The organism is Marinobacter sp. ST-43, assembly GCF_030541085.1.
GTDB classification, from domain to species: domain Bacteria; phylum Pseudomonadota; class Gammaproteobacteria; order Pseudomonadales; family Oleiphilaceae; genus Marinobacter; species Marinobacter nauticus.
Window position 1 is genome coordinate 1 of record NZ_JASSVO010000016.1, and the last position, 57,391, is coordinate 57,391.

The following is a 57,391-nucleotide window of genomic DNA, read 5'->3' on the forward strand; positions in this document are numbered from 1 at the left end:
GTTCCTCGTGAACCGGCGTTGTCTGCCGTGTCCCTCAGAAGTGGTGCGCATTCTACAGCCCTCAGGAAAACTGTCAACGCCCATTTTCAATTTATTTTACCGGGCTTCGGTTTCCACCTATGCGAGTGATCAAATACCCGCCAAAACGTTCAGCCCTTGACCAAAATCACGTTCTTTTAAGAGGAATGAGGGTGGAAAAACCAGACCAGTACACCCTGGCGCCCAGCAAAACAGCCAGCAACAGGCCGTAGATCATCATTTCGGTCACATCGCTGCGTGCCTGCCACAGGAAATGAACCCAGGCCAGAACCGCCGAACTGTAGATAAGACGATGTAATGGTTTCCAGCCGCGCCCCATCCTTTTCATCATTCCCCTGGTCGAGGTCGCCGCCAGCGGCGCCATTAACAGCAACGCCAAGCCACCCGCGATGATATAGGGACGCTTGGTAAAGGTTGCCCATAGATCAAACCATCCAAGGATGAACTGGAGGAAGGCGAGCACATGCAAAGCCGCGTAGAAAAAAGCATATAACCCCAGCATCCTGCGAAAGCGGAGCCAACCGGCCCAACCTGTGATTTTTCGCAATGGTGAGATCAACAGGGTTATCAGCAGAAACTGGAACGCCGCGATACCCAGTGCTTCCGTAATGGTCTGGCCTGGATCAGGCCCCAGATTACCACTCTGGATGTCCCACCCGATCAACGCGAGCGGAATCAGGCAGGACAGAAAAACCAGGACTTTAACCGGAGCATAGGGAAATTGACGAGAAGCCTTGGATGCCATCAATAATACCTGGAAAGATCCATATCCTTGTATAGATGAGCGACCTGTTCACCATAGCCGTTAAACTTCACTGTCTCGATCCAGTTCGGACTCAACAAACCAGAGGGCAGGCGACGCTCACGTTTCTGACTCCAGCGCGGATGATCCACTTCCGGATTCACGTTGGCATAGAAGCCATACTCTTCAGGCGCAATCATCTCCCAGCTGGTCTTGGGTCGCTCCTCCATGAAGCGGATACGGACGATCGACTTGATGCTCTTGAAGCCATACTTCCACGGCACAACCAGGCGGATCGGCGCACCATTCTGGTTTGGCAGGGTCTTGCCGTACAAACCAATGGCCAGAAACGACAACTCGTTCATGGCCTCGTCCATCCGGAGCCCCTCCCGGTAGGGCCAGTCAATCACGCTGAACATGGAGCGCTGCCCACGCATCTGGTCCGGATCATGAAGCGTTTCGAAGTAGACGTATTTAGCTTTTGATGTCGGCTGCAGACTGGCGAGCACTTCGGCCAACGGCACACCGACCCACGGAATCACCATCGACCAGGCTTCCACGCAACGCAACCGGTAAATACGCTCCTGGTACTGGTGAGGCTTCAGCAGATCTTCCAGCGCATAGGCGCCTGTCTTTGCACATTCACCTTCGACAGATACAGACCAGGGGTCGACCGACATGGCGCCTGCATATCGCGCAGGGTCGCCTTTGTCCGTACCAAACTCATAAAAGTTGTTGTAGGAAGTAATCGCGGGGTAAGGCGCTTTCTTTTCGTCGGTAGAAAACGCCGGCATGGCCTTATACTGCAGGGCGTCGCCAGGAATTCCGCCCTCCTCCGCCTTGAGAAGGGCCGGCATGATCAGCGCCGCAGCGGATGCCATCGTCCCGGCCATGAATTTCCGCCGGTTCAGGTAGACGGATTCAGGCGTCACTTCAGATTCTGACAGAGCCCACGATGGGCGGCGCTTGATAAGCATCGGGAATCTCCAATTCATTACTTGAGGTAACTGACCGGAGGTTCCCGAGAAAATTCCCGGCCGAATCACTCGGCCGAGGGGCAAGCCCTACCGGGCGCGGGCCGGCTTGCGACGGAACAGAGCTCGAACCGGGCCGGAAAGCGCGTAAATCAGGAACCCGGTGAACAGTACGGTGGCGGGATCAAGGGCGATCACCACAAACACCAGCACCACCAGAAGTATTGCCGCGAAAGGCACCCGACCTCGAAGATCGAGATCCTTGAAGCTGCGGTAGAGAATATTGCTGACCATCAGCACACCGGTTCCGGCCACAACGATAATTGTCAGCAACGTCAGCCAGGACGATGGCTCGAAACTGTGGAAACACCACACCAGCCCCGCAACGCATGCGGCGGCCGATGGACTGGGCAGGCCCACAAAGTATTTTTTGTCCACGGAGCCGATCTGGGTATTGAACCGGGCCAACCGCAATGCTGCGCCGGCCACGTAGATGAACGTAACCACCCAGCCCACCTTGTCCAACCCGTTGAGGGACCAGAAAAACGCCACCAGGCCGGGCGCAACACCGAAGGCCACCATGTCGGCAAGGCTGTCGTATTCCTCACCGAATTTGCTCTGAGTATTCGTCATCCGGGCAACACGGCCATCCAGTCCATCCAGAATCATGGACACGAAAATGGCAATGGCCGCATTGTCGAACACACCATTGGCGGCAGAAACAATCGCATAGAATCCAGAGAACAGAGAGGCTGTCGTCAGCGCGTTGGGAAGCAGGTAAATGCCTTTGCGACGAACCTTTGCCCCCTCAACAAGCTCCTCTTCAACCACTTCACCGGGCTCAATTTCCGGATCTGCGGCTTTCCTGGTTTCTGATTTTTCCACGGTATTCTTTTCTTCAGTCATTCCATAAACTCCGGAAAGCATTTGGGCGGAGTATAAACGAAAAACGCGGCCACAAGGGGCCGCGTTTCCAAACCTTACCGAAAATCCGGATCAGTTCTTGTCTTTGTCCACGATCTTGTTCGCGGAAATCCACGGCATCATGGAACGCAACTTCTCGCCCACGGTTTCGATCTCGTGAGCCGCATTCTGGCGACGGCGGGCGGTCATGGACGGGTAGTTCAATGCGCCTTCAGAGATGAACATCTTGGCGTATTCACCACTCTGGATGCGCTTCAGTGCGTTACGCATGGCTTCGCGGGACTGCTCGTTGATCACCTCCGGGCCGGTTACGTATTCACCGTACTCGGCGTTGTTGGAGATGGAGTAGTTCATGTTGGCGATACCGCCTTCGTACATCAGGTCAACAATCAGCTTAAGCTCATGCAGACACTCGAAGTACGCCATTTCCGGAGCGTAGCCTGCTTCGGTCAGGGTTTCGAAGCCGGCTTTAACCAGCTCAACCGCACCACCACACAGAACCGCCTGCTCACCGAACAGATCGGTTTCGGTTTCGTCCTTGAAGGTGGTTTCGATGATGCCCGTACGGCCGCCGCCGATGCCGCTGGCGTAGGACAGAGCTACATTCTTGGCGTTGCCGGACGCGTCCTGGAAGATCGCAATCAGGTCAGGGATACCACCGCCCTTGGTGAACTCGGTGCGCACAGTGTGGCCCGGAGCTTTCGGAGCAACCATGATCACATCCAGATCTTTGCGCGGAACGATCTGGTTGTAGTGAATCGCAAAGCCGTGAGCGAAGGCCAGAGTAGCACCCTGCTTCAGGTTCGGCTCGATTTCCTCACGGTACAGCTGGGCCTGGAACTCGTCCGGCGTCAGAACCATGACCACGTCTGCAGATGCAACGGCAGAAGCCACATCGCTGGTCTTCAGTCCATAGGCTTCAGCCTTGGCGATGGAGGATGAACCGGTACGCAGACCAACAACCACGTCTACACCGGAGTCCTTCAGGTTACACGCATGAGCGTGACCCTGGGAGCCGAAGCCGAGAATGGCAACTTTCTTGCCCTGGATGATGGAAAGATCGCAATCCTTATCGTAATAAACCTGCATGAGAAACCTCTATTGTATGTACTGGCCCCTCGGGGCCATGATTTTCGATTTGTTTCGGCAGCCCTTACAGGCTGAGCACCTTTTCGCCCCGGGCAATGCCAGATACACCAGTGCGAACAACTTCCAGAACACCCGAAGTGCCCACCGCCTGAATGAAGCCGTCCAGCTTTTCACTGTCGCCGGCAAGCTGCACGGTGTAGACAGAACTGGTGACATCCACAATCTGGCCACGGAAGATATCCACCGTGCGCTTGATCTCGGCACGCTGGGATCCGGTTGCCTTGAGCTTGACCAGCATCAGCTCCCGCTCGATGTGAGCGCCCTCGGTCAGATCCACCAGCTTGACCACTTCGATCAGCTTGTTCAGCTGCTTGGTGATCTGCTCGATAACCTTGTCGGAACCTGTCGTGGTGACAGTCAGGCGAGACAGGGTTTCGTCTTCCGTGGGCGCTACGGTCAGGGTTTCGATGTTGTAGTTGCGCTGCGAAAACAGGCCAACCACACGAGACAGTGCGCCGGGTTCGTTTTCCAGCAAAACAGAAATGATTCGACGCATGATCACACCCTCTCCGTTTTGCTGAGCCACATGTCTTTCATGGATCCTCGAGCGACCTGCATGGGATAGACATGCTCAAAGCGGTCCACATAGATATCGACAAACACCAGTTTGTCTTTCATGGCCAGGACTTCCTTGAGCTTGGGCTCCAGGTCTTCCTTGCGATCAATGCGCACCCCCACATGACCATATGCTTCCGCCAGTTTGATGAAGTCCGGCAAAGACTCCATGTAAGACTGGGAATGGCGGGACTCGTAATTCATGTCCTGCCACTGCTTGACCATGCCCAGAGCCTGGTTATTCAGGTTGATGATCTTCACCGGCAGATCGTACTGCTTGCAGGTGGACAGCTCCTGGATGTTCATCTGGATACTGCCTTCACCAGTGAAGCACAGCACTTCATCTTCCGGATGGGTCAGTTTGATACCCATAGCGGCCGGCAGACCGAAGCCCATGGTGCCGAGGCCACCGGAGTTGATCCAGCGGTTGGGCTTATCGAACTTGTAGTACTGGGCAGCAAACATCTGGTGCTGACCTACATCGGTGGTTACGAAGGCATCACCATTTGTGAGCTTCCAGAGCATCTCGACCACTTCCTGGGGCTTGATTACATCCGGACTGGTCTCGTAACGCATACCGTGGAACGCGCGCCACTCTTCAATCTGCTTCCACCACGACGCCAGCGCCTCGGCATCCGGCTTGTCCCCGGATTCTTTTACCAGCGACAGCATTTCTTTCAGTACCGCATCCACCGGGCCGACAATGGGCACGTCGGCATCTATGGTCTTGGAGATAGATGCCGGGTCGATATCGATATGAATAATGCGCGCGCCCGGGCAGAACTTCTCGGTGGCGTTGGTTACACGATCATCGAAGCGCGCGCCCACACAGAGAATCAGATCTGAATGGTGCATCGCCATGTTGGCTTCATAGGTACCGTGCATACCCAGCCAGCCCAGGTGCTGTTTGTCGGTCGCTGGATAGCAGCCGATGCCCATCAGGGTGTTGGTGATGGGGAAGCCCAGGGTCTGGGTCAGCTCGGTCAACTGGCTGGAAGCCTTGCCCAGGATCACACCGCCGCCGGCATAGATGATCGGGCGCTTGGCCGCCATCAGCATGTCGACGGCTTTCTTGATCTGGCCGGCATGGCCACGAACCGCCGGGTTGTAGGAGCGCAGCTTGACCTTCTTCGGATAGGCATACTCATAGCGCTCGTTCGGGGTGGTCATATCCTTGGGGATGTCCACCACAACCGGGCCGGGGCGGCCAGTAGAGGCAATATAGTAAGCCTTGCGGATCACTTCAGGAATTTCTTCCGGATGGCGCACACTGAGGTTGTGCTTAACTACCGGGCGGGAAACACCAATCATGTCGGTTTCCTGGAAGGCATCCTCACCAATCAGCGTGGATGCAACCTGGCCGCACAGAACCACCATGGGGATGGAATCCATGAATGCGGTGGCAATGCCGGTAATAGTGTTGGTGGCTCCAGGACCCGAGGTCACCAGTACGGTACCTGGTTTTCCGGTTGCACGAGCATAGCCGTCGGCCATGTGGACCGCCGCCTGTTCGTGCCGAACCAGAATATGCTTGACTTTGTCCTGCCTGAACAGCGCATCATAAATATGAAGGGCTGCACCACCCGGATAGCCGTATATGTATTCGATCCCTTCATCCTGCAGGGAGCGGATCAGCATATCGGCGCCAGACAATAACTCCACGATTTTCTACCCTCTTCTACGAGTGAATGAGCCGGGTTACGCCCCGGTTGCCTGGATTCTCGGTTTCCCTGCTTCTTGTGAAAGCGGAACCGGCGTACTCCTCCACACTAAAACTAAAGAGGTTGTCTCCTGGCCAGCCGCCCTCCTGAGGGTTGCGGAGAACGGCCAATCAACGGGTTGCACGTAAGCAACAACCAAGGCCCGCCAGACGCTGGCGAACGCAGTGTGGTGATTAACGGGGGATACTCGCTCGGGATTGCCTGCCGTATTGACCCCAGTCTTCAGGCAATCGGTAATTCTGACAGCGGGAAACTCGCTGTCAATAGGCGCTGTGGCTTAATTACCGCCGAATTCGCCTCTCTCTGCCATACTGTGCAAAACTGCGTGCAAGATTTTGAACCAGAGACAGGAAAATCCGGCCATCCGATGGCATGATAGCCACAGGCAGTAACCAAGTGACGAGCAGAGACATGAACCGAAAAATATTATTGCTGACGGTATTGATGGCGGCCGCACCCGGCCTTGCGACCAGCGCTTCGGTCTATAAGTGGACAGACGAGAACGGTGTAACGCACTTTGGCGACCGGCAGCCAACCGGCCAGAACGCAGAGCAGGTAAACGTTCGTTCCGGCACCAGTCAGGGTGCTGGTGTTCAGCGCCGAAGCGCCCAGGAACAGCTGGGCGAACTGCAGGAGCAACAGGCGGCAGAGCAACAGAAACGAGAAGAATCTGCGGTTGAGGAAGCTCGCCGGAAACAGCGCGAAGCCAATTGCGCCACGGCACGCTCCAATCTTGAGGTGATCAACAGCAACGCTCGTATCCGGGTGGAGGAAAACGGTGAAACCCGGTACCTGAGCCCTGAGGAAATCGAGCAGCAGCGCCAGAAATTCCAGGAACTTGCAGACGAAAACTGCGGCCCAGAACAAGAAGGCAGTAGCGAGCGTTAAACCCGAAGGTTCGGAGAACAGAAAAGGGCGGAGACTCGTGCCTTCCGCCCTTTTCTTTTTCAGCAGCTGAGGTCCCGCCCTCAGCCGTTCTTACTGAACACCAGACGGTCTTCCTGAACCGTTGCGCGAATGGTATCGCCGGGCACAAAGTCACCCTGTAGCAGCTTCTGCGCCAGCGGATTTTCGATCATGCGCTGAATCGCCCGCTTCAGCGGCCGAGCGCCATAAACCGGGTCGTACCCCACTTCCGCCAGCAACTGCATCACGTCGTCTCCGAGCTCCAGCTTCATATCCTGATCCTTCAGGCGACGAGCCAAATTCTCAATCTGGATACGGGCGATGCCCTGAATCTGGGACTCCGCCAGCGGATGGAACACCACTACTTCATCCACACGGTTAATGAACTCCGGCCGGAAATGGGTGCCAACCACTTCCATCACCGCCGACTTCATGTCTTCGTAGTTCTCTTCTCCGGCCTTCTCCTGGATTATGTGGGAACCCAGATTCGAGGTCATCACCACCACCGTGTTGCGGAAGTCGACCGTGCGGCCCTGACCATCGGTCAGACGCCCATCATCCAGCACCTGAAGCAGGATGTTGAAGACATCCGGGTGCGCCTTTTCAACCTCATCCAGAAGCAGAACCGAGTAGGGCCGGCGACGCACGGCCTCGGTCAGGTAGCCACCCTCTTCATACCCCACATATCCGGGAGGCGCACCAATCAAACGGGCGACCGAGTGCTTCTCCATGAATTCTGACATATCAATGCGAACCATGGCCTCTTCGGTATCGAACAGGAAGTTTGCCAGCGCCTTGCACAACTCGGTCTTCCCCACCCCCGTCGGCCCGAGGAACAGGAAAGAACCGTTGGGACGATTCGGATCCGACAGGCCAGCCCGTGACCGGCGCACCGCATTGGATACCGCTTCCACCGCCTCATCCTGGCCAATGACCCGATCGTGGAGGGCTTCCTCCATGCGCATCAGCTTGTCGCGCTCACCCTCCAGCATCTTGGATACCGGAATCCCCGTCCACTTGGAGACGATTTCAGCAATTTCCTCATCCGTCACCCGGTTGCGCAGCAGCTTCATTTCCATCATTTCCGCCTGGCTGGCCATATCCAGCTGGCGCTCCAACTCCGGAATCCGGCCGTACTGCAGCTCGGACATCTTGCCGAGATCCCCTGCACGGCGGGCATTCTCCAGGTCAATCCTGGCCTGCTCCAGTTGGCTCTTGATCTTCTGGGAGCCATGCAGAGCCGCCTTTTCAGTGTTCCAGACTTCCTCAAGGTCGGCGTATTCGCGCTCAACGTTGCCGATAACGGCAGACAACTCTTCCAGCCGCTTCTTAGAGGCGGCGTCGGTTTCCTTTTTCAGGGCTTCCCGCTCAATCTTGAGCTGAATCAGCCGGCGCTCCAGGCGATCCAGAGCCTCAGGCTTGGAGTCCATTTCCATACGTATCTGGCTGGCCGCTTCATCCACCAGGTCAATGGCCTTATCCGGCAACTGACGATCGGTAATATATCGATGAGACAGCTTGGCGGCCGCGATGATGGCGCCATCCGTTACCTCAACCCCATGGTGAACCTCATAGCGCTCTTTCAGCCCACGCAGGATGGCGATGGTATCTTCCTCACTGGGCTCGCTGACCAGCACTTTCTGGAAACGGCGTTCCAGTGCTGCATCTTTTTCAATATTCTCCCGGTACTCATTCAGCGTGGTGGCGCCGACACAATGCAACTCTCCCCGGGCCAGCGCCGGCTTCAGCATGTTTCCGGCATCCATCGAACCCTCGGCTTTCCCGGCGCCTACCATGGTGTGGATTTCGTCAATGAACAGGATGATCTGGCCTTCCTGTTTCGACAACTCGTTAAGCACTGCCTTCAGGCGCTCCTCAAACTCACCCCGGAACTTGGCGCCGGCAATCAATGCGCCCATGTCCAGCGACAGTACTTTCTTGTCCTTCAGGCCATCGGGCACCTCGCCGTTGACGATACGCTGGGCCAGCCCCTCAACAATCGCGGTTTTACCCACACCAGGCTCACCGATCAGCACGGGGTTGTTCTTGCGTCGGCGCTGCAGTACCTGAATGGTGCGCCGGATTTCGTCGTCGCGACCGATTACCGGGTCCAGCTTGCCGGCTTCGGCCCGCTCGGTAAGGTCAATGGTGTACTTTGACAGCGCCTGACGGTTTTCCTCAGCGCCGGCATCATTCACCGACTCTCCCCCTCGGACTTCGTCAATGGCTTTTTCCAGCGCCGCCTTGTCAACGCCTTGCTCTCGCAAAATGCGCCCCAATGAACCACGGTCTTCAACCGCCGCCAGCAGAACCAGCTCACTGGATATGAACTGGTCACCCCGCTTCTGGGCCAGCTTGTCGGAAATGTTGAACAGTCGACCCATGTCGTTCGACATGGACACATCGCCGGCATTGCCCTGCACTTCCGGCAGGTTCTCAATTTCCTTCGCCACGGCCTGCCGTACCCGGCCGGGCTCAACCCCCACTTGTTTGAGCAGCGGTTTAATGGAGCCTCCCTGCTGGTCCAGCAGGGCCTGCATCAGATGCACGGGCTCGATGAAGTTATGGTCTTTGCCAACCGCGATGGACTGCGCATCCGCCAACGCGGTTTGCAGTTTGCTGGTGAGCTTGTCGATTCTCATGTGTTCTTATCCCCAAATTCGTAGTGAATACCGATCAACCCTGTGGTCCGGATATTCCGATTGCTTTGAAACTTAATGTAGGGGCAAGTGGGGGGAGTTCAAGTTGGACAGACCGCAATTCGTCAGAAATTTGACGGCTGTCAGTTAACACATCAGGAAGAGCTATCGAGACTTCAGGATTTTAGCCAGACCAGGGTGGCCATACGGCCAGTTTGACCATCCCGGCGATAGGAAAAGAACCATTCCCGATCCTGAACGGTGCACAGGCTACCGCCAACGACGGACGAGACACCAATCTGATTCAGGCGCAGGGTTGCCAGACTGTAGATATCGGCCATGAAATGGCCCGGGCGAGCCCCCCTGGTTTTAAAGGCATTCGCAGCCCGCGGGCTATGCCGGACAAACGCTTCGCGCACCTCCGTACCAACTTCGAAACTGTCGGGGCCAATGGCGGGGCCCAGCCAGGCCGAAAGCTTGTCAGGCTCAACCGCCATCGCACTGACCAGGTTTTCCAGCACGCCTCCGCTGAGGCTGCGCCAGCCGGCGTGAGCAGCCCCCACTACGGTTCCATCGGAATCCGCAATCACTACGGGCAGGCAGTCGGCAGTCAGAATGGCACAACCAAGGCCGGGCGATCGGGTGAAACTGGCATCCGCTTCAGGAACCTGTTGAGCGTTGTCGGGTGTAAGCTCGACCACCCTAGCACCATGCACCTGATTCAACCAGCCAATCCGATCCACCTCTAACCCCGTGAAACGAGCCAGGCGCTGCCGGTTTTCGGAGACAGATTCAGGGCTATCCCCGACATGATCCCCGAGGTTGAGCGAGCTCCACGGCGCCTCACTGACGCCTCCCTTGCGAGTCGTGCACATGGCTTGCACCGCCCCCGGCGCGGACCAACTCGGCCTCAGGATGTAGTTATCAGAAATCACGTTCTTCCAGCTCACGGGCGTGTTTGCGCAGAGCTTCGATCAGGTGAACCATATCCTCTGGCAGCGGCACCTCCCAGCTCAGAATCTCTCCCGTTTCAGGATGTTCAAGGGTCAGCTGCCGGGCGTGCAGCGCCTGCCTGGTAAACGCAGCCAGCACATCCCGAAGTTCCTCAGTGGTTCCTTTGGGCAACCGCAGCCTCCCACCATAGGCGGGGTCGCCAACCAGCGGGTGGCGCACATGCGCCATATGCACACGGATCTGATGGGTACGGCCACTTTCCAGCTTGCACCGAACCAGGGTATGGGCGGCAAAACGCTCCAGCAGGCGGTAATGGGTGACCGCCGGTTTGCCACTGGAAACCACGGCCATTCGTTTACGATCCTGCGGATGACGGCCGATAGGTGCGTCGACTGTCGCACCGCCGGTCAGCGCGCCCACCACCACGGCCTCATACTCCCGGCCCATGGTGCGCATTTGCAGCTGGTCCACCAGAGAGGTATGGGCAATCAGACTGCGGGCCACCACCATGATGCCGGAGGTATCCTTGTCCAGGCGATGAACAATACCTGCCCTCGGCAGGTTTTCCACTTCCGGCGCGTAATTCAGCAGGGCGTTAACCAGCGTGCCATCGGCATGACCGGCCGCTGGATGCACCACCAACCCGGCCGGCTTGTTAATCACCAGCAGGTGCTCATCTTCGTAGACGATATCCAGACTGATGGGTTCGGCTTCCCAGGTCACCTGCACTTCCGGCTCAGCATCGAGAGCCAGGGAATCGCCCATCATTACCTTGTCCCGCGGCTTGCGGGATTTACCGTTCACCGTCAGGGCTCCGCTCTTGATCCAGGATTGCAGGCGGGAGCGGGAATGCTCGGGCATCAGCTCCGCCGCGGCCTGATCCAGCCGCTTGTCGCTGAGTTCCGGCGGGACGGTAAATTGGCCGGTAATTCGGTTTTCGGAAGTCATTCAGCCTCGTTTTCGCCGTTGGTTTCTGGCGCATACGGCCGCCGGGCGGGCGGCGATGTTACGTTTCGGTCAGATTCCGGCGCCAATATCGGGAAACACTGCACACAGACAGTCTTCCCCGTTACAATGGCCAATCCAACCACAAGTTCTGACCATTATACGGGATTCCGGCATGAGATCAGTCGTTCGATTACTGCTACTTTCCACTCTTTTTGCGCTGGCCGCCGGCTGCGCGTCCCAGAAGGAGGTGGAAGTCCTGCCGGAAGAAACCTATTACGAAAATGCCCGCAAGGCCATGAACTCGGGCAACTTCAACGAAGCCGAACAGAATCTGGATGCCCTGGAGACCTATTACCCGTTCGGCCGCTATGCCGAACAGGCTCAGCTGGATCTGATCTTTGCCCGTTATCAGAACCTCGACCTTGAAGGTTCCCGGGCCGCCGCCGACCGCTTCATGCGCCTGAATCCGCAGAGTGATCACCTGGACTATGCCCTCTATATGAGAGGGCTAGCCTCCTACAACCTGGATCTGGGGCTGGCCGCCCGCTATTTCCCCGTTGACGTGGCCGCACGCAACCCTGGCGAGCAGCTGCAGGCCTTCCGCGATTTCTCGCAACTGCTGAACCGGTTCCCGGACAGTGAGTATGCCCCGGACGCTCGCCAGCGCATGATCGCCATCCGCAATCGCATGGCTGAACTGGAACTGCACGCAGCCCGTTACTACATCAAGCGTGAGGCCTACGTGGCCGCCAACAACCGCGCCCGCTACGTGGTTGAGAACTATCCGTCTTCGCCTTCAGTGGAAGAGGCTCTGATGATCATGGCGGATACCTTCCGCTTTCTGGAGCTGAAAAAGGGCGCCAACGATGCCATTGCCACCCTGAGAAAAAACTTCCCCAACAGCGAGGCCTTCAACGAGAACGGTGAGTACGAATCGGATCTTCTTCGCCGCCAGAACCGGTCACTGACCAACGTGGTGACCTTTGGTCTGATGGGGGATGAATAAGAGCGGGATTACTTCCCGCTCTTCCAGCCGTTGGTAATGGGATAGCGCCGGTCTTTGCCAAAGCCCCGCTCGGTAATACGAACACCGATGGGGGCCTGGCGGCGCTTGTATTCATTGATATCGACCAGCCTGACCACCCTGTCCACGTCTTCCCGTTCAAACCCTTCCGCTACGATGGCATCGGCACTGTAATCACGCTCCACGTACAGATTCAGGATCTGATCCAGTACGTCATAGCCTGGCAAGCTGTCCTCATCTTTCTGGTCCGGCGCCAGCTCGGCTGAGGGCGGGCGGGTAATCACCCGCTCCGGAATCACTGGTGACAGGGTATTGCGGTAGCGCGCCAGCCGGAAAACCAGCGTTTTCGGCACGTCCTTCAGAACATCAAAGCCACCGGCCATGTCACCGTATAGCGTGGAATAGCCAACCGCCATTTCACTCTTGTTGCCGGTCGTAAGCACCAAAGAGCCAAACTTGTTGGACAGTGACATAAGCAGCACGCCCCGCAGGCGGGCCTGAAGGTTTTCCTCAGTGGTATCCGGCTTGGTGCCCGCAAACGGTTCTGCCAGCGCCGCCATGAAGGCATCGTACATGGGCTCAATGGAGAACACGTCATACTGCACACCCAGGGCGGTGGCCTCGGCTTCGGCATCTTCCAGGCTGATGCTGGAGGTATACCGGAACGGCATCATCACCGCGTGCACACGCTCCTTGCCCAGTGCATCCACCGCAACCGCCAGTGTAACCGCCGAATCGATGCCGCCGGACAGGCCAAGTACTACCGACCTGAAACCATTCTTGTTGACGTAATCCCGCACACCAGTCACCAGGGCGCGGTATACATTGGCTTCCAGCTGCGGTTCTGGCGGCAATGGGCGGGAGATCGGCTGGCAGTGGTGTTCGCACAAGAGGTCCACCGGGTACAGCCCTTCCTCGAACTGAAGCACTTCCGCCGACAGCCCACCGGAATGATCAAACACCATGGAGCCGCCATCAAACACCAGCTCATCCTGGCCGCCCACAAGGTTCACATAGACGATGCTGACCCGGTTCTCCCGGGACTTGCGTTCCAGCAAAGCCTTGCGACGGGCCTGTTTATCGATATCGTAGGGCGAGGCATTGAGATTAAGGATGAGCCGGGCACCCGCGGCTGCCGCATCTTCCACAGGGCCATCTTTCCAGAGATCCTCACACACGGTAATGCCGACAGGCTGGCCTTTAATGTCGAGCACCAGGGTGTCGGAACCTTCGGCGAAATAGCGCTTTTCGTCAAAAACCTGGTAGTTCGGCGGGAAGCGTTTGAAGTAGCGACCGCGAATCTGACCGGCTTCAATCACCAGCGCCGCGTTATATAGCAACCCTCCAGAGCGAATAGGAGCCCCGATGACCATAGCCGGAGGCAGTGCCGCACTTTGCAGCTTTTCCAGTGCTTCGCGCACGCGAAGGTCCAGACTTGGGCGCAACAGGAGATCTTCCGGCGGGTAGCCGGTCAGGCACAGCTCCGGAAAGACAACGATATCGGCCTGATGCTCCGTCCAGGCCCGTTGGGTTGCCTCCAGAATCAGATCGGTATTGCCCGGAATATCTCCAACCAGGAAATCCAGTTGCGCCATAACAACGCGGAGTTTTCTGGCGGCGTTCTGGCTCTGGGATGTTTGACCGGCTTCCGGCATGGACTGGCTCCTGTAACTTGTTGCCGTTAAAAGGCTATTATAACCCGTCAACAACAAAGATTTCTCCCGCACACAGACAGATGACTCGCTCCATGGCTCAAGACACTGCCGACAAAGACAGCAAGCGCTCTGCTTTCGGGCCGCCGGCCAAGCAGCAACAGGGAAGGCTGTTCCGGATCTACAATCATTATCGCGTGGTCATCAGCCTGATGCTGCTGGGCTTGCTGCTCTTCGATCCATTCACTACCGACAGCAAGTTCCGCTGGCTGGAGTACTACCAGGCGGGCGTGGTTACCTACCTGGCAATCAATGGCTTTACCGCACTGCTACTGCTTGCCGGCTTCCAGCCACGGCAGAGGCATATCACGCTCTCCATTCTGATCGACATACTGGTGATGCATGGGCTTCTATTCGCCAGTACCGGAATCACCAATGGCCTGGCCAACCTGGTAATAGTGTCTGTAGCGGCGGGCAATATTCTCACACCCAGCCGGGTCGGCACCTTCTACGCGGCACTGGCTGCCATCTGCTCTCTCGGCATCTCCGGCTGGGCGGTACTCGCCATCAATGAAACCGCCGACGACATTGTCCGGGCGGGTTCTCTGGGCATACTCTACTTTGCCGCGGCTTTTGTCCTGCAGGGCATTTCAAAACGGATGATCCGAAGCGAAGCCCTGGCCAGCAGCCGGGCACGGAGCATTCAGGAACTGGAACAGATCAACCAGCAGATCATCCAGCGCATGCGTACCGGCATCCTGGTGCTTGATCGTTTCGGCCAGATTCGGCTTGCCAACGCCGCCGCCGAAGAACTGCTGTTCGGTGTGAGCGCCGATGGAGAAGATCTGGAGCCCCGTGCAAGGCTACTGCCTAAACCGCTCAGGCAGGGGCTCGAAAGCTGGCTGAAAAACCCCAACATGCGGATTGAACCCTTTCAGGCGTCGTCTACCTCACCGCTTTTGCAGGCCAACTTCACGCAACTGGACCAGGAGCGGGGCGACCAGATTCTGGTGTTTATTGAAGACATGAGCAAAGTGACCCAGCAGGCCCAACAGATGAAGCTGGCCTCACTCGGACGCTTAACGGCTGGCATCGCTCACGAAATCCGGAATCCTCTCGGCGCCATAAGCCACGCTGCCCAGTTGATGGAAGAATCCCCCAGCCTGGATGAGGGGAATCTTCGCATGCTCGATATCATTCGCCGTCACTCCCGACGGGTGAATGGCATCATCGAGAATGTACTGGACCTTTCTCGCCGCCGGACCGCAAATTCCGAGCTGATAGATGTCGGCCAATGGCTTCGCGAGTTCCGGGATGATTTCGTGCAGACCGTGAATGGGGAAACGGCCACCACGATCGAATTGAATATCAGCGAGCAGATTCCACAGGCTCGTTTCGACAAAAGCCAGATTGAGCAGGTGATGGTGAATCTGTGCGACAATGGTTTGCGGTACAGCAAACAGCAGACCCGGCAAAACAGGATACAATTAATTGCGGGCGCCACGGCCGATGGCAAACGGGCTTACGTGGACGTTCGGGATTTTGGCCCGGGCATCAGTGCCGAGCATCGGCATTCCGTATTCGAGCCCTTTTTCACCACGGATAAAAGCGGAACCGGGCTTGGCCTTTACCTGGCCAGGGAGTTATGCGAAGCCAACCAGGCACACCTGTCGCTGGTCGATGACGGACAGCCGGGGTGCCGATTCCGCATAACGTTTGCTCACCCCGGGCGAATGATCTGACCAGCTGGCCATCGGGCGTTTGAATTCAACAGGGAACCGAAGACACAGAATGACTACACAGACAGCGCTGATTGTTGACGACGAGCCGGATATCCGGGATCTACTGGAAATCACCCTCACCCGGATGGGCATAACCACCTACACCGCCCCCGATCTGGCCAGCGCCAGGGAACTTCTGCAACAGCACAAACCCCAGCTCTGCCTGACCGACATGAACCTTCCCGACGGCAATGGCATAGAGCTTGTACACTGGATTCAGCAACACACGCCCTGCACGCCCGTTGCGGTGATTACCGCCTATGGCAGCATGGACACAGCCATCGAATCGCTCAAGGCCGGCGCCTTTGACTTCGTGTCCAAGCCCGTGGAGCTGCCCCGCCTGCGGGAACTCGTCAACAGCGCCCTGAAGCTGTCCGAACCCAAAGCCCGTGAAACCGCCGAATCCGATGAACCCGGGCTGCTTCTGGGCGACTCGCCGCAAATCCGGAAACTGCGCACACAAACAAAAAAGCTCGCCCGAAGCCAGGCACCGGTGTTTATCAGTGGTGAATCCGGCAGCGGCAAGGAGCTGGTTGCCCGCATGATTCACCTGCAAGGCCCCAGAAGTGACGGCCCCTTTATCGCAGTGAACTGTGGCGCAATCCCCTCGGAATTGATGGAAAGCGAGTTCTTTGGCCACAAGAAGGGCAGCTTCACCGGAGCCGTCGAGAACAAGCAGGGCCTGTTCCGCTATGCCGATGGTGGCACCCTGTTTCTGGACGAAGTGGCCGACCTCCCACTGGCCATGCAGGTAAAACTGCTGCGTGCTATCCAGGAGAAAGCCGTCCGCCCGGTCGGCGATACCAAAGAAGTGCCAGTGGACATCCGGGTGCTCAGCGCCACCCACAAAAACCTCCCGGAACTGGTGCAGGAAGGCGATTTCCGCCAGGATCTGTTTTACCGGATCAACGTCATCGAACTGGCTGTTCCCCCGCTGCGCGAGCGCGCCGATGATATCCCCCTGCTGGCAGAGCACATTCTCCAGCGTATCGCCCGGGAATACGAATGCGACCCGGCCAGACTCACCGCGGCCGCCGTCGAACGACTCAAAGGCTACGAGTTTCCCGGTAACGTGCGGGAACTGGAGAACATCCTGGAACGCGCCTTTACCCTGTGCGACGAAGACCTGATTGATGCCGGGGATCTGCATCTCGGCGGCGGTGTTGCGCCAGCAGGCTCCGCCTCGGCGAACAGAGGGACGGAGTCAGAAACGGATGCTGCCGCAGCGCCGGTACCAGAGGGCGAGATTGATCTCGAAGGTTATCTGGAAAGTATTGAGCGACAGGCTATTGAAAAGGCTCTGGAGGCAACAAGGTGGAATAAAACGGCGGCGGCCAAAAGACTGGGGATCAGTTTTCGGGCGTTGCGGTATCGGTTGAAGAAGTTGGGGATGGAGTGACTTTGGAGTATAGTTAGTCCTCACTTCGGCGCTTGCAGGATGCAACGCTGACCCAGATATGACCAACACGGACGTTAATCGATGCATTCCCAGAAAAAAGCAGGGTTCTCACTAATTGAACTCCTTGTCCTCACTGCACTGATCGGATTACTGGCAGGCCTTGCTATGCCGTCACTCACCAGCGCCCTTCAAAACCAGGAAAGGCGTGGCACGCTGCACGACCTCTTGGGCCTGTTTGCCCTTGCACGACAACATGCCGTTATGGAAGGAGTCATCGTTACGGTGTGCCCAGTGAACTCGATGGGCGCATGTTCCCGGGATTGGAACAATGAAATCTATGCATTTTCCGATCCAGATAATCAAAGGCAGCTAACCGCGGGCAAAGCCCCTCTAAGAGTTGTTTCTACCGGAGGTTCAGGTCGGATCGTGGTTCGCTCATTGCATCGAAGCTATTTCCAGTTCAGGCCTTCTGGATTCGTCCATAGTGACCTCGGCAACGTGACCTGGTGCCCGAAAACGGGCAATGCAAGTTTGGCGGGGCAAATCATTATTAACAGAGGTGGGAGGGCGCGCCTGGCAAACGATCATGATGGAGATGGCATCCCTGAGGATGCTCAGGGACGCCCATTGAAATGCTCGTAATTTACCAGCAATCAGTCCCTGATGTTGAAGATCTCGCACCGGTCTGGGTTATGCGGAGCGTGCCACAGGTATCATTAGTCTGATCTCCGGTCGGCACGGCCTGCAGTGTATAGGTGTTAGCGGCAACAGTCCCATTGAAGCTCAGGTTGTAGAACGCAGTACCCGTTCTGGGGGATTGGTTAAACGGCAGGGTGGGCTGATTCCCCCCCTCCAGATATGAGAAATCTCCCGAATACTGACGCTCCATCCATTGCGCCAACTCCACCAGATCCGCCTGAGCCGTGGTTCTACGGGTTTCTCTTACGTGATTCGAATAAGAAGGGTACGCTATTGCCGCAATGATGCCGACGATGGCGACCACAATCATTAACTCAATTAGCGAGAAACCACGATGGTGCGTCATTCTGATATTGATCAAAACAGGTTAACCTCCCGCAAAATAAGGTAGCCGTCTTCGTTATCACGGTCTGATTCCAGGTTCGTGACACGCTGACCTTCCCGCAGAATATTTACCACGGCAGCGGGCGCGACTTCCTGACCATTGATCAGCACACTCCCCTCCAGAAAGTACTCTGTGTCATCAATCACGATCCGGCGCGCTTCAGCATGAATGGAATCCACCACATGCTGGCGTGGAGCGCCCTCTGGCGTTTCCAAACTGCCCGGAACTCCCTGGGCAACCACTCCGGTGCTTGACATCGCCAGAACGAGGACAATGGCTATGCTTCTACGACTACTCATGTTGCTAACTCCCCACCCAGTGCGTCCGGGCCATAACGATTAGTTGTCGATTAACTCATTCCAGCCTCTGCGCCCGGCATCAGTCACGGCACCACTCAGCGGCGGGATCTCCATAACGTCCACAGGGTCCTCGGCGTTACTTCCCGGCGTGAACCTGAAGGTGCCAAGAATGGTCGACTGGTTCGGCAAACCCTCCAACTTGTAACCAATGATTTTCTCCGGCCAGCGCAGGAAGGCCGCCTTTTTGGGGTTTCGCCCATCGAGGCCAAAGGCCATCGCCCAACCAGTACCGCCTCCCAGACACGGGTTCTCATCCGGTATCATGGAGTTAAGATAAACAAAATCACCACGAACCTGCGGGCTGACAACCGCTCTTTCACCGGTAATGGGCAGATCAACATACCAGCCTTTCGTGGTCGAGAAATCCAGTTCTTTACCATTGGAATAACGGACCGTCGCCGAAACGCCGTTGCTGTCTGTCACCGTACCCTCAGTAATCGTCCGAGACTCCAGGCTACTCACCGTCAGACCAGATGTACCACGGTCCCAAACACCATAGACGGACTGGGTATCAACCGATGTAACGTCTGCAGACTCCAGATATTGGCCGGTCGCAAAATAGATCATCAGATTGGGGATATTGCCTGCACGGGAAACCTTGCGATTAGCCGAGGCAACGGGAGCCGCAGTGATGGGCTGCTTGGCTTGAGTGGTGAACAGCGCCTGCGGATTCCCGCCGTTGTTGTAGGCCGATGCCCAGTTACCACTGGAATCTACGCTCGCAACCCACATATTGCCATCAAGATCACCGGCATAAACACGATCAATCAGATAATCCCCCGTGGTATCGAATGCTGCCAGAGGTGACAAACCGTCGCCACCAGCACCCTCAAACTCGACATAATGCACATCTGCACTATCCCAGGTACCGTCCATACCGCCTTCGATATCAAGCATGAAGAAACCCGTGCTTTCGGTATTGGAGTTGTAACCATTGGAGATGAACGCAGTCCAGCGCAGATCCGTTCCCCACTTGGTCATTCCAATGATTGGGGCTTGGGTGACATATCCCATTCGGGCGTCGTCCTGCCCCGAAAACTCCCAAAGAACAACTTTTTCGGCATTGGCCTCCGAAAATCCCGAGGGATCAGTGACGTCCAGCGCAAAGACTCCTTTTGCCCCGGCACGACCACCGCCAACAATAATCGTCCGCCAGTCTTCGTCCGCCGTCAGAGAACCATCGGCTTGTTTACCCTTGGTAAAGATATCCTGCTGTCGTATCTCCAGATCCACGTAATAACGATGCTGATAGTCCGGATCCGACAGGAAATGCAAACCTGCATTGCTGGCGGAAGCGTTGTATACGAACTCAGGTATGTATGCCAGCACCTCATTACCGCCGTTGGCACTTGCGTTAAAGCCATGCAACATACCATCGTTGGATCCAGTATAAACAACCGGCGTACGAGACTTTTTGCTGCTGGCAAAATCAGAGAACCACTTGCCACTACTTCCAAATGGCAACGCATCCGGCCAGATCGCCCGGGGCTCACCGACAAACTCGGGGGATGAATTCACAATTGACCCCAGCCGGCTACCCCGCTTGCGCCATCCTGGAGTGCCCTCGAGTGAACGATCGCCCCGAATAAACGCAAGGCGCTGCTGGGCTATGGTGTCGGTAACACCGCCGAACCGCAGATCATTTTTCTGAGCGTTAGTCAGGTTGCCCCAGCGAAAACCGCCCGCAACACTGCCGTAGGTAATGATCACACGGTCGTCGGCACTGAGGTCCCTGTTGTCCAGAATATCCCGGGCAGACCAGCCGTTACCTTGCTTAACCGCTTCATTGATATCCGGTACGATGGGTGAGTTGGTTCCGCCGAGCTTGGCCGCTTTAAGGTCACCCGTCCAACCATTCGGGTCGAACTGGGTTGAGAAAATCAGGGCGCCCTGCTGAAAAGATGACACATCGAATTCCACCGCGGTGGACGAGCCAGCTTCATTGACGATCTCGCCAACCGTCCCCTTCAACTCTTTCGCGAAGGTTGCAGGATCTGAGGCACTAAAGAAACCTCCGCGGGCATTAACCGCCGCATGAAGCATATCGTTTACCTTGTCCTCATTACTGGTTCCACCCCACCAGTTCACGTAAGTGCCGTTCTCAATCGCTTTAAACGCATCAACCGGGTCGATGGACCCCGTCACGCCAAGCCCCACGGTATAAGTCACCATGTGTTGCCAGAACGCAGGATTTTTCTCCGAGGTCGGAACGTAGTTCACAATATCGGTTCGCAGGTCACGTTTCCAGTAATCCATAGCCACGTCGGCGAGGGTGGTGTCATCCCTGTTATCCTTGAATGGATTCACCGGCGTATATTTGAAAGAGTCACCCCTGTTGTTGGTAAGGGTATCGCCATCCTTGTCGTCGGCTTTCTTGGTCGCGTTGAGATTCAAGCTACCATTGTAATAGCCATCCGACATCAGAATGGTGTACGCCAACCGGCATTCCCGCACCGGATTGGTCGAACTTACCGACTCGCCAGGGTTATCCGCCCAGGCTCGTTTACTTTTCTCGAAGTAGGTACCCGCGCCATCCAGAGCACGCCTCAGTGGGGTGTTTCCGTTGGCGGGAACCGCGTAGAGCCAATCATAGAAGTCTTCACGCCTGGAGTTGGTGTACTCTCGAACGCCTTCCTGAACCGCCCGAACGCCGGAGGCATCATCAATGGTGTTCTTGCTCTCATTGTCGTAGTTAAGTCGCCCCCAGCCCAACCGGAAACTGGTCGGCAACTCAAAAAATGCCTCGCTAATGCCAGCACGAGAAGATTCAATTCGGGTGTTATAGTAAGAGTACCAATTAGCAAAATTGGTCTTTTCCGCCGCGCTCAGGTTGTTGACCGAAACATACGTGTAGCAGCCGTTCTGATAGGGATTGGCATCACAACTGCTGGAACTGTTGAACGTGAAGTAAAACCCCCCGCCTTCAACGTTGTAGCCATCAATCGAGAACGTATCCCGCAGATCTCTGGAGGCACTGTTTCCGTCGTAACCGTTGATGGGCGCATTTGTATACGAAGAATTCGGATAGCGCCCCGTTCCATCCTCTTTGTAAGGGGGAAAATAGGTTACCGATGGGTCATACCACATTTTGTTGATGTGGGAAGAATAGTAGAAGCGATACTCAGCATCGGCCCCTTCCTGGTAGTAGCTGTTCCAGGACTTCGACTCGATGTCGTTATACCCGCCGATCTCATCTGGCATGTACTCGCGAGCCATGGAACCTGAGTCATCAATAATAAACATCAGATTGGGCGCTACGGCACTTCCCAGAAACAACGGCTGCTGAGCAAAATCCGGTCGAGCAGAGTAGCCAGACGCTGGCAGCACTATTAGAGCGGCCGATAATGCCACTTTAAGATTGAACTTGTTCACGGATTACCTCCTGCCAGCCCGTTTGGCTGGAATACGTAAAAGCCTTCAAGCAAGCGCACCCCGGAACCCGAAGGCCCTGACGCTCTGACCAGGATACGTGCGTAATCAAACTCCGCCGGCCCTTCAGAGCCATACTGGCTGAAATCCCGTGGCAACTGTCCCTCGGAATCCACCACGACTTTGCCTTTGTATTCAAAAAGGAATAGCGGCGTCACACCATTTACCGCAGAGCCCGCCACCGCACTTATCGGGTCGCCCGACGCGTCCTTATTCCAGGTCGCCGCAGAGAAAGGGGACGGCACCGTCACACTGGTATCCGTACCATCATAAAAGCCTGTCGTGCTGCCAAAATCTGACAGGTCCGACATATTATCCAGGGTCGCCTCCGCCTCTCGCATTGCCGTTTCGGCAACCTCAAGCGCCAGCATTCCGTCTCGCTGTGCCGTCGTCATTCGCTCCTGCATGATACTGCCCTGCATTCCGGAGAGAGCAAGCAGGCTAAGCACCAATAGAATGACCAGCGACATCAGTAGCGCAACACCTCGCTGTTGTCCTGCTCTATGCATAATAATCACCCGATTCAAAATGGATTTCTCAGGGCAGATGTAAAGTTGTATACCCGGTACAGTCTTCGATCCGCTGCGGTTGTCCGTTTGCTGGTGTCGGCGACGCAGTCTTCCCACCCGGGGAAGCAATAGGTCTGAGCGCTGTCACGGACGTTGTTGTCCTCCGAGGCCACCAGCAGACTCACCTCAACCGCAATCACCGAGTTCCAGTCTGAGACCGCCCCGGCGGCAAGCCAGTTCTGAACACCATTGGCAGCCGTGCCTTCTCCGAACCGAATTTCCATATCTTCTACCCCGATGACCAGCTCTTCCGTGGATCCGTCTCGCTCTCGCTTGAACAGCGAGCGGCCACCACCTGTCGCATTCCCGATGAAATAGCCTTCGCTGTAGGCCTGAAAGAGTTCCGTACCGCGCCTGTAGGTGGCACTGAGGCACTGAGAACCGCACCCGGCCGGCGCATTACCCGAGAGGTCATTACCAGGGCGACCGTTGGAACCTGTAGTGCCATCCGCCGTGATGGTGACGTTCGAGCCGGATACATTCAGCGAAGAGATCTCAAACAAATCCCCCACCTCACAATTACTGATGAACACCACATCGCCTTCGCTAAGGCTGCCATCGGTGTTGAGCTGAATACTGGAGCCATTCGTCATATCGGCATCCAAACGGACAATATCTCCCGGACGCCGGACACCAGTTACATTAAAAAAACCCGTTCCTGCAACCGCTCCTGCCGGCCGCTCGGCGTTGTCGGCTGACACTCCAAAGGTGGAATATCCATGCAGAAGAGCATTGTAGTTTCCATCCGTACTATCCAGATTGTTGGTCAGGCTGGTAATCGGATAACAACCAAAAAACCCGGCATTACGGATAGCGCGGGCCAGGATATCGACGGCGATACGCCCGGACTCAGCCGAGCGAGCCATCGACTGATTGCTGCGGAACGACTGGCTGTTGGAGGTAAAAATCTGAACCAGCGCAACGGTCAGAATGGAACCAAGCAGCAAGGCAATCATCAGCTCGATCAGTGACAGACCGGACTGCTTCTTTGAGAAAGCGTTGGGGGCTAAATTATGACCGCTCATCACAGCCTCGCATCCAGAGTAAGTGTCTGAGACGATGTTCCACCTGACGCAGCAAACGGGTCTCGCTCAACCCAGGTAATCTGGACCTCGGCAATGTCACCGCCAGACTTGAGACTGATCGCCACATCTGCTCCAGGCCCCAAACCAGCCTTCACTTGCTTTTTCAGGTCAGCAATCTCGGTAGCGGTGAGGTTAAGGCCACCGTTTGAGCGAACCCTGTCAGCCAGAGACTGGGCATACATGGTCGCTTCTGAGCGGAGAGTAGAATTGGCGGTCTGCTGCATTGACACCAGCTGCACACCCGCCACTCCCAACAATCCGATCGCAAGTATCAATACCGCTATCAACACTTCGATCATCGTGAAGCCGCGCTGAACTTTTCGATTACAATGATTTTTAGCCATCAGGTCAGCCTCATGGACAGGTTATTCGTTGAGAACGGATCTGACCGCCACCGGTCATTGTAATTCTTACCCCATCTTCGCCAGACGCCCGACAGATATCGAATATTGGCGGCGGGGCGCCAAGGAGCAGCCCCGTTGCCGCAAATCTCGGGTTGCCGCCTTGAGTTCGGGTAATGCTGTAGGAACCGGGAGCTCCCTGAAACTCGCTGATAACGGAGCCACCATTATCGACCACACGGTAACCAGCGGTGAAAGACCCGGCGGGCACCAGGGACACCGGAGCTCCCATACGCACGGCCTCTGATCTCGCCAGGTTTAAAGCTCCAACCAAATCATTACCGGTGGTGGTCAGCTGATTGCTTTCAATAATACGTGAGAAGCTTGGCACCGCGATGGTGGCAACGACTCCCAGAATGGCCACAAGTACCAACAACTCAATCAATGTAAATCCTCGCTGCGCTCTAATACTGCGCATAAGCCAGCTCCCTGAACAATTTTTCATCTCTATAGAATAAAGGCGCACAAAAAAACCGCCAGATGTCATCGACAAGTGGCGGCTTCTGACTGACAAGCGGGAATCAGCTCGCCAAAGTAAGACACAGCTCACACATTTACAGCATCAATCCGCAATTCCTTCGGCATGGAAAACACAATATTCTCCTCACGCCCGGACACTTCCTCCGGCTCTTCACCACCCAGCTCCTTGAGCCGATTGATCACATCCGCCACCAGCACCTCCGGTGCTGAGGCACCAGCAGTTACACCCACCGCTTTCTTTCCTTCAAGCCATTGCGGGTCGATCTGGTCAGCTTCGTCAATCAGGTAAGCCGGCGTACCCATGCGCTCAGCCAGTTCCCGAAGGCGATTGGAGTTGGAGCTGTTGGGGGAGCCCACCACCAGCATCAGATCGCAGTCTCCGGCCAGTTGTTTGACGGCGTCCTGCCGGTTCTGGGTGGCATAGCAAATATCATCTTTGCGAGGGCCTTCGATTTCCGGAAATTTGGCGCGCAGAGCATCGATTACCCGGGCGGTATCGTCCATGGACAGCGTGGTTTGCGTAACGAAGGACAAGCGGCTGGGGTCTTTCACTTTCAGCTTCTGCACGTCGGCTTCGTCTTCCACCAGGTAGATGTCGCCGCCGTTGCTGTGGTCGTACTGGCCCATGGTGCCTTCCACTTCCGGATGACCGTGGTGGCCGATGAGGATGCACTCGCGGCCATCACGGCTGTAGCGCATCACTTCCATATGTACCTTGGTGACCAGCGGGCAGGTGGCGTCGAAGACTTTCAGGCCGCGGCGGGCAGCTTCGTTCTGTACCGCCTGGGAGACGCCGTGGGCGCTGAAGATTACCAGTTTGTCGTCGGGCACTTCGTCCAACTCGTCGACAAAGATCGCGCCCCGGTTGCGCAGGTTGTCGACCACGAATTTGTTGTGAACCACTTCGTGGCGCACGTAAATGGGCGCTCCGAACACGTCCAGCGCGCGGTTTACAATTTCTATGGCGCGGTCTACGCCGGCACAGAAGCCACGGGGGTTAGCGAGTCGGATTTGCATAATCAGTGTGTCGGCCCTGCTGGTTCAACGTCGATAATCTGAACTTCAAAGCTCAGTGTATGCCCTGCCAGCGGGTGATTAAAGTCCACTTCCACCTGGTCACCTTCTACCCGCTTGATCACACCGGGCAGTTCCTGCTGGCGCGCGTCGGCGAAGGAAATCACCACACCCGGCTCCAGAACCATGTCAGCACTGAATTCGTGGCGCTTGAAGGTCTGGATATTGCTGGGGTTATGCTGGCCGAAGGCTTTTTCCGGCGGCACTTCAAAGGTTTTGTGGTCGCCGGCTTTCAGGCCCATCAGGTAGGCTTCGAAATTTTCCGGCAGGTTTTCATCACCGATTTCCAGGGTAGCCGGTTCTTTGTCGAAGGTGGTATCCACAGTTTCGCCGTCTTCAAACTTCAGGGCGAAGTGCAGTTTCACGCGGGTTCCCTTGTCGATGGGCAGTTCTTTCATGGGATTCAGTTGCTCCTGTCAGCATCGCCGCTGGCACCAGCGGGTTTGCGGAATGCATCGATGATCATCATGGCGGCACCAATGGTGATGGCGGTGTCGGCCAGGTTGAAGGCCGGGAAATGCCAGTCCTGCCAGTAGAAATGCAGGAAATCCACCACGTAACCATGCACCACCCGGTCGTACACGTTGCCGATGGCGCCACCGAGGATCAATACGATGGCAATTGCAGTCCAGGTTTCATCGGCTTTGAGTTTTCTCAGCCAGCCCACCAGCACTACGCTGACCACAACCGCCAGGGTGACGAAGAACCAGCGCTGCCAGCCGGCGGCATCGGCCAGGAAGCTGAATGCCGCGCCAGTGTTGTGCAGTAACGTCAGGTTGAAACTGGGCAGCACCGGTACCGGATTGCCATAGGTCAGCATAGCCGTGGCTACGGCCTTGGTGCCCAGGTCAATGGCGATGACCAGCACCGCCAGCCACAGCCATTTCAGTTTGCTGCCAGTGCTTTCAGTCATGACCGCATCCATCAGGCGTAAGCACGGGTTTCACCCGGGCCTTCCACATTGGTCACGCAACGGCCACACAGATCACTGTACTGCTCGTTCTGGCCCACGTCTTCACGGTGGTGCCAGCAGCGTTCGCACTTGGCGTGAGTCGCCGGGGTCACTTTCACCAGCAGACCTTCCACGTTGGTTTGCTCTACGCCGGCTGCTTCGCTCACCGGCTTAACGGTGGCTTCAGAGGTGATCAGCACAAAGCGCAGCTCTTCACCAAGATAGTTCAGACGCTCGGCCAGGCTACCTTCGCAGTACAGAGTCACTTCCGCGCTCAACGAGCCTTTGATTTCACCACGGGCACGGACTTCTTCCAGGCACTTGTTGACCGCTTCTTTCACAGCGTAAATTTCGCGCCAGTAGTCACGGCCTAACTCGAAGCCTTCAGGCAGTGCAGTCAAGCCCTCGTACCAGGTTTCGTAGAACACGGTGTCGCCGCGCTTACCCGGCAGGTGCTGCCAGATTTCATCAGCGGTGAAGCTCAGGATTGGCGCAATCCAGCGCACCAGGGCTTCGGCTACATGATAGAGCGCGGTCTGGCAGGAACGTCGCGCCAGGCTGTCGGCCTGGGTGGTGTACTGGCGGTCCTTGATGATGTCCAGGTAGAAGCCACCCAGGGTGGCTTCACAGAAGTTGTACACCTTCTGGTAGATCCGAAGGAAGGCATAGTTGCCGTAGTCTTCGTGCAGTTCGTTCTGGAGCTGCAGGGCGCGGTCGACCATCCAGCGGTCCAGGGCAATCATGTCTTCCGACGCTACCATGTGCTGGTCCGGATCAAACCCGGTCAGGTTGCTCAACAGGAAGCGTGCAGTGTTGCGGATACGGCGATAGCCGTCTGCAGTCTGGCGCAGGATATCCTTGGAAACGCTCATCTCACCGCTGTAGTCGGTGGCAGAGACCCACAAACGCAGGATGTCTGCACCCAGCTCGTTCATGACTTCCTGTGGGGCGATAACGTTACCCAGGGACTTGGACATCTTGTAGCCCTTGGCATCCACAGTGAAGCCGTGAGTGAGCACTTGCTTGTACGGCGCCACGCCATTCATGGCAATGGAGGTTTTCAGGGATGACTGGAACCAGCCACGATGCTGGTCAGAGCCTTCCAGGTACATATCGGCCGGGAACTGGCCCAATTCTTCACGTACCCGCAATACAGAGTCATGGGTGACACCCGAGTCAAACCAGACGTCCAGGGTATCCAGCACTTTTTCGTACTGGTCAGCATCGGCGCCCAGCAGTTCGTTCTGGTCAATGTCGTACCAGGCATCGATGCCGCCGGTTTCCACCGCCCGGGCGACTTTCTCGATCAGTTCCTGGGTGTTCGGGTGCAGCTCCTGAGTCTCCTTATGGATAAACAGGGTGATCGGCACGCCCCACGTGCGCTGACGAGAAATACACCAGTCCGGGCTCTGCTCGAACATGGCCTCGATGCGATTCTGGCCCCAGGCCGGCACCCAGCGCACGCCTTTGATGGCTTCCAGGGCATCGGCGCGCAGGTTGAGCTTGTCCATGCTGATGAACCACTGGGGGGTAGCCCTGTAGATCAGCGGGGTCTTGGTGCGCCAGCAGTGCGGGTAGCTGTGGCGGAATTTTTCCGAGCGTACCAGCTTGCCTTCCCGCTCTAGCGCGGCGCATACCGGCTCATCGGCCTTGTATACGTGCACACCAGCGAATTCGCCGGCCGCGTCGGTATAGGTGCCGTCGGCTTTCACCAGATTGAGGGTGCCAATGCCGTATTCCTTGCCCACCACGAAGTCTTCCATACCATGGTCAGGCGCTGTGTGTACTGCACCGGTACCAGCGTCCAGGGAAACGTGGTCACCCAGCAGCACAGGCACTTGCTTGTCGTACACCGGATGTTGCAGCAACTGGTTTTCCAGTGCGGAACCGGCGACGTTGGCCAGCACTTTGTAGTCTTCCACACCCCAGCGAGCCATGATGCCCTGCACCATGTCCGTGGCCAGAATCATTCGCTCAGCACCGTGGCCGACATCTAACTGTACCAGTGCGTATTCAATATCGGCACCGATGGACACCGCCTGGTTGGCGGGAATCGTCCAGGGAGTCGTGGTCCAGATCACCAGGGATACATCGCCCTCACCTTCGCTGGTTCCGAAGGTTTTCAGTACGGCGTCCTGATCCACGACAGTGAAGCGCACGTCAATCTGGGTTGAAGTTTTGTCCTGGTATTCAACTTCGGCTTCTGCCAGTGCGGACTGACCAACCACACTCCAGTAAACCGGCTTGAAGCCCCGCACCAGGTGGCCCTTGGCGACGATCTTGCCCAACGCCCGGACAATGCCCGCCTCCACTTTCGGATCCATGGTCAGATAGGGCTTGTCCCACTCACCCATCACGCCCAGGCGGATAAAGTCAGCCTTCTGGCCTTCGATCTGTTTGGTGGCGTAGTCTCGGCAGGCCTGGCGGAAGGTTTTGTAGTCCACCTTCACGCCGGCCTTGCCGATTTCCTGCTCAACCTTGTGCTCGATGGGCAGACCGTGGCAATCCCAGCCCGGCACGTAGGGTGCGTCGTAGCCCATGAAACTGCGGGATTTCACGATCATGTCTTTCAGGATCTTGTTGACCGCATGCCCGATGTGAATGCTGCCGTTAGCGTAGGGAGGGCCATCGTGCAGGATGAACTTCTCACGACCTTGGCGCTGCTTGCGCAGATTGCCGTAAACGTTCAGGTCCTGCCAGTGCTTGAGCATGTCCGGCTCGCGCTTGGCCAGGTTACCGCGCATGGGGAACGCGGTTTCCGGCAGATTCAGGGTATGCTTGTAGTCGCTCATGTCTGTGTGCGTACTCTTGGTTGGTCAGTTGAATCAGGTTTCCGGGGTGGCGGGGTTCTCCGCCAACCAGGCCCGGGCATGCTCAAAATCCCGGGCGATCTGTTGCCGAAGTTCGTCAACAGAGTCGAATTTCACTTCGTCCCGCAGGCCATGGCGGAACACGACTTCCAGGTGCTGGCCATAAAGTGTGCCAGCAAAGTCAAACAGGTGCACTTCCAGCGATGGTCGCTTGCCATCTACCGTGGGGCGCAGGCCGATGTTCGCCACGCCATCACGCCATTCCCCGGTATCGAGCCGGGCCCTCACCACGTAAACCCCTCTCAGCGCCGGCATCTGATGCAGCAGGATATTGGCGGTGGGCGCGCCGATCTGCCGGCCCAGCTGCCGGCCATATACCACCCGCCCATGGATCCGGTAAGGGTGCCCCAAGAGTCGCTCGGCTTCCTCAAGTCCGTTCACATTCAGGGCGTTGCGCACCCGGGTGCTACTCACCCGCTCTCCGTCCACGACAACGGTGCGGGTATTCTCAACTGTAAAGCCCCGTTCCTGCCCCACGCTTTGCAACAGCCTGAAGTCGCCGGCCCGGTCGCAGCCGAAGCGGAAGTCGTCGCCCACCACCAGGTGACGAACCCCAAGGCCATGGATCAGCACATCCTCGATAAAGCCCATGCCGGAATAGCTGCGGAAGGTTTCGTCAAAGCGGATACACAGCACCACATCAACGCCTTCGCCAAGCAGAGCTTCAAATTTCTGGCGAAACGGCATCAACCGGGGAGGCGCTTCCGCCCCCTTGAAAAATTCCTGGGGCTGAGGCTCGAAAATCATCACCACAGACGGCAGGTTAAGTGCCTGAGCCTTGCCTCTGACCTGATCGATGATGGTTTTGTGGCCCCGATGAACGCCGTCAAAGTTGCCGATAGTGGCCACGCACCCATCGGCCAGCGGAGAATCCGCACTTCCCGCGATACGCTTGAGATTGGTCAGGCCTCGAATCAGACGCATGTACTGCGAACCCTAATGCTGCCAATGGCTTTCGGCGCGCCGGCGCGAACGCGCGACGCACTGGTGAGAAAACGCGCGATTATACCCCAGGAGCGGGCGTGGTAGAAATGACGATGCCTTACTTCTGGCGGAATTGCCGCACGCGAACACCTGCAAGGGCCAGCGCAACAAAATAGGCGAGAACCCCAGCCACAACCAGAATCGTCATTTCCGAAGCCCTCTGCAGGCCAGTAAAGGCCAGCCATTGGCCAACCGGCACGTTCAGCCAGAGGATCACCGCTGCCAGCGCGCTGTTCGCAACCGCCAGCTGCATCAGGAACTTCGGCCAGCCCGACTGGCTTTTCCAGGCGCCTTCCTTGCGAAGTCCGCGCCAGAGCAGATAACCGTTGAGCCAGGCAGAAAGCGATGTCGCCAGCGCAAGCCCGGCATGCGCCAGCGGCACGATCAGCGCCAGGTTAAACACCATATTGGCGACCATGGCGATCACACCAATCTTTACCGGGGTTTTGGTATCTTCCCGGGCGAAAAAACCCGGTGCCAGCACCTTGATCAACATGAACGCCAACAAACCCGCAGAATAGGCCCGCAGACTTTGTGCTGACATCGCGACATCGCGATCGGTCACTTCGCCGTAGTGGAACAGAGTTGCGATCAAGGGCTCTGCCAGCAAAGCCAACGCCAGGGCGGCCGGCACGCCGATCAGCAGAACGGCCCGCACAGCCCAGTCCAGGGTCGCCGCAAACTGGTCCGCAGATGCTGCCGCATGCTTGCGCGACAGACTGGGCAGAATCACCGTGGCGATCGCAATACCGAACACCCCCAATGGCAACTCCGACAAACGGTCGGAATAGTACAGCCAGGACACGCTCCCGGTTTGCAGGAAGGAGGCCAGCACGGTATCCAGTAACAGATTGATCTGGCTGACCGAAACCCCGAACAGCGCCGGCGCCATCAGCTTCAGGATACGGCTTACCCCTTCGTGCCGATAATCGATCCGAGGCCTGGGCAGAAGCCCCAGGCGCATCAGAAACGGCAACTGGAAAAACAGCTGCAAGGCACCGGCAATGAACACACCCCAGGCCAGGGCCATCACCGGCTCATCCATCACCGGTGTGAGGAAAATGGCCGCCGAAATCATCGCCAGGTTCAGTAAGACCGGAGTGAAAGCCGGCACCGCAAACCGGTCATAACTGTTGAGAATGCCACCCGCAAAGGCGGTCAGGGATATCAACAGCAGATACGGAAAGGTAATGCGCAGCATCTCGCTGGTGAGCGCAAACTTGACGTCGTCACCCAGAAATCCTGGCGCAAACACCGCGGTCAGCACCGGCGAGCCGAGCATCGCAACAAGAGTTACCGCCAGAAGCACCAAACCCAGAGAACCGGCCACGGCGTCTACCAGGCGTTTCACTTGCGAAATATCCTGCGTTTCCCGATAGGATGACAACACCGGCACAAAAGCCTGAGAAAACGCACCTTCGGCAAACAGACGCCGGAGGAAGTTGGGAATCTTGAATGCCACAAAAAACGCGTCAGCCCCCGCTCCCGCGCCAAAATAGCGGGCAATCACCATATCCCGAACCAGCCCCAACACCCGGGACAGCATGGTCATCATCCCGACCACGCCAGACGATCTCAACAATCCCGGCGCCCTGGGCGGTTCTGACTTCCCTGTTGAGGGTGGCTTTCGTTGTTCGGAAGACATGATTTCGGCGTCCAGAATCCTGAGTGGAAGCTACGGGCCATCTCGGTAATCCACAAGGCGGAGTAACGCCCCCCGGCCAGCCCCAGCGCTGCGATGCCGGAGTGTATCACAGGGCTTTGCAGGCGAGGCACGAACCGTGCGGTGGCCTTGACATTTCGGGCATTCAGCGGCATAGTTCCGCGTCATTTATTTCGACGCGCTGGTTTTGGCGCGCCCGCGATGTAAAAATTTCTTTTTTATAGCAACGAATTTTCAGGAGTTTTACGGTGGCAAATTCCCCGCAAGCCAAGAAGCGCGCTCGTCAGAACGAGAAAAACCGCAAGCATAACGCCAGCCTGCGTTCCATGGCACGCACCTACATGAAGAAGGTCGACGCCAAGATCAAGGCCGGCAACCACGATGAAGCCCAGGCTGCTCTGAAAGAAGCTCAGCCGATCATGGACAGCATGGTCAACAAAGGCATCTTCGCCAAGAACAAGATTGCTCGCCACAAGAGCCGTCTGAACGCCAAAATCAAGGCCCTGAAAAGCGCCTGATTCTGTGCGAAATAAAAAAACCGGCTAATCAGCCGGTTTTTTTTTGTGTCTGAATCAAGCGAAGAAGATCAAACCACCACCAGATTATCCCGATGGATCATCTCCTCATCGGACACATAGCCCAGAACATCGCTAATGCGATCACTGGACCGACCCGAGATGGCCCTGGCTTCATCAGCGTCATAGTTAACCAGCCCCCGCGCGATTTCTTTGCCAGCCAGATCAACACAGGAGACCATCTCCCCCCTCCGGAACTGCCCTGACACCGCCTTCACACCCACAGGCAACAGACTCCGTCCACCCTGGCGCAACACCTTCACCGCACCATCATCCAGCGTGAGCTTGCCCCGGGTTTGCAAGTGACTGGCAATCCACTGCTTTCTGGCCGCCAGCCGCCCCTGCTCCGGCAACAGCAAGGTGCCAATCACATCACCCTGGCGCAATCGGGCAATCACATGCTCAATCCGGCCACCAACAATCACGGTAAACGCGCCTGAGCGGGCCGCTAACCGGGCCGCCCTCAGCTTGGTCTGCATACCACCGCGCCCGAGCGCTCCGGCACCACCGCCGGCCATGGCATCCAGCTCGCGATCTTCCGCCCTGCGCTCGGTCACCAGCACAGCATCGCCATGCTTGCGGGGGTCTTTATTAAACAGCCCCACCTGATCGGTCAGAATGATCAGACCATCCGCCTCAATCAGGTTCGCCACCAGCGCACCCAGGGTGTCATTATCACCAAAGCGGATCTCGTCGGTCACCACCGTATCGTTCTCGTTCACGATCGGCACCACACCGTAATCCAGCAACGTACGCAGGGTACTGCGGCCGTTCAGGTAACGCTTGCGGTCGGAGAGGTCGTCGTGGGTCAGCAGAATCTGCGCCGTATGGATATCATGGCGCTTGAACTGGGCCTCCCAGGTCTGCACAAGCCCCATCTGCCCCACAGCAGCCGCAGCCTGCAACTCGTGCAGGTGCTGGGGGCGAACGGTCCAACCAAGGCGACTCATGCCTTCGGCGACCGAGCCGGAGGACACCACCACCACCTCCACCCCTTCGGCAATCAGCTCTGCGATCTGATCTACCCACAACCCCAACGCGGCCACATCCAGGCCTTTGCCATCATTGGTCAGCAAGGCACTACCGATCTTGACCACCAGGCGGCGGGCCTGTCGAAGCTGAAGGCGTTCACTCATGATAGCGGTACGGTCTCTTCCGTTAGTGAGTTATTCCGGTGCGTAAACCACTTCAACGTCGTAATCATCGTCGTCAAAGTCGTCGTCATCATCCGCGTTACGGGCCGCTCTACGGGCCTGACGATCCGCCTCAATTTTCTGACGGGCCTCTTCGTCCATGCGACGCCTGCGCGCGGCTTCCTGCTCAGCGAAATCGGGATTGTCGGCTTCCTGCTCAGCCTGCTCCTCAATCCAGCGCATCACGGCCTGCACCAGAGGTTTGGTGCCCTCACCACTCAGCGCGGAAATGCGGAACACAGGCCCCTCCCAGCCAAGCTCATCAACAATGGCCTGACAATGGGCCTCACGATCTTCCTCAGCGACCATATCGACCTTGTTCAGCACCAGCCAACGAGGACGGCTGGCCAGTGTTTCACTGAACTTTTCGAGTTCGTGAGCAATCGCCCTGACCGCGTCGGCCGGGGACGAGCCGTCATAAGGAGCAACATCCACCAGGTGCAGCAACAAGCGCGTCCGGACCAGGTGCTTCAGGAAACGAATACCAAGCCCTGCTCCCTCCGCGGCCCCCTCAATCAGACCAGGGATATCCGCGATAACAAAGCTTTGATGGGCCTGCACACTGACCACACCAAGATTTGGCACCAGGGTGGTGAAGGGATAATCCGCTACCTTCGGGCGCGCGGCGGAAACCGACCGGATGAACGTAGACTTGCCGGCATTGGGCAAACCCAGCAGACCGACATCAGCCAGAACCTTCAGTTCCAGACGCAGATTACGCGCCTCACCCTCAGACCCTTTGGAGGTCTGACGAGGAGCACGATTAACGGACGACTTGAAACGGGTATTGCCAAGGCCGTGAAAACCACCCTGAGCCACTTTCAGACGCTGACCTTCTTTGGTGAGATCACCCAGCACTTCATGAGTATCCATATCCACCACCGTCGTGCCAACTGGCACCGGCAGCACCAGATCTTCGCCTTTGGTACCGGTGCAGTTACGGCCAGCGCCCGGCTCACCATTCTGGGCCTTGTATTTACGCTGAAAGCGGTAATCAATCAGGGTATTGAGTGCGCTGTCCGCCTCCAGATAGACGGAACCGCCATCCCCACCGTCACCGCCGTCGGGACCACCCTTTGGCACGTACTTTTCCCGCCGGAAGCTCAGGCAACCATGCCCGCCTTTACCGGCTTCAACAATGATGGTGGCTTCGTCTACAAATTTCATACGCCAAATGCCTTTGCATAAACTAAAAAGCCCCGCAGCCTCAAGGAAGCTTTGCGGGGCTCCGGATTCACCTGAGAACTGACTAAATCAGCATATCAGGCAAACCCAAGGTTCAACAGAACCGGATCGCCGCTGCTTACGCAGCCGGAACGATGCTTACGAACTTGCGGTTCTGCGGGCCTTTGGTTTCGAACTTCACCTGACCTTCCGCTTTCGCGAACAGGGTGTGGTCCTTGCCAATGCCTACGTTGCTGCCAGCGTGGAAACGGGTGCCACGCTGACGAACGATGATGCTGCCTGCAGATACAGACTCGCCACCGTAGCGCTTGACACCAAGTCGTTTCGACTCGGAATCGCGACCGTTACGGGTACTACCTGCTGCCTTTTTATGAGCCATTACCAGCCTCCTTCATTAAGGGGTTATTCGAGGGCTTAGCCCTGGATACCCGTGATCTTGACTTCAGTAAACCACTGACGGTGGCCCTGACGCTTCATGTGATGCTTACGACGACGGAACTTGATGATGTTCACTTTGTCGTGACGACCGTGGCTAACCACTTCTGCGGTCACCTTGGCACCTTCAACAACCGGAGCGCCAACTTTTACGTCGTCGCCATTGGCAACCAGAAGAACACGATCAAACTCAACGGAACCGCCGGTTTCAACTTCCAGCTTTTCCAGCTTCAGAGTTTCGCCTTCTTTTACACGGTGCTGCTTACCACCGCTAACAATAACTGCGTACATTCATAGTCTCCGCGATTGACCCATCCCTGCTCTTATCCACCTGGTTCTAAGGGAAGCACTCTGGCGACCCTATTGCAGGGAGCGCAGGTTGGGATGAGTTGGGCGCGTGATTGTACGAAAACCCGTCGACCAATACAAGCCGGATTCCGGCTCAAGTTGACACTGTAAGCAGCAATACCTAGCATTGCCGCGACCTGCCCGAAAACTCAACGAAAACACCAGCAAGGGACTTACCGGCCCGATGACAGCCCAGCGCATCTACGACACCGTAGCGGATGATTTCAGCCGCGTTAACGACCTTATCATCAAGCGGCTCGCTTCCGATGTCCCGCTGGTTGAGAAAATTGCCCAGTACATTATCGAAAGTGGCGGCAAACGCCTGCGACCTTTGCTGGTTCTCCTGGCCAGCCAGGCCGCCGGCTACCAGAAAGACGATCATCTGAAGCTGGCTGCTGTGATTGAATTCCTGCATACCGCCACACTGCTGCACGACGATGTGGTAGACACCTCCGATATGCGCCGCGGCCGCAGCACAGCCAACGCAAAATGGGGCAACGCGCCCAGCGTACTGGTCGGTGATTTCCTCTATGCCCGGGCCTTCGAAATGATGGTCGAGCTGCAGAGCCTGCCGATCATGAACGTGCTGTCGCACGCCACGGCCGTTATTGCCGAGGGAGAGGTGATGCAGCTGATGAACGTGAAGAACCCGGACTTGAGCGAAGACCAGTATATGGTCGTTATCCACAACAAGACCGCCATGCTGTTTGAAGCCGCGTCCCACACGGGCGCCCTGCTGGCCGGAGCCAGCAGGGAACAGGAAAATGCCCTGAAAGACTATGGCAAACACCTCGGGCTGGCATTCCAGCTGGTTGATGACGTTCTCGATTATCAGGGCGATGCCGAAACCATGGGCAAGAACGTGGGAGACGACCTGGCGGAAGGCAAAACTACCCTGCCGCTGATCTACGCCATGGCCAATGGTAGCGAAGCCGAAAGGCAACTGATCCGCCAGGCCATCCGGAAGGGAGGGCTGGATGACCTGCCGAAGGTACTGGATATCGTTAAGGCGTCCGGTGCCATCGAATACACCATGACAAAAGCAAAAGAGCAGGCGCAGATCGCGAGAGACCTGCTGGCCTGCCTGCCGGGCTCTGAGCACCGGCAGGCGCTGGAATTATTGACCGAAGTGGCGGTAGCCCGGGTCAGCTAGTAGACCGGGCCCATTCAGCCGAGATGTTCACGCCCGTGGGGTGCTTCGAATTCCAGCTCTGGCCCCACCGGCACAATCTGGGTTGGGTTTATGGTGCGCTGACTTACATAGTAGTGACGCTTGATCTGGCCCAGATCCACGGTTTCAGCCACGCCCGGCACCTGATATAGCTCCCGCACATAGCCGGACAGATTCGGATAGTCGCGGATCTTCTGGCGGTTGCACTTGAAGTGGCTGTAATACACCGCATCAAACCGGATCAACGTGGTGAACAGCCGCCAATCGGCCTCGGTTAGCCGGTTACCGGTGAGATAGCGCTTTTCCGCCAGCCTTTCTTCCAGCCAGTCCAGGGAGTCGAACAGGGCCTGATAGGCCTCCTCATACTTGTCCTGCGCAGTGGCGAACCCGGCTTTATAAACGCCATTGTTCACCGTGTGGTAAACCCGTTCATTCACCGCCTCGATGTCACCACGCAGGCTTTCCGGGTAGAAATCCCGGTCGTTATTCACACCCTCAAGGCCATCAAAGGCGGAATTGAACATCCGGATAATGTCTGCGGATTCATTACTGACAATGGTTTCGCGCTCTTTGTCCCACAACACCGGCACCGTGACCCGGCCAGAATAATGCGGGGCGGCACGGGTATAAATCTGGTGCATGAAGTCAAAATTATACAAGTCGTCTTGATGTTCTTTGCGACCGGGCCGGAATTCCCAGCCGTTTTCCACCATGTCCGGGTGCACGACAGACACCGAAATATGCTTCTCCAGAGCTTTGAGCTTACGGAAAATAAGCGTGCGGTGGGCCCAGGGGCAGGCCATGGACACATACAGGTGATACCGGCCGCTCACTGCAGGAAAACCACCCTCTCCGGCCGGCCCGGCGGAGCCGTCAGCGGTTACCCAGTTCCGGAACCGCGCCGCTTCGCGCTCAAACTTGCCGCCGGTTTTGCCCGTGTCATACCACTGATCGTGCCAACAGCCGTCAAACAACAAGCCCATAACTACCCTCCTGCGAGGTCAGCCACCATGACATTTGCCCTGATGAAGTGTGATGGGGCCGACCCGGTTCTGAATTAATAGAGACAGGCTAACGACTGTGCTGCTAGGCTGATAGCAAGCATTTCTGGCAAACACTTTCAGATTATTCGAACATGCATACAGCCATTACCATCGACGCACTCAAAGTACTGGACGCTATCGACCGCAAGGGCAGTTTTGCCGGTGCAGCCAGCGAACTGTTCCGGGTTCCCTCGGCCATCAGTTACACCGTTCAGAAGCTTGAGGAAGACCTCAGTGTCAGTGTCTTTGACCGAACCGGCCACAAAGCCGTGCTCACGCCCGCCGGTCGTTACCTGCTGGAGGAAGGCCGCTCCCTGCTTGAAGCCGCCGAGAACCTGGCTCACTCTACCCGCCAGGTAGCTCAGGGCTGGGAAACCAGGCTAAGAATAGGATTCAACTCGCTGCTGCCGGCACAATGCCTGTTTCCGGCGATTGACGCTTTTTACCAATTGGGCGTTCCAGTGGATGTACAGGTGGTGGAGGAGGTCTTTGCAGGCGCCTGGGACGCCCTGCAAAGCAGGCGCGTCGACATGGTGATCGGCGCAGACCAGCTCAGCAAGCCCGCCGGAAGCTTTACCACCAAGCCACTGGGGGAGATACCGTTCGTCTTTGCCGTGGCGGCCAGCCACCCTCTGGCCCAGGCACAAGAACCCCTGACAGAAAGTGACATCGCCCCATTTCCCGCAGCCGTTGCCGCCGATACCTCCCGCGCACTGCCACCTGGTCACGCCGGTATCTTCCGGCGCCAACGAACCTTGACCGTCACCAACATCGACCAGAAAATTGCCATACAGGAAGCGGGCCTTGGCGTTGGCTGGCTACCCTTGCCACGCATCCGGGAGGCACTGTCCTCAGGCCGGCTGGTGGCGAAAGCAGTGCATGAACCACGCCCCCCGATCGCCATCCACCTGGCCCGGCACAGCGAAGACAAAGGCAAGGCGCTGATGTGGTTCTGGAACCGGCTGAGCGAAGACCAGAGCCTGAGCCAGTGGCTCAAGCCGGCGGATTCCTGAGGCAACGGAGCCAACCGGCGAATTCACGGTCTGAAGTATACTGGTCAGCCGAGTACAACGAGAAACACAAGGAGTGCGTTCCATGCGTCAGCTGTCGGAACTGGATGCCTCGTTCCTGTATCTGGAATCGGACACCACCCCGATGCACATCGGCGGCATTTATCTGTTCGATGCCAGCGGGCTGTCTAATCCACTGGCATTCAGCACCTTCGTCGCCTATCTGCGCAGCCGGCTCCACGTGGTACCTCTGTTCCGCCAGAAGCTGAAAGAAATCCCTCTCCGGCTTGGCCGCCCCTATTGGGTGGACGACGCCGATTTCAGCATCGAGCGGCACCTGGCCTACGTAAACCTTGGCGAACACGGCAAGCAGGCCAGCCTGATATCCCTGGCCTCGAAGATTCTTGAAGAGCCGCTGAAACGGGACCGACCACTCTGGCACATCACCTTTGTCGATGGTTTCCGGATCGACGATCCGGAGGGTGAAAAAGAAGGGTTTGCACTGATCGTGAAGCTGCACCATGCCGCCATTGACGCGTTTAGCGGTGAGGAAATCATGGGCAAGCTACTGGAGTACACACCCAGCCCGAGAACCATCACGCCACCACGTCCCTGGCTGCCAAGGCAGGAACCTTCAGAAGAGCGGGTTTTCCTGCAGGCCGGCGCCAACATGCTGAAAACGCCGATGCAGCTGGCCTCTCTGGCCTATAACGCCGCCGAAGCCACCACCCGTGGGCTGATCCAGAAGCAATTACACAAGCTGCCATTGCCACTGCCCTTGTTCACCGCGCCCCACAGCCCCTTCAACCGGCAGATTACCGCCAACCGGCGGATTGTCTCGACCAGCGTGGAATTGTCCCGGCTCAAAGCCATCAAAGGCTCCTTGGCCGACGTCACCCTGAACGATGTGGTCCTCGGCCTGTGCGCCGAAACCCTGGCCCGATACCTCGCCAACCAGAACATCGAAACGAAAACATCGCTGGTCGCCATGACGCCGATCTCGGTTCGCTCCAGCAGTCTTCGCAAGGCCACGGGCAACCAGATGTCGGCCATGTTGCTGGACCTGGCCACCGCAGAACCCAACCCGGCAGCCCGGATCCGGCGAATTCACCGCAATGCGGTTGAATCCGAGCCCTACCGTGAAGCCATAGCCGCAGACCGGCTGACCGAGCTACTTCCGTCAACGCTGCTGGCACTGTCCGCCCGCCTGTATTCCGAGCTGCAGGTCGCACAGCGCTACCAGCCACTGTTCAACGTGCCGATTACCAACGTACCGGGCCCGCAGGTACCGCTGTACCTGCAAGGTGCCCGACTGGTGCGCCAGTACAACAGTGCCCCATTATTCGACAGCCTTGGGTTGGTGATTGTTGCGGTCAGCTACCAGGGCCAGCTCACCCTGAACTTTACTCTTTGCCCGGACGTGGTCGCCGACAGCGATCAGCTACCGGAGCTGGTACATGACAGCCTGGAAGCGATAGAGAAAGCAGCAGTAGAGCTGGGCCCCGATCAGGGCCATGAGCAGTTTCCGGAACCACAACACAACATGACCGACGATGTCCTTGCCTACGTGGAAAAACTGCTGAAAGGCGGGCTGGGCAGATTCAGACGGTAACCGGGGTGTGAGCTGCAGAACTAATCAGATAATGAAAAAGCCGGGCCCGCAGGCCCGGCCCGGGATTATTCGAATGCCCAACGCAGAAAGGCTTTCTTCTCTTCATCCGAAGCATCTGCCCAAATGGCTTTGAGCTGTTCCAGTGCGGTGCCGTCCTGGGTGCGCCCGACACTTTCTGCGTCAGACACCGGTACCGGAGTGCGGTTGGCTGTCCACCGGGACTGTCCGTCCCATTCCTCAGATACCGCCACCACGGTACCGTTACCGGCAACAATCTTTGCCGAGAAGCTCTCCATCATGGCTTCGGCTTCCTGGCGGCTGCCCGGCTTGTCAAACTCGAAACGGTAGACCGCGTCCGGGCTCGCCTCGAACCGTGCCACCTGAGGACCGCTCTCAATGACATGAACTTTGGATTCGCCATTGCGCACCACACCGGCCTTGGCCCAGATGGTTTTATAGTTGAACACCACTTCGTTTTCACCAGGCAGCAAACCGTAATCCAGTGCCAGGTCGTCGATCAGGAAATTGGTCATGCTCCGGCCATTCACGCTGACCACCTGTATCGCACCGGGCGCCTGAAGCACTGCCGGCTCCGTTGCCGCGGGCAGTTGGCCTTCCCAGGTATCGACCCTGGCCACGGTAGACGCACAACCCGCCATGACCACACTCACCAGAACAGCCAGCAACTTGAAAAGCCTTGGAACGTGACACATACTCACTTCATCTCCTTATCCATAGGGATGGCCGTTGGCACGGCCTGCAATGTTGAGGGCAACGCTGCCAAGCATTCTGACCATCCCGGCTGATCAGAGCAAGGCACACAATCGAATTCGCTTTCGATGCTGAAAGGTCCGGAATGTGATGCCCAACGTAAGAATGTAAAAAATTGTTGAATTCGGCTGCAATTGGATTAATTTTAAACAAGTCGGCTTACACAACGCACAGCCCGAGAAGAAAAGAACAAGTGGGCTCAGGAGAAACCATGGACACTCAGCGCAGGACAGGAGAGCAAGGCCCCGTCCCGTTTCGCAGCAGTCGTTTTTTCTGCGTAGGGAGCAAATGGTACTTTACCACCCGAGAGGGCTTCGACAGCGGGCCGTTTGCTTCGAGAGAGCGGGCAGAGGTCGGCCTTAAACGCTTTCTGCATGTTGTTCGCATGCTGCCGGAAGAGCAGCAGGTGCACTAACCCACCCAACAATACCGAATGGGTGATGCCCCGCTAGATAATATAGGGCATCACCCAGACGTCAATCGCCCAAAGGCAACCCAGCGCCATGGCGCCGGCGACGACATCGTCCACCATAATACCGAGCCCTCCGGGTAGGCGCTCGTCCAGCCAGCTGATGGGCCAGGGCTTCCACACGTCAAACAGCCGGAACAGCATGAACGCCATGAGTACCCCGTAAAGCTGATCCGGAAACAGACCCAGGGCAATCCACATCCCCACAAACTCATCCCAGACAATACCGCCGTGATCATGCACTTTCAGATCTGTCGCGGTTTTGCCGCACAACCAGATACCCACCAGAAACGCCGCCAGAACCACCAGCCAATAGGCCACCGGCGGCAGCCAGGAAAAGCCATACCAAACTGGAATAGCGGCGAGACTGCCCCAGGTTCCCGGCGCCCTGGGCGCTGCGCCACTGCCAAAACCAAAGGCCAGCAGATGCACCGGGTTTTTCAGAAAGCCTGGAGGCAAGATGGCCTGGGCGGCATCCGGTTCATGCATCAGGTCATCACTCATGCAGGTCTCCCAAAGTGTTCATATCCTTGAATGCCACTCGGGGCCGGGCCGCTCAACTGCAGGCCCGGTTCCGAAGTGATCACTCCAATGACCGCCAGTTCTCGGGCCACAGAATGCTCAAGCGTTTCGAAGATTTCCGGCGGAATGGTGATGCAAAGCTCATAGTCATCTCCTGCCCCTAACGCCAGATCCCGGGCATTCTCGCCCTTTAACGCAACCAACTCCGCCATCATCGGAATACGCCCCGTGTCGATTCGTGCGCCGGTGCCCGAGGCCTCAAGAATATGACTGAGATCGGCCAGGAGCCCATCTGAAATATCAATGGCAGAGGAGGCCCGGCCGGCTAGCTGCTGCCCTAATTCCAGGCGCGGCTGGGGAAAATGATAATGGGATAACAAGGCAAGCTGCGCAGGCGAGGGGTCGGTTTCATCAAGGTAATCCAGAGCGGCACCGGCCGCCCCCAGCGGGCCACTGACACATATCAGGTCGCCGGGCTTCGCGCCGGATCGATACAGCGCACGCCCGTTGTCAACGGTGCCATGCACCTGGATGGTGATTGTCAGGGGCCCTCGGGTAGTGTCTCCGCCCGCCAGGGCGATACCAAAAGCTTTGCTGGCCCGGGCCAGCCCCTCGGAAAACGGCTTCAGCCAGCCCGGGTTGGCGTCTGGCAAGGTTAAAGCCAGGGTAAAACAGACCGGGCTTGCGCCCATGGCGGCCAGATCACTTACCGCAACAGCCAGGGCCCGCCATCCGAGATAAGCGGGCGAATAATCGGAAGGAAAATGAACGCCCTCTACCAGGGTGTCCACAGAAAACACCAGATCCTGCCCCGGCGGTACCCGCTGGATAGCGCAGTCATCACCGGGGCCAAGAAGGAGCTGATCCTGCCCGGCACCATCGGCCAGCGGCTGGAAATACGTCCGGATCAGCTCAAACTCACCCATGAATCAACGCGGACGGGTCTCGGCCAGGCGAAGCCGGCGGCTGAGTTTGTCCAGAATGCTGTTCACAAACTTGTGCCCTTCGGTGCCACCAAAGCGTTTGGCCATTTCAATGCCCTCGTTGATGACCACTTTGTAGGGCACATCAATGCGATGTTTCAGCTCATAGGCTCCCAGGCGGACAATCGCCAGTTCTACCGGGTCGACCTCCTTGAGGGGGCGATCCAGAAACGGCTCCAGCAGTTTGTCGAGCTCCGCCTGCTCGCGGTGAACGCCACGCAGAAGATCCCGAAAATACATGATATCGACCTTGCTCATGTCGTTGTCGACCATGAACTCGGCTTCGATATCAGAAATCGGCGTTTTGCTGAAGTGCCGCTGATACAAACCCTGCATGGCCAGCGCCCGTGCCCGGCGGCGATCGCCTGCCTTGGGCTGGCCGGTTTTCCCCGGCTGGGGAGAAGTGTCACCCGCTTCGCTCATTACTCACCCAACTTTTTGAACAGACTGACCATTTCCAGGGCAGTAATGGCGGCTTCCGCACCCTTGTTGCCGGCCTTGGTGCCGGAGCGCTCGATGGCCTGCTCAATGGAATCTACGGTCAATACGCCGAAGGTAACCGGCACATCAGTTTCCAGGCTGACCGCGCCCAGGCCGCTGGAGGCCTCGCCCGCAACGTATTCAAAATGCGGCGTACCACCGCGAATCACTGCGCCCAGCGCGATGATGGCATCGTAGTCCGAGGTTTCGGCAACACGCTTGACCGCCAACGGCATTTCATAGGCACCCGGCACGCGGATGATGGCAATGTCATCATTGGAAATACCATGACGACGCAAGGTATCCACTGCGCCTTCCACCAGGCTTTCCACAACAAAGCCGTTAAACCGGCCAACCACCAGCGCATAGCGGCCACTGCACTGGGTAAAATCACCTTCAATTACTTTGATATCTGCCATCTCGGGCTCCTTCGCGGGTCGTCGTCTTGTTGCCGACAACCGGGTTTATCATTCGGGGGCGTAAGGTACGTATTCCACCACTTCCAGGTCGAAACCGGAGATGGCGGAGAATTTAACCGGCGGACTGAGCAGGCGCATTTTACCTACGCCAAGATCCCGGAGAATCTGGGAACCGGTACCGACGGTGAAATACACGCCGGAACTGCCCTTGCCTGAGGAGCCCTGCCCTTTGTCAAAGAACTCCTGAATCCGGTCTTCCAGGTTGTAGCTGTCTTCGGCGCTGTTAAGCAGCACCACCACACCTTTGCCTTCTTCCGCAACCTTCTCCAGGGCATGGTGCAGCGGCCAGCTCCGGGAATCTTTACGGCGTGCGCCAAGCAGGTCACGCAGGGTGTCGGTAATGTGCACACGCACAAACACCGGCTCCTCCGGCTGGATATCGCCCATGACCATCGCCAGATGGGTTGCACCCTGAATATTGTCCCGGTAGGTGTGCAGCTTGAACACGCCGTACTCGGTATCCAGTTCGTTCTGCTCCACACACTCCACCGTTCGCTCGTTCATGGTGCGGTAATGAATCAGGTCTGCGATGGTGCCGATTTTCAGATCATGGTCTTCTGCGAACTTTTCAAGATCCGGGCGCCGGGCCATGGAACCGTCATCATTCATGATTTCACAGATCACGCCGGCCGGCTCACAGCCGGCCAGGGCCGCCAGATCGCAGGACGCTTCGGTGTGACCGGCACGGCTGAGAACGCCACCAGGATCGGACATCAGCGGGAAAATATGCCCCGGCTGCACCAGGTCAGAAGCCTTGGCATCCCGGGCAACCGCTGCCTGCACGGTACGAGCCCGGTCCGCTGCGGAAATGCCCGTGGTAACACCCTCACGGGCTTCGATAGACAGGGTAAATTTGGTTCCGAAGCCAGAGGCATTCTGCTGAACCATCAACGGCAGGCCCAGCTGTTCGCAGCGATCACGGGTCATGGGCATACAGATGAGTCCGCGGCCAAAGCGGGCCATGAAGTTGATGGCCTCTGCCGTGCAGTGCTCCGCTGCCATCACCAGATCGCCCTCATTCTCGCGATCCTCATCATCCATCAGGATGACCATTTTGCCCTGGCGAATGTCTTCAATGATTTCTTCAATGCTGTTCAGTGCCATACGGTTCTGCACCCTTTCACCCCTCCCGACAGTCTAGCCGGTTCACGGGGAATGGATTGAATGATTAGTGGCGAGCCAGGATCAGACGCTGATCCTCACCCACCTGACGACGATCCAGCACCTTCCATTGCACTTTGTCGGCCATGGTCTCCAGCGGCAGATGCGCTGTCGGCCTGCCAGTACTACCCAGGAAAACCGGGGCCTGGTAAAGCCAGAGCTCGTCCACGAGATTTTCACCGATGAACGTACCAGCCAGTGTAGGGCCGGCCTCAACCAGCAATTCGTTAATACCAAGCTCACCCAGCGCGTCCAGCAACTCGGCGACATCAACACCGTTATCTTTCCAGGCAACCCCGGTGAGGCTGACGCCGAGCGCAGCCAGATCCTGGGCCGGGCCTGAGGCCAGCGCCGAACTGGCGCAAAATACCTGCACATTGCCACCCTGAAGAATCCTGGCGGTGGCGGGCGTACGGGCATCCCGGTCGGCGATCACCCGCAACGGCTGCCGGGACGGATCCGTGGCATCGCCGATATCGCCCATCTCGTCCCGCCGAACGGTCAACGAGGGGTCATCCGCCAGTACCGTGCCTACCCCGGTGAGGATAGCGTCGCTGATCGCCCGCAAACGCTGCACATCCGCGCGCGCTTCCGGGCCCGTTATCCACTGGCTTTCACCGCTGGCCATGGCGGTCCGGCCATCGAGACTGGCCGCCATCTTCAGCCGCACCCAGGGGCGACCGGTATTCATACGCTTCATGAAGCCAGGATTCAGACGCGCAGCCTCATCGGCCATCACGCCTTCGGTCACCCGTATGCCAGCCTCCCTTAGCATATCCAGCCCCCGACCGGACACAGACGGGTTGGGGTCTTTGGTGGCGGCAAACACATGGGCCACACCGGCATCTATCAGTGCCCGTGCGCAGGGCGGCGTGCGCCCGTAGTGGCTGCACGGCTCCAGGGTAACGTAGGCGGTGGCTCCCCGAGCCTCATGGCCGGCCTGGCTCAAAGCACGCACTTCCGCGTGGGCTTCACCGGCACGCTCGTGCCAGCCCTCGCCCACAATCAGATCGCCTTTGGCAATAACACAACCAACACGGGGATTTGGATGGGTGGAATAGCGACCGCGCCAGGCCAGCTGAACGGCCCGGGCCATCATTGCCCGATCACGGTCTGAAATCATGCCTTGCCTTTGTCTGTACCGTTATCCACCAATGCCCTGGCAACATCCACCGCGGTATCGCCATTACCCTGGGACAGCCGCTCGATCTCTTCCTTGAACTCGTTGATGTCCTGAAAACTGCGGTAAACCGACGCAAAACGCACGTAGGCAACCTTGTCCAGTTGGCGCAGCTCGGTCATTACCTCCTCACCCAACTGCATCGACTTGACTTCACGCTCACCAGTCGAGCGGAGACGATACTTGATACGGTTCAGGGCGGCATCGATTTCCTCAATGCTGACCGGACGTTTTTCCAGAGCTTTCATGATGCCGGCCCGCAGCTTTTCTTCATCAAATGGCTGCCGGGTACCATCCTGCTTAACGACCCGGGGCATCACCAGCTCGGCAGTTTCAAAGGTGGTAAATCGCTCACGACAGGACAGACACTCCCTGCGGCGGCGAACCTGGTCACCCTCGGCCACCAGGCGCGAATCAATCACCTTGGTATCGGCTTCACCACAGAAAGGACAATGCATAAATCACCTGCTCCGGAAAGAAAGAACCCGGGCACTCACCGGAGCGCCCGGGCTGACCTGTCTCTAAGCCTGTTAGCCGTAGACCGGGAACCGTGCGCAGACAGCTTCCACCTGCTCCCGCACACGGCTGTTAACCGCTTCGTCTTCAAGGTTATCGAGGATGTCACACATCCAGCCCGCCAGATCCCGACACTCGGCTTCCTTGAAGCCGCGTGTGGTCACCGCAGGAGTACCAATGCGCAGCCCGGACGTTACGAACGGTGAACGAGGATCGTTCGGCACGGCGTTCTTGTTCACGGTAATGTGTGCTTTGCCCAGTGCGGCATCCGCGTCTTTACCGGTAATATCCTGTTTGATCAGGCTCACCAGGAACAGGTGGTTCTTGGTACCACCGGAAACCACGTCAAAGCCGCGCTCGATGAACACCTCTGCCATGGCGGCTGCGTTCTTCACGACCTGCTGCTGGTAGGCCTTGAACTCGTCGCTCATGGCTTCCTTGAAGCACACGGCCTTGGCCGCAATCACGTGCATCAACGGGCCGCCCTGACCGCCTGGGAACACAGCGGAGTTCAGCTTCTTCTGCAGATCTTCGTCATCACAGGCCAGGATCAGGCCGCCACGTGGGCCGCGCAGGGTTTTGTGCGTGGTGGTCGCAACTACGTGGGCGTGAGGTACCGGATCCGGGTAGACGCCAGCGGCGACCAGACCGGCCACGTGGGCCATGTCAACAAACAGATACGCGCCCACCTTGTCGGCGATGGCACGGAAACGGGCAAAGTCCAGCTCCTGAGAGTAAGCAGAGAAGCCCGCGATGATCATTTTCGGCTTGTGCTCGACAGCCAGTGCTTCCACTTCGTCATAATCGATCAGACCGGTCTCCGGGTTCAGGCCATACTGAACCGCGTTGTAGATCTTGCCGGAGAAGTTCACGCTGGCACCGTGGGTCAGGTGCCCACCGTGAGCAAGACTCATACCCAGAACGGTATCACCGGGCTTGAGCAGCGCCATGAACACCGCAGAGTTGGCCTGTGAACCGGAATGCGGCTGCACGTTGGCGTAGGCGGCACCAAACAGCTCCTTGGCGCGGGCAATGGCCAGATCCTCAGCGATGTCCACAAACTCGCAGCCACCGTAGTAACGCTTGCCGGGGTAACCTTCAGCGTACTTGTTGGTCAGCACACTACCTTGGGCTTCCATCACCCGCGGGCTGGTGTAGTTTTCAGACGCGATCAGTTCGATGTGTGCTTCCTGGCGCTTTTCTTCCGCCTGCATAGCGTTCCAAAGTTCGTCATCGAAACCGGCGATTTTCATATCACGAGTAAACATGGATGTTCTGCCCCTGTCTGTATGGCTGGCCCGGCGATGCCTCTTTGCAAGCCGGAACCCCTGAAAAATTGGGCCGCTATTCTATCTTGAAAGCGGGTTAAAAATCATCCTTTATGCCGTCCGCAGATACCGGCACACCGGAGGCTGTCAATTGCTATCGCGGAACGCTTTAGATACCTTACCCGGTTATTGTTCTCAGGTACCGACGTCCGTGGTATCGGCCTTCGGGGTGAGCGATCCGGGATACGCTGTAAATACGTCCCTGTACGCTCGACAAAATCATCCCTGATTTTGACGATCCCGGATCGCTCACCCCGAAGTCCTCGATCAGTCGCCTGACGTGCTTTCATTTTTCAAGCTACTGTTTGATAAAAGGAATATGCCAAAATGGCTCAATACGTATACACCATGAACCGCGTGGGCAAGGTGGTACCGCCCAAGCGGGAAATTCTGAAAGACATCTCTCTGAGCTTCTTCCCGGGCGCCAAAATCGGCGTACTTGGTTTGAACGGCGCCGGTAAATCCACCCTGCTGCGTATTATGGCGGGTGTCGACCAGGATTACATCGGTGAGGCCCGGCCACAGCCCGGCATCAATGTGGGCTACCTGCCGCAGGAGCCGGAATTGGACGAAGAGAAGACCGTAAAGGAAATCGTTGACGAGTCCGTCTCGCACGTACACAACGCTCTGGCGGAGCTGGACAAGGTTTACGCCGCCTACGCCGAGCCGGATGCGGACTTTGACGAACTGGCCAAGAAACAGGGCGAACTGGAAGCCATTATCCAGGCTACCGATGGCCACGACATAGAGCGCAAGATGGAAGTGGCGGCAGACGCCCTGCGACTGCCGGCCTGGGACCAGAAGGTCAAAGTGCTGTCAGGTGGCGAGCGCCGCCGTGTGGCCCTGTGCCGCCTGCTGCTGTCCGGCCCTGACATGCTCCTGCTGGACGAGCCTACCAACCACCTGGATGCCGAATCCGTGGCCTGGCTGGAGCGCTTCCTGCATGATTACGACGGCACCGTTGTCGCCATCACTCACGACCGTTACTTCCTGGACAACGTCGCCGGCTGGATCCTGGAACTGGACCGTGGCCACGGCATTCCGTTCGAGGGCAACTACAGTCAGTGGCTGGAGAACAAAGAGAAGCGCCTGGAGATGGAGGCCAAGCAGGAGGCCGCTCACCAGAAAGCCATCAAGCACGAGCTGGAATGGGTACGCACCAACGCCAAGGGCCGCCAGTCCAAGAGCAAGGCACGACTGGCCCGCTTCGAGGAGATGAGCTCCCAGGAATTCCAGAAGCGCAACGAAACCAACGAACTGTATATCCCGCCCGGACCTCGCCTTGGCGACAAGGTGATCGAGGTGGACGGCATCAGCAAGGCCTTCGGCGACCGCCTGCTGTACGAGAATGTCTCGTTCCACGTTCCACCGGGTGCGATTGTTGGCATCATCGGTGGTAACGGCGCGGGGAAATCCACGCTGTTCAAGATGATCGCAGGCATGGACAAGCCGGACTCTGGCACCATCACCGTTGGTGAAACCGTGGAACTGGCCTACGTGGATCAGATGCGCGATCTCGACGGCAGCAAGAGTGTGTGGGAAGAGCTTTCCGACGGCCAGGACATCATCAAGGTCGGTAACTACGAGACCCCGTCCAGGGCCTACGTGGGCCGCTTCAACTTCAAGGGCACTGACCAGCAGAAACGGGTGGGCGACCTGTCCGGCGGTGAGCGCAACCGCCTGCACCTGGCCAAGCTGCTGAAACAGGGTGGCAACGTGCTGCTGCTGGACGAACCCACCAACGACCTTGATGTGGAAACCCTGCGCGCTCTGGAAGAAGCCCTGCTGAACTTCCCGGGCTCCGCACTGGTGATCTCGCACGACCGCTGGTTCCTGGACCGGGTAGCGACCCACATCTTGGCGTTCGAAGACGACGGCGAAGTAGTCTACTTCGAAGGCAACTTCACCGATTACGACGCCGACTTCAAGAAGCGCAAAGGCGACTCCGCCATGCAGCCCAAGCGTATGAAGTACAAGAAACTGGCGTAACCGATGACCGGGCCGGCCTTCGCGTCGGCCCGCTTGCCCTGCCCGATCTGCCCGACACGGAACCATACCCATGGCCAAAGCCAAAACCGCCTTTGTATGCACCGAGTGTGGTGCCGACTATTCCAAGTGGCAGGGCCAATGTACCGCCTGCCAGGCCTGGAACACCATCAGCGAAGTACGCGGCGTCTCAGGCCCCGGCAAAGGTGCTCGCAGCGCCCGCTTTGAGGGTTATGCCGGCAGCTTGTCGGAGGTAAAAAGCCTGGACGAAGTCAGTCTGGCAGAGCAGGCACGCATCAGCACCGGCATGCAGGAATTCGACCGTGTCCTGGGTGGCGGCCTGGTGGAAGGCTCGGCGGTACTCATGGGCGGTCACCCCGGCGCGGGCAAAAGTACCCTGCTACTGCAGGCGGTTTGCCAACTGGCCGAGAAGCACTCAGCGCTGTACGTCACCGGTGAGGAATCCCTGCAACAGGTAGCCATGCGCGCCAAGCGGCTGGGCCTGCCCACCAAAGACCTGAAAATGCTCTCGGAAACCTCCGTTGAGCGGCTTATGCAGGTGGCGGAAGCGGAGAAGCCCCGCATTCTGGTAATCGACAGTATCCAGGTAATGCATGTCGCGGACATTGAATCCGCCCCTGGCTCGGTATCCCAGGTTCGGGAAAGCGCCGCCTTTCTGACCCGCTTTGCCAAGCAAACCGGCACCATCCTCTTGCTGGTGGGGCACGTCACCAAAGATGGCAGCCTGGCGGGGCCGAAGGTGCTCGAACACATGATTGACTGCTCGATCCTGCTGGAGGGCTCCAGCGACAGCCGCTACCGAACCCTGCGCGGCATCAAGAACCGCTTTGGTGCCGTTAATGAGCTGGGTGTGTTCGCCATGCTGGAGCAAGGCCTGAAGGAAGTGAAAAACCCCAGCGCCATCTTCCTGAATCGAGGCGAGGAAGCGGCGCCGGGCAGTGTGGTGATGGTGGTCTGGGAAGGCACCCGGCCCATGCTGGTGGAGATTCAGGCCCTCGTGGACATGGCTCAGGGGAGCTACCCGAGACGGGTGGCGGTAGGGACTGACCAGAACCGCTTAGCGATGCTTCTGGCAGTGCTGCACCGCCATGGCGGCATGCATGTGGCCGATCAGGATGTGTTTGTGAATGTAGTGGCCGGTGTAAAGGTCAACGAAACCAGTGCGGATCTTGCTTTGCTGTCAGCTGTGGTTTCGTCATTCCGGAATCGGGCGCTGCCGCAGGATCTGGTGATTTTTGGCGAAGTTGGCTTGTCTGGGGAGATCCGGCCGGTACCGAGTGGCCAGGAGCGTATCTACGAGGCGGCCAAGCACGGTTTTACCCGGGCTTTAGTGCCGAAGGCCAACGTTCCGCGTAAGCCTGTTGATGGCATGAAGGTGATTCCGGTGACAAAGCTTTCGGATGCTCTTTCGGCTTTGGAGGAGCTTTGAACCAGGCCCCCTAGCCTGCAAAATCCGGTGCAAGGCGCGCGGCAGAGGGACACCTCAAAAAACCGCTACGAGCCCCCGCAAGCGGGTCCGGCCAGCAATCATAGATTGCTGTCGTTCGGCTGCACATGAAGCTTCGCTTCATAAACGCTTGCCTCACCCATGTGCGCTTCTCTCCGGCCATCCATGGCCTCCGACATTTTTTGAGGTGTCCCTCTGCCACGCACCGGCAACTTTCGGAGTAATCCCCAACGACGACCTCAGTCAATCAGATGCGCAAACTCTCTCTCCAAAAGCGCCTGATCCCCGAGATTCAGCTCCACCAACCGCTTCAAGTGCGACGCACTGTCCAGATCAATGTACTGGCAGCGAAATCCCAGCCGATGATCCTCCACATGCTTCAACTCCACCGCCATCACAATCGCAGCTTCATGCTCATTCAGGTGAATCACCACCTCACAGGGCTTATTCAACGGAACCTTCCAGCCTTCTGGCCGCTGAACGAGAACGCCCTTCAGGGAAATATCCAACACCTCCGTTGACCACACCTGATCCTGACAATGCAGCTCACAGGGGGCATCGAAACTGATTCGGTGAAACCGGCGTTTTTCGGATGTTCTGTTAGACAAGGGCAAGCTCCAGACCGACGTTCGTGCTTCCTCTGACTATAGACCGGACATAAGAGTGAGTACAGCGATAGCTTTAACACGGGAGGGGGAGGATATTCTGATAAAGCCCGAACGCAGGCTGCTGGGACGGCCTCCGAAAAATGTCGGAGGCCATGGATGGCCGGAGAGAAGCGCACAGGGGTGAGGCAAGCGTTTATGAAGCGAAGCTTCATGTGCAGCCGAACGACAGCAATCTATGATTGCTGGCCGGACCCGCTTGCGGGGGCTCGTAGCGGTTTTTCGGAGGCCGCTCTACCGGCCCTCAAACACCAATCTTGCAGGCTAGGAGAAACGGCAATCCCCCAAGTTCGGCTTTACTGGTGATACTGCCCACTAAGCTCAACAACCGCCTCAATAAACGCCCCGGCATGCTCCGGATCCACATCCGGCGTAATCCCATGTCCAAGGTTGAACACATGCCCCGAGCCAGAACCATAGCGCTTCAGGATATCCGCCACCTCCTGGCGAATGCGCGCCTTCGGCGCATACAGCATGGCCGGGTCCATGTTGCCCTGCAGGGCCACCTTGTCGCCCACGCGGGCACGGGCGTTGCCGATGTCCGTCGTCCAGTCCAGCCCCACAGCATCGGCGCCACAATCAGCGATAGACTCCAGCCACTGACCACCGTTCTTGGTGAAAACAATCACCGGCACCCGGCGACCTTCGCTCTCTCGAATCAGACCATCAACAATCTTCTTCATGTAGCGCAGGGAAAACTCTTCATAGGCCCAGCTGCTCAACACACCACCCCAGGTATCAAAAATCTGCACAGCCTGGGCGCCGGCCTTGATCTGGCCGTTGAGGTAGTCAATCACCGAATCCGCCAGATGGTCCAACAGACGATGCATCACCTCCGGCTGGCCGTACATCAGCTTTTTGGCTTCAGAGAAGGTCTTGGAAGAGCCACCTTCAATCATGTAGGTGGCCAGCGTCCAGGGGCTGCCAGAGAAGCCGATCAGAGGCACACGGCCATTCAGCTCCCGGCGAATGGTAGACACCGCATTCATCACGTAGTCCAGGTCAGACTCGGCATTCATCCTGGGCAGTGCATCCACATCTGCTTCCGAACGAATGACCTTACGGAATTTCGGGCCTTCGCCAGTTTCGAAATAGAGCCCCAGCCCTAGAGCATCGGGAATGGTCAGAATGTCAGAAAACAGGATGGCGGCATCCAGGGGGTAACGCTCCAGCGGCTGCAGGGTAACCTCACAGGCCAGCGGGGTGTTTTTGCACAAACTGAGGAAGTCGCCGGCCTTGGCCCGGGTTGCGCGGTATTCCGGCAGGTAACGGCCTGCCTGGCGCATCATCCACACCGGGGTGCGGTCTACAGGCTGGCGCATCAGGGCGCGCAGGAAGCGATCGTTCTTCAGCTCGGTCATAGAGTTTCCCGTTCTCGTCGGTAAAAATGGTCAGAGACAATGGGGAGCAATGATACCCCGTTTGCACGAATAAAAAAGGGCGGCTTACCCTTAGCAAGCCGCCCTTTCTGACTCTGGTCAATCCAGCGTTAAACGTCCAGGTAGTCCAGGATGCCTTCGGCTGCCTGACGTCCTTCCCAGATTGCGGTAACCACCAGATCCGAGCCACGCACCATGTCGCCACCAGCGAAAATCTTGGCATTGCTGGTCTGGAACGGAAACTCGGCTTCTTCTGCCGCAGTCACCCGACCGGAGTCGTCCGTGTTCACGCCCAGCTCTTCAAACCAGGGTGCTGGGCTCGGGCGGAAGCCGAACGCTACCAACACGGCATCAGCCGGAATCACTTCCTCACTGCCCGGAACCACTTCCGGACGACGACGGCCGTTTTCGTCCGGCTCACCCAGCTCCGTGGTGACTACCTTTACACCCTCAACGCGGTCTTCACCGATGATGGCGATGGGCTGACGGTTGAACAGGAACTTGACGCCCTCCTCTTTCGCGTTGGCCACTTCCCGACGGGAACCAGGCATGTTGGCCTCATCGCGGCGATAGGCACAGGTCACGCTCTCGGCCTGCTGGCGAATGGAAGTCCGGTTACAGTCCATAGCGGTGTCACCACCACCCAGCACCACAACACGCTTGCCTTTCATATCGATGAAGTCAGATTCCTTTTTCTCGAAACCCAGACGACGGTTCACATTCGAAATCAGGAACGGCAGGGCGTCATAGACACCCGGCAGCTCCTCACCGGGGAACCCACCTTTCATGTAGGTGTAGGTACCCATGCCCATAAAGACGGCATCGAACTCTTCCAGGATCTTGTTCAACTGAACGTCTTTACCCACCTCGGTACTCAGACGGAACTCCACGCCCATCTCCTCGAACACCTTGCGGCGGCGGGACATGACGGATTTTTCCAGCTTGAACTCAGGAATACCGAAGGTCAGCAGGCCACCGATCTCCGGGTAACGATCAAACACCACAGGCTTGACGCCGTTGCGCACCAGAACATCAGCACAACCAAGCCCTGCGGGGCCAGCGCCAATCACAGCCACCTTCTTGTCAGTCCAGGTGACATTGGACATATCCGGTTTCCAGCCCAGCGCAAATGCGGTGTCGGTAATGTACTTCTCAACAGAACCGATGGTAACCGCGCCGTAGCCATCATTCAGGGTGCAGGCACCTTCACACAGGCGATCCTGCGGGCACACACGACCACAGACTTCCGGCAGGGAGTTAGTCTGGTGACACAGCTCCACCGCCTTCATGATGTTGCCCTCCGACACCAGCTTCAGCCAGTTCGGAATATAGTTGTGTACCGGGCACTTCCATTCACAGTACGGGTTACCACACGCCAGGCAGCGATGGGACTGGGAGGCCGCATGGGTTTCGCTGAACGGGTGATAGATTTCCCCGAATTCCTTTTTGCGCTTCTTGGCAGGCACCTTCTTCGGGTCTACCCGCCCAACTTCCACAAACTGAAAGTCATTGTTGAGACGTTCTTTCATGTTGCCACTCTCATCAGCTCGATTTCGACGGGGGCCGCACCGGAGTGCAACCCATCAACCTTGTTGGACCTGCCCGTTATTCCGGACGGGCGCGGGTGCTTGCCAGCAGGCTGCGAAGGTTCGCGGCCTTGGGCTTGACCAGCCAGAAACGGCCGATGTAATCGTCGAAATCTTCAAGTAGGTGCTCTGCCCAGGCACTTCCGGTTTCAGAGATGTGCTCCCGGATCACGCCACGCAGGTGGTTCCGGTAGGCTTCCATGTCTTCACGGGAAATACGCTGGATCTCAACCAGTTCATGGTTGTATTTGTCCACAAAGGTGTTGTCCAGGTCCAGCACATAGGCGAACCCGCCGGTCATGCCGGCACCAAAGTTGTAGCCGGTGGACCCCAGCACGGTGACCAGACCACCCGTCATGTATTCGCAGCAGTGATCGCCAGCACCTTCAACCACGGCATGGGCGCCGGAGTTACGAACCGCAAAGCGCTCACCGGCGGTGCCGGCCGCAAACAGCTTGCCACCAGTTGCGCCATACAGACAGGTGTTACCGACAATGGAGGTTTCCTGGGTCTCAAAGTCACTACCACGGGGCGGCTTGACGACCAGCTTACCGCCGGTCATGCCTTTACCCACATAGTCGTTAGCATCACCCTCCAGAATCAGGTTCAGACCACCAACGTTCCACACACCGAAACTCTGGCCAGCGGTGCCGGTCAGGTCCAGAGTGATGGGCGCATCGGTCATGCCCTGATTGCCGTAACGGGCGGCAATCTCGCCAGACAGGCGTGCACCAATGGAACGGTCACAGTTGGTCACCCGGTAACTCCAGGCACCGCCGGACTTCTCGGCGATGGCAGCAGCGGTGTCCTGCACCATCTGCTCCGCCAGCTTACCTTCATCGAAAGGCTTGTTGCGTTCAATCTGACAGGTGTGCGGCTTGTCAGCCGGAATGTGGTCATTCTGCAGCAGACGGGTCAGATCCAGCTTCTTCTGGCGCTCGGTATTACCCGGCAGACGCTCCAGCAGGTCAACACGGCCGACCAACTCTTCCAGAGAACGCACACCCAGCTTCGCCAGCCATTCGCGAGTTTCCTCCGCCACAAAGCGGAAGAAGTTCATGGCCATTTCCACAGTGCCCTTGAAGTGCTCTTCGCGCAGATAGTCGTTCTGTGTCGCGACACCGGTCGCACAGTTATTCAGGTGGCAGATCCGCAGGTATTTGCAACCCAACGCCACCATCGGGGTGGTACCGAAGCCAAAGCTCTCCGCGCCCAGAATCGCGGCTTTCACCACGTCCAGGCCTGTCTTGATGCCGCCGTCGGTCTGCAGGCGAATCTTGCCTCGCAGATCATTGGCGCGCAGCGCCTGCTGGGTTTCCGTCAGGCCCAGTTCCCAGGGGGAGCCAGCGTAGCGGATTGAGGTCAGCGGACTGGCTGCGGTACCGCCGTCATAGCCGGAAACCGTAATCAGGTCGGCATAAGCCTTGGCGACGCCCGCGGCAATCGTGCCCACCCCGGGCTCTGATACCAGCTTGACGGACACCAGCGC

At 57.6% G+C, this 57,391-nt stretch carries 53 protein-coding genes (1 of these 53 cut by a window edge); 12 read left to right on the plus strand and 41 right to left on the minus strand.

The window, feature by feature from the left end:
- Window positions 1–166: 166 nt before the first annotated feature.
- The 6 genes from QPL98_RS15590 to QPL98_RS15615 all read right to left on the minus strand — a co-directional run bounded on the left by QPL98_RS15590 (window position 167) and on the right by QPL98_RS15615 (window position 6,045).
- Entirely contained in the window at window positions 167–784 is a 618-nt protein-coding gene (locus QPL98_RS15590; protein ID WP_303293579.1) for a sulfite oxidase heme-binding subunit YedZ, read from the minus strand.
- Window positions 784–1,758, minus strand: a complete 975-nt coding sequence (gene msrP / locus QPL98_RS15595; protein WP_303293580.1) for a protein-methionine-sulfoxide reductase catalytic subunit MsrP — start codon at window positions 1,756–1,758, stop codon at window positions 784–786. The genes QPL98_RS15590 and msrP overlap by 1 nt, the downstream gene beginning before the upstream one ends.
- 87 nt (window positions 1,759–1,845) lie before the next feature.
- Complete coding sequence (gene pssA, locus QPL98_RS15600; protein WP_011784403.1) at window positions 1,846–2,661, minus strand: CDP-diacylglycerol--serine O-phosphatidyltransferase; 816 nt, start codon at window positions 2,659–2,661, stop codon at window positions 1,846–1,848.
- A 90-nt stretch (window positions 2,662–2,751) separates the two neighbouring features.
- Window positions 2,752–3,768: a ketol-acid reductoisomerase gene (ilvC, locus tag QPL98_RS15605; RefSeq protein ID WP_226611683.1), complete on the minus strand. Its 1,017-nt coding sequence runs from the start codon at window positions 3,766–3,768 to the stop codon at window positions 2,752–2,754.
- 64 nt (window positions 3,769–3,832) lie between these two features.
- Window positions 3,833–4,324 carry an acetolactate synthase small subunit gene (ilvN, locus tag QPL98_RS15610; RefSeq protein ID WP_011784401.1) on the minus strand — a complete coding sequence of 164 codons (492 nt, stop codon included), beginning with the start codon at window positions 4,322–4,324 and terminating at the stop codon, window positions 3,833–3,835.
- Window positions 4,325–4,326: 2 nt separating this feature from the next.
- Window positions 4,327–6,045, minus strand: a complete 1,719-nt coding sequence (locus tag QPL98_RS15615) for an acetolactate synthase 3 large subunit (RefSeq protein ID WP_303293581.1) — start codon at window positions 6,043–6,045, stop codon at window positions 4,327–4,329.
- A 470-nt stretch (window positions 6,046–6,515) separates the two neighbouring features.
- Here QPL98_RS15615 and QPL98_RS15620 point away from each other — a divergent pair, with 470 nt between their 5' ends.
- The gene (locus tag QPL98_RS15620) at window positions 6,516–6,992 is read left to right on the plus strand and encodes a DUF4124 domain-containing protein (protein ID WP_303293582.1); all 477 of its coding nucleotides are present in this window, start codon (window positions 6,516–6,518) and stop codon (window positions 6,990–6,992) included.
- An 80-nt stretch (window positions 6,993–7,072) separates the two neighbouring features.
- Here QPL98_RS15620 and clpB read toward each other — a convergent pair whose 3' ends face one another.
- The 3 genes from clpB to rluD form a co-directional block, all read right to left on the minus strand.
- On the minus strand, window positions 7,073–9,652 hold the full coding sequence (gene clpB, locus QPL98_RS15625) for an ATP-dependent chaperone ClpB (protein WP_303293583.1): 2,580 nt from the start codon (window positions 9,650–9,652) through the stop codon (window positions 7,073–7,075).
- Between the two features lie 173 nt (window positions 9,653–9,825).
- A complete protein-coding gene (gene pgeF, locus QPL98_RS15630) occupies window positions 9,826–10,584 on the minus strand; it encodes a peptidoglycan editing factor PgeF (RefSeq protein ID WP_303293603.1) in 759 nt (252 codons plus the stop codon).
- Window positions 10,574–11,551 (minus strand): 23S rRNA pseudouridine(1911/1915/1917) synthase RluD, encoded by a 978-nt coding sequence (gene rluD / locus QPL98_RS15635; RefSeq protein WP_303293584.1) that lies wholly within the window; start codon window positions 11,549–11,551, stop codon window positions 10,574–10,576. The genes pgeF and rluD overlap by 11 nt, the downstream gene beginning before the upstream one ends.
- Window positions 11,552–11,723: 172 nt before the next feature.
- Between rluD and QPL98_RS15640 the strand changes: the two genes are divergently transcribed.
- Window positions 11,724–12,557, plus strand: a complete 834-nt coding sequence (locus QPL98_RS15640; protein ID WP_303293585.1) for an outer membrane protein assembly factor BamD — start codon at window positions 11,724–11,726, stop codon at window positions 12,555–12,557.
- Window positions 12,558–12,565: 8 nt separating this feature from the next.
- Here QPL98_RS15640 and QPL98_RS15645 read toward each other — a convergent pair whose 3' ends face one another.
- On the minus strand, window positions 12,566–14,230 hold the full coding sequence (locus QPL98_RS15645; RefSeq protein ID WP_303293586.1) for an NAD+ synthase: 1,665 nt from the start codon (window positions 14,228–14,230) through the stop codon (window positions 12,566–12,568).
- A gap of 92 nt (window positions 14,231–14,322) precedes the next feature.
- On the opposite strand from QPL98_RS15645, the gene QPL98_RS15650 reads away from it, so the two are divergent.
- The 3 genes from QPL98_RS15650 to QPL98_RS15660 all read left to right on the plus strand — a co-directional run bounded on the left by QPL98_RS15650 (window position 14,323) and on the right by QPL98_RS15660 (window position 18,049).
- Window positions 14,323–15,969, plus strand: coding sequence for a PAS domain-containing sensor histidine kinase (locus QPL98_RS15650; RefSeq protein ID WP_303293587.1), 1,647 nt, complete (start codon window positions 14,323–14,325; stop codon window positions 15,967–15,969).
- A 49-nt stretch (window positions 15,970–16,018) separates the two neighbouring features.
- Window positions 16,019–17,407: a sigma-54 dependent transcriptional regulator gene (locus QPL98_RS15655; protein ID WP_303293588.1), complete on the plus strand. Its 1,389-nt coding sequence runs from the start codon at window positions 16,019–16,021 to the stop codon at window positions 17,405–17,407.
- Window positions 17,408–17,488: 81 nt separating this feature from the next.
- Window positions 17,489–18,049: a GspH/FimT family pseudopilin gene (locus QPL98_RS15660; RefSeq protein WP_286714933.1), complete on the plus strand. Its 561-nt coding sequence runs from the start codon at window positions 17,489–17,491 to the stop codon at window positions 18,047–18,049.
- 1 nt (window position 18,050) lies between these two features.
- Here the strand turns inward: QPL98_RS15660 and QPL98_RS15665 are convergent, their stop codons facing one another.
- From QPL98_RS15665 to murJ, 13 genes are all read right to left on the minus strand, one after another.
- A complete protein-coding gene (locus QPL98_RS15665) occupies window positions 18,051–18,467 on the minus strand; it encodes a type IV pilin protein (RefSeq protein ID WP_278350811.1) in 417 nt (138 codons plus the stop codon).
- Window positions 18,464–18,790 (minus strand): hypothetical protein, encoded by a 327-nt coding sequence (locus QPL98_RS15670; RefSeq protein ID WP_278350810.1) that lies wholly within the window; start codon window positions 18,788–18,790, stop codon window positions 18,464–18,466. Before QPL98_RS15670 ends, QPL98_RS15665 begins: the two co-directional genes overlap by 4 nt.
- Window positions 18,791–18,829: 39 nt before the next feature.
- Window positions 18,830–22,222, minus strand: a complete 3,393-nt coding sequence (locus tag QPL98_RS15675) for a pilus assembly protein (protein ID WP_303293589.1) — start codon at window positions 22,220–22,222, stop codon at window positions 18,830–18,832.
- Window positions 22,219–22,788, minus strand: coding sequence for a PilX N-terminal domain-containing pilus assembly protein (locus QPL98_RS15680; RefSeq protein ID WP_278350808.1), 570 nt, complete (start codon window positions 22,786–22,788; stop codon window positions 22,219–22,221). Before QPL98_RS15680 ends, QPL98_RS15675 begins: the two co-directional genes overlap by 4 nt.
- Before the next feature lie 14 nt (window positions 22,789–22,802).
- A complete protein-coding gene (locus tag QPL98_RS15685) occupies window positions 22,803–23,873 on the minus strand; it encodes a PilW family protein (protein ID WP_278350807.1) in 1,071 nt (356 codons plus the stop codon).
- The gene (pilV, locus tag QPL98_RS15690) at window positions 23,873–24,277 is read right to left on the minus strand and encodes a type IV pilus modification protein PilV (RefSeq protein ID WP_278350806.1); all 405 of its coding nucleotides are present in this window, start codon (window positions 24,275–24,277) and stop codon (window positions 23,873–23,875) included. Before pilV ends, QPL98_RS15685 begins: the two co-directional genes overlap by 1 nt.
- Window positions 24,278–24,287: 10 nt before the next feature.
- Entirely contained in the window at window positions 24,288–24,752 is a 465-nt protein-coding gene (locus tag QPL98_RS15695) for a GspH/FimT family pseudopilin (protein ID WP_286714931.1), read from the minus strand.
- A gap of 128 nt (window positions 24,753–24,880) precedes the next feature.
- Window positions 24,881–25,831 (minus strand): 4-hydroxy-3-methylbut-2-enyl diphosphate reductase, encoded by a 951-nt coding sequence (gene ispH / locus QPL98_RS15700; protein ID WP_278350805.1) that lies wholly within the window; start codon window positions 25,829–25,831, stop codon window positions 24,881–24,883.
- Window positions 25,832–25,833: 2 nt separating this feature from the next.
- Window positions 25,834–26,286: an FKBP-type peptidyl-prolyl cis-trans isomerase gene (gene fkpB, locus QPL98_RS15705; RefSeq protein ID WP_278350804.1), complete on the minus strand. Its 453-nt coding sequence runs from the start codon at window positions 26,284–26,286 to the stop codon at window positions 25,834–25,836.
- A gap of 5 nt (window positions 26,287–26,291) precedes the next feature.
- On the minus strand, window positions 26,292–26,813 hold the full coding sequence (lspA, locus tag QPL98_RS15710) for a signal peptidase II (RefSeq protein ID WP_303293590.1): 522 nt from the start codon (window positions 26,811–26,813) through the stop codon (window positions 26,292–26,294).
- On the minus strand, window positions 26,813–29,632 hold the full coding sequence (gene ileS / locus QPL98_RS15715) for an isoleucine--tRNA ligase (protein ID WP_303293591.1): 2,820 nt from the start codon (window positions 29,630–29,632) through the stop codon (window positions 26,813–26,815). The genes lspA and ileS overlap by 1 nt, the downstream gene beginning before the upstream one ends.
- Before the next feature lie 33 nt (window positions 29,633–29,665).
- Window positions 29,666–30,634 carry a bifunctional riboflavin kinase/FAD synthetase gene (gene ribF / locus QPL98_RS15720; RefSeq protein ID WP_011784379.1) on the minus strand — a complete coding sequence of 323 codons (969 nt, stop codon included), beginning with the start codon at window positions 30,632–30,634 and terminating at the stop codon, window positions 29,666–29,668.
- Between the two features lie 118 nt (window positions 30,635–30,752).
- Window positions 30,753–32,339, minus strand: coding sequence for a murein biosynthesis integral membrane protein MurJ (gene murJ / locus QPL98_RS15725; RefSeq protein ID WP_081496550.1), 1,587 nt, complete (start codon window positions 32,337–32,339; stop codon window positions 30,753–30,755).
- Window positions 32,340–32,605: 266 nt separating this feature from the next.
- Here murJ and rpsT point away from each other — a divergent pair, with 266 nt between their 5' ends.
- Window positions 32,606–32,875 (plus strand): 30S ribosomal protein S20, encoded by a 270-nt coding sequence (gene rpsT, locus QPL98_RS15730; protein WP_011784377.1) that lies wholly within the window; start codon window positions 32,606–32,608, stop codon window positions 32,873–32,875.
- A 68-nt stretch (window positions 32,876–32,943) separates the two neighbouring features.
- On the opposite strand, the gene proB is transcribed toward rpsT, so the two are convergent.
- The 4 genes from proB to rplU all read right to left on the minus strand — a co-directional run bounded on the left by proB (window position 32,944) and on the right by rplU (window position 36,036).
- Window positions 32,944–34,068 carry a glutamate 5-kinase gene (proB, locus tag QPL98_RS15735; protein WP_303293592.1) on the minus strand — a complete coding sequence of 375 codons (1,125 nt, stop codon included), beginning with the start codon at window positions 34,066–34,068 and terminating at the stop codon, window positions 32,944–32,946.
- A 30-nt stretch (window positions 34,069–34,098) separates the two neighbouring features.
- A complete protein-coding gene (gene cgtA, locus QPL98_RS15740; protein WP_011784375.1) occupies window positions 34,099–35,292 on the minus strand; it encodes an Obg family GTPase CgtA in 1,194 nt (397 codons plus the stop codon).
- 136 nt (window positions 35,293–35,428) lie between these two features.
- The gene (gene rpmA, locus QPL98_RS15745) at window positions 35,429–35,689 is read right to left on the minus strand and encodes a 50S ribosomal protein L27 (protein WP_011784374.1); all 261 of its coding nucleotides are present in this window, start codon (window positions 35,687–35,689) and stop codon (window positions 35,429–35,431) included.
- A gap of 35 nt (window positions 35,690–35,724) precedes the next feature.
- Window positions 35,725–36,036 carry a 50S ribosomal protein L21 gene (rplU, locus tag QPL98_RS15750; protein ID WP_011784373.1) on the minus strand — a complete coding sequence of 104 codons (312 nt, stop codon included), beginning with the start codon at window positions 36,034–36,036 and terminating at the stop codon, window positions 35,725–35,727.
- A gap of 241 nt (window positions 36,037–36,277) precedes the next feature.
- Between rplU and ispB the strand changes: the two genes are divergently transcribed.
- Complete coding sequence (gene ispB, locus QPL98_RS15755; protein ID WP_023009250.1) at window positions 36,278–37,246, plus strand: octaprenyl diphosphate synthase; 969 nt, start codon at window positions 36,278–36,280, stop codon at window positions 37,244–37,246.
- 14 nt (window positions 37,247–37,260) lie between these two features.
- On the opposite strand, the gene QPL98_RS15760 is transcribed toward ispB, so the two are convergent.
- Window positions 37,261–38,247: a glutathione S-transferase family protein gene (locus QPL98_RS15760; RefSeq protein WP_303293593.1), complete on the minus strand. Its 987-nt coding sequence runs from the start codon at window positions 38,245–38,247 to the stop codon at window positions 37,261–37,263.
- Window positions 38,248–38,399: 152 nt separating this feature from the next.
- Between QPL98_RS15760 and QPL98_RS15765 the strand changes: the two genes are divergently transcribed.
- The gene (locus QPL98_RS15765) at window positions 38,400–39,320 is read left to right on the plus strand and encodes a LysR substrate-binding domain-containing protein (protein WP_303293594.1); all 921 of its coding nucleotides are present in this window, start codon (window positions 38,400–38,402) and stop codon (window positions 39,318–39,320) included.
- Between the two features lie 82 nt (window positions 39,321–39,402).
- A complete protein-coding gene (locus QPL98_RS15770) occupies window positions 39,403–40,929 on the plus strand; it encodes a wax ester/triacylglycerol synthase family O-acyltransferase (protein ID WP_303293595.1) in 1,527 nt (508 codons plus the stop codon).
- A 65-nt stretch (window positions 40,930–40,994) separates the two neighbouring features.
- Here the strand turns inward: QPL98_RS15770 and QPL98_RS15775 are convergent, their stop codons facing one another.
- Window positions 40,995–41,642 (minus strand): DUF2057 family protein, encoded by a 648-nt coding sequence (locus QPL98_RS15775; protein WP_303293604.1) that lies wholly within the window; start codon window positions 41,640–41,642, stop codon window positions 40,995–40,997.
- 269 nt (window positions 41,643–41,911) lie between these two features.
- Between QPL98_RS15775 and QPL98_RS15780 the strand changes: the two genes are divergently transcribed.
- On the plus strand, window positions 41,912–42,115 hold the full coding sequence (locus QPL98_RS15780; protein ID WP_011784367.1) for a DUF6316 family protein: 204 nt from the start codon (window positions 41,912–41,914) through the stop codon (window positions 42,113–42,115).
- A 33-nt stretch (window positions 42,116–42,148) separates the two neighbouring features.
- On the opposite strand, the gene QPL98_RS15785 is transcribed toward QPL98_RS15780, so the two are convergent.
- From QPL98_RS15785 to glyA, 8 genes are all read right to left on the minus strand, one after another.
- On the minus strand, window positions 42,149–42,673 hold the full coding sequence (locus QPL98_RS15785) for a phosphatidylglycerophosphatase A (RefSeq protein ID WP_303293596.1): 525 nt from the start codon (window positions 42,671–42,673) through the stop codon (window positions 42,149–42,151).
- Window positions 42,670–43,617, minus strand: coding sequence for a thiamine-phosphate kinase (gene thiL / locus QPL98_RS15790; RefSeq protein WP_303293597.1), 948 nt, complete (start codon window positions 43,615–43,617; stop codon window positions 42,670–42,672). The genes QPL98_RS15785 and thiL overlap by 4 nt, the downstream gene beginning before the upstream one ends.
- A gap of 3 nt (window positions 43,618–43,620) precedes the next feature.
- The gene (gene nusB / locus QPL98_RS15795) at window positions 43,621–44,097 is read right to left on the minus strand and encodes a transcription antitermination factor NusB (RefSeq protein ID WP_011784364.1); all 477 of its coding nucleotides are present in this window, start codon (window positions 44,095–44,097) and stop codon (window positions 43,621–43,623) included.
- The gene (gene ribE, locus QPL98_RS15800) at window positions 44,097–44,573 is read right to left on the minus strand and encodes a 6,7-dimethyl-8-ribityllumazine synthase (RefSeq protein WP_011784363.1); all 477 of its coding nucleotides are present in this window, start codon (window positions 44,571–44,573) and stop codon (window positions 44,097–44,099) included. The genes nusB and ribE overlap by 1 nt, the downstream gene beginning before the upstream one ends.
- A gap of 48 nt (window positions 44,574–44,621) precedes the next feature.
- A complete protein-coding gene (gene ribBA, locus QPL98_RS15805) occupies window positions 44,622–45,737 on the minus strand; it encodes a bifunctional 3,4-dihydroxy-2-butanone-4-phosphate synthase/GTP cyclohydrolase II (protein ID WP_303293598.1) in 1,116 nt (371 codons plus the stop codon).
- 64 nt (window positions 45,738–45,801) lie between these two features.
- Complete coding sequence (gene ribD / locus QPL98_RS15810) at window positions 45,802–46,917, minus strand: bifunctional diaminohydroxyphosphoribosylaminopyrimidine deaminase/5-amino-6-(5-phosphoribosylamino)uracil reductase RibD (protein ID WP_022992195.1); 1,116 nt, start codon at window positions 46,915–46,917, stop codon at window positions 45,802–45,804.
- Window positions 46,914–47,432, minus strand: a complete 519-nt coding sequence (gene nrdR, locus QPL98_RS15815) for a transcriptional regulator NrdR (RefSeq protein ID WP_011784360.1) — start codon at window positions 47,430–47,432, stop codon at window positions 46,914–46,916. The genes ribD and nrdR overlap by 4 nt, the downstream gene beginning before the upstream one ends.
- Window positions 47,433–47,504: 72 nt before the next feature.
- On the minus strand, window positions 47,505–48,758 hold the full coding sequence (gene glyA, locus QPL98_RS15820) for a serine hydroxymethyltransferase (protein WP_014420579.1): 1,254 nt from the start codon (window positions 48,756–48,758) through the stop codon (window positions 47,505–47,507).
- 387 nt (window positions 48,759–49,145) lie between these two features.
- Here glyA and ettA point away from each other — a divergent pair, with 387 nt between their 5' ends.
- Window positions 49,146–50,807: an energy-dependent translational throttle protein EttA gene (gene ettA, locus QPL98_RS15825; protein ID WP_303293599.1), complete on the plus strand. Its 1,662-nt coding sequence runs from the start codon at window positions 49,146–49,148 to the stop codon at window positions 50,805–50,807.
- 70 nt (window positions 50,808–50,877) lie between these two features.
- Window positions 50,878–52,254: a DNA repair protein RadA gene (gene radA, locus QPL98_RS15830; RefSeq protein ID WP_011784357.1), complete on the plus strand. Its 1,377-nt coding sequence runs from the start codon at window positions 50,878–50,880 to the stop codon at window positions 52,252–52,254.
- A gap of 257 nt (window positions 52,255–52,511) precedes the next feature.
- Here the strand turns inward: radA and QPL98_RS15835 are convergent, their stop codons facing one another.
- The 4 genes from QPL98_RS15835 to gltB form a co-directional block, all read right to left on the minus strand.
- Window positions 52,512–52,880, minus strand: coding sequence for a PilZ domain-containing protein (locus QPL98_RS15835; RefSeq protein WP_303293600.1), 369 nt, complete (start codon window positions 52,878–52,880; stop codon window positions 52,512–52,514).
- A gap of 353 nt (window positions 52,881–53,233) precedes the next feature.
- A complete protein-coding gene (gene hemE, locus QPL98_RS15840) occupies window positions 53,234–54,298 on the minus strand; it encodes a uroporphyrinogen decarboxylase (RefSeq protein ID WP_022992192.1) in 1,065 nt (354 codons plus the stop codon).
- A gap of 128 nt (window positions 54,299–54,426) precedes the next feature.
- Entirely contained in the window at window positions 54,427–55,845 is a 1,419-nt protein-coding gene (locus tag QPL98_RS15845) for an FAD-dependent oxidoreductase (RefSeq protein ID WP_011784353.1), read from the minus strand.
- A gap of 76 nt (window positions 55,846–55,921) precedes the next feature.
- A protein-coding gene (gene gltB / locus QPL98_RS15850) for a glutamate synthase large subunit (RefSeq protein WP_303293601.1) crosses the window boundary here: on the minus strand, window positions 55,922–57,391 show its final stretch. It continues 2,979 nt past the right edge of the window; the window shows 1,470 of its 4,449 coding nt (coding positions 2,980–4,449); its start codon lies beyond the right edge, outside the window; the stop codon is at window positions 55,922–55,924.

What these genes read in the sequence shown, in the direction of transcription:
- QPL98_RS15590 (WP_303293579.1), bottom strand. Translation starts at nt 784, where the DNA reads ATGGCATCCAAGGCTTCTCGTCAATTTCCCTATGCTCCGGTTAAAGTC.
- msrP (WP_303293580.1), bottom strand. Translation starts at nt 1,758, where the DNA reads ATGCTTATCAAGCGCCGCCCATCGTGGGCTCTGTCAGAATCTGAAGTG.
- pssA (WP_011784403.1), bottom strand. Translation starts at nt 2,661, where the DNA reads ATGACTGAAGAAAAGAATACCGTGGAAAAATCAGAAACCAGGAAAGCC.
- ilvC (WP_226611683.1), bottom strand. Translation starts at nt 3,768, where the DNA reads ATGCAGGTTTATTACGATAAGGATTGCGATCTTTCCATCATCCAGGGC.
- ilvN (WP_011784401.1), bottom strand. Translation starts at nt 4,324, where the DNA reads ATGCGTCGAATCATTTCTGTTTTGCTGGAAAACGAACCCGGCGCACTG.
- QPL98_RS15620 (WP_303293582.1), top strand. Translation starts at nt 6,516, where the DNA reads ATGAACCGAAAAATATTATTGCTGACGGTATTGATGGCGGCCGCACCC.
- clpB (WP_303293583.1), bottom strand. Translation starts at nt 9,652, where the DNA reads ATGAGAATCGACAAGCTCACCAGCAAACTGCAAACCGCGTTGGCGGAT.
- rluD (WP_303293584.1), bottom strand. Translation starts at nt 11,551, where the DNA reads ATGACTTCCGAAAACCGAATTACCGGCCAATTTACCGTCCCGCCGGAA.
- QPL98_RS15640 (WP_303293585.1), top strand. Translation starts at nt 11,724, where the DNA reads ATGAGATCAGTCGTTCGATTACTGCTACTTTCCACTCTTTTTGCGCTG.
- QPL98_RS15645 (WP_303293586.1), bottom strand. Translation starts at nt 14,230, where the DNA reads ATGCCGGAAGCCGGTCAAACATCCCAGAGCCAGAACGCCGCCAGAAAA.
- QPL98_RS15650 (WP_303293587.1), top strand. Translation starts at nt 14,323, where the DNA reads ATGGCTCAAGACACTGCCGACAAAGACAGCAAGCGCTCTGCTTTCGGG.
- QPL98_RS15655 (WP_303293588.1), top strand. Translation starts at nt 16,019, where the DNA reads ATGACTACACAGACAGCGCTGATTGTTGACGACGAGCCGGATATCCGG.
- QPL98_RS15660 (WP_286714933.1), top strand. Translation starts at nt 17,489, where the DNA reads ATGCATTCCCAGAAAAAAGCAGGGTTCTCACTAATTGAACTCCTTGTC.
- QPL98_RS15670 (WP_278350810.1), bottom strand. Translation starts at nt 18,790, where the DNA reads ATGAGTAGTCGTAGAAGCATAGCCATTGTCCTCGTTCTGGCGATGTCA.
- QPL98_RS15680 (WP_278350808.1), bottom strand. Translation starts at nt 22,788, where the DNA reads ATGCATAGAGCAGGACAACAGCGAGGTGTTGCGCTACTGATGTCGCTG.
- QPL98_RS15685 (WP_278350807.1), bottom strand. Translation starts at nt 23,873, where the DNA reads ATGAGCGGTCATAATTTAGCCCCCAACGCTTTCTCAAAGAAGCAGTCC.
- pilV (WP_278350806.1), bottom strand. Translation starts at nt 24,277, where the DNA reads ATGGCTAAAAATCATTGTAATCGAAAAGTTCAGCGCGGCTTCACGATG.
- QPL98_RS15695 (WP_286714931.1), bottom strand. Translation starts at nt 24,752, where the DNA reads ATGCGCAGTATTAGAGCGCAGCGAGGATTTACATTGATTGAGTTGTTG.
- ispH (WP_278350805.1), bottom strand. Translation starts at nt 25,831, where the DNA reads ATGCAAATCCGACTCGCTAACCCCCGTGGCTTCTGTGCCGGCGTAGAC.
- fkpB (WP_278350804.1), bottom strand. Translation starts at nt 26,286, where the DNA reads ATGAAAGAACTGCCCATCGACAAGGGAACCCGCGTGAAACTGCACTTC.
- lspA (WP_303293590.1), bottom strand. Translation starts at nt 26,813, where the DNA reads ATGGATGCGGTCATGACTGAAAGCACTGGCAGCAAACTGAAATGGCTG.
- ileS (WP_303293591.1), bottom strand. Translation starts at nt 29,632, where the DNA reads ATGAGCGACTACAAGCATACCCTGAATCTGCCGGAAACCGCGTTCCCC.
- ribF (WP_011784379.1), bottom strand. Translation starts at nt 30,634, where the DNA reads ATGCGTCTGATTCGAGGCCTGACCAATCTCAAGCGTATCGCGGGAAGT.
- murJ (WP_081496550.1), bottom strand. Translation starts at nt 32,339, where the DNA reads ATGTCTTCCGAACAACGAAAGCCACCCTCAACAGGGAAGTCAGAACCG.
- proB (WP_303293592.1), bottom strand. Translation starts at nt 34,068, where the DNA reads ATGAGTGAACGCCTTCAGCTTCGACAGGCCCGCCGCCTGGTGGTCAAG.
- cgtA (WP_011784375.1), bottom strand. Translation starts at nt 35,292, where the DNA reads ATGAAATTTGTAGACGAAGCCACCATCATTGTTGAAGCCGGTAAAGGC.
- rpmA (WP_011784374.1), bottom strand. Translation starts at nt 35,689, where the DNA reads ATGGCTCATAAAAAGGCAGCAGGTAGTACCCGTAACGGTCGCGATTCC.
- rplU (WP_011784373.1), bottom strand. Translation starts at nt 36,036, where the DNA reads ATGTACGCAGTTATTGTTAGCGGTGGTAAGCAGCACCGTGTAAAAGAA.
- ispB (WP_023009250.1), top strand. Translation starts at nt 36,278, where the DNA reads ATGACAGCCCAGCGCATCTACGACACCGTAGCGGATGATTTCAGCCGC.
- QPL98_RS15760 (WP_303293593.1), bottom strand. Translation starts at nt 38,247, where the DNA reads ATGGGCTTGTTGTTTGACGGCTGTTGGCACGATCAGTGGTATGACACG.
- QPL98_RS15765 (WP_303293594.1), top strand. Translation starts at nt 38,400, where the DNA reads ATGCATACAGCCATTACCATCGACGCACTCAAAGTACTGGACGCTATC.
- QPL98_RS15770 (WP_303293595.1), top strand. Translation starts at nt 39,403, where the DNA reads ATGCGTCAGCTGTCGGAACTGGATGCCTCGTTCCTGTATCTGGAATCG.
- QPL98_RS15775 (WP_303293604.1), bottom strand. Translation starts at nt 41,642, where the DNA reads ATGTGTCACGTTCCAAGGCTTTTCAAGTTGCTGGCTGTTCTGGTGAGT.
- QPL98_RS15780 (WP_011784367.1), top strand. Translation starts at nt 41,912, where the DNA reads ATGGACACTCAGCGCAGGACAGGAGAGCAAGGCCCCGTCCCGTTTCGC.
- QPL98_RS15785 (WP_303293596.1), bottom strand. Translation starts at nt 42,673, where the DNA reads ATGAGTGATGACCTGATGCATGAACCGGATGCCGCCCAGGCCATCTTG.
- thiL (WP_303293597.1), bottom strand. Translation starts at nt 43,617, where the DNA reads ATGGGTGAGTTTGAGCTGATCCGGACGTATTTCCAGCCGCTGGCCGAT.
- nusB (WP_011784364.1), bottom strand. Translation starts at nt 44,097, where the DNA reads ATGAGCGAAGCGGGTGACACTTCTCCCCAGCCGGGGAAAACCGGCCAG.
- ribE (WP_011784363.1), bottom strand. Translation starts at nt 44,573, where the DNA reads ATGGCAGATATCAAAGTAATTGAAGGTGATTTTACCCAGTGCAGTGGC.
- ribBA (WP_303293598.1), bottom strand. Translation starts at nt 45,737, where the DNA reads ATGGCACTGAACAGCATTGAAGAAATCATTGAAGACATTCGCCAGGGC.
- ribD (WP_022992195.1), bottom strand. Translation starts at nt 46,917, where the DNA reads ATGATTTCAGACCGTGATCGGGCAATGATGGCCCGGGCCGTTCAGCTG.
- nrdR (WP_011784360.1), bottom strand. Translation starts at nt 47,432, where the DNA reads ATGCATTGTCCTTTCTGTGGTGAAGCCGATACCAAGGTGATTGATTCG.
- glyA (WP_014420579.1), bottom strand. Translation starts at nt 48,758, where the DNA reads ATGTTTACTCGTGATATGAAAATCGCCGGTTTCGATGACGAACTTTGG.
- ettA (WP_303293599.1), top strand. Translation starts at nt 49,146, where the DNA reads ATGGCTCAATACGTATACACCATGAACCGCGTGGGCAAGGTGGTACCG.
- radA (WP_011784357.1), top strand. Translation starts at nt 50,878, where the DNA reads ATGGCCAAAGCCAAAACCGCCTTTGTATGCACCGAGTGTGGTGCCGAC.
- hemE (WP_022992192.1), bottom strand. Translation starts at nt 54,298, where the DNA reads ATGACCGAGCTGAAGAACGATCGCTTCCTGCGCGCCCTGATGCGCCAG.
- QPL98_RS15845 (WP_011784353.1), bottom strand. Translation starts at nt 55,845, where the DNA reads ATGAAAGAACGTCTCAACAATGACTTTCAGTTTGTGGAAGTTGGGCGG.